The sequence below is a fragment of the Grimontia sp. NTOU-MAR1 genome (assembly GCF_035758505.1).
Taxonomy (GTDB): domain Bacteria; phylum Pseudomonadota; class Gammaproteobacteria; order Enterobacterales; family Vibrionaceae; genus Enterovibrio; species Enterovibrio marinus.
The window spans coordinates 575,984-633,654 of sequence record NZ_CP142109.1; the positions used below are offsets into that span (position 1 = coordinate 575,984).

The 57,671-nt window shown below is 48.2% G+C and carries 51 protein-coding genes (2 of these 51 running past the window's edge); 19 read left to right on the forward strand and 32 right to left on the reverse strand.

What is annotated here, in order from left to right; genetic code table 11:
* The 10 genes from VP504_RS20520 to VP504_RS20565 all read right to left on the reverse strand — a co-directional run.
* Window positions 1-114: the 5' portion of an ABC transporter ATP-binding protein gene (locus VP504_RS20520; protein ID WP_325895218.1), read on the reverse strand. Its footprint begins 636 nt before the window's first position; 114 of the gene's 750 nt are visible here — the first part of the coding sequence; it begins with the start codon at window positions 112-114; the stop codon falls past the left edge of the window.
* Window positions 111-854, reverse strand: a complete 744-nt coding sequence (locus VP504_RS20525; protein WP_325895219.1) for an ABC transporter permease — start codon at window positions 852-854, stop codon at window positions 111-113. The genes VP504_RS20520 and VP504_RS20525 overlap by 4 nt, the downstream gene beginning before the upstream one ends.
* 28 nt (window positions 855-882) lie before the next feature.
* Complete coding sequence (locus tag VP504_RS20530) at window positions 883-1,875, reverse strand: ABC transporter substrate-binding protein (RefSeq protein WP_325895220.1); 993 nt, start codon at window positions 1,873-1,875, stop codon at window positions 883-885.
* A gap of 251 nt (window positions 1,876-2,126) precedes the next feature.
* Window positions 2,127-3,551 carry a gamma-aminobutyraldehyde dehydrogenase gene (locus VP504_RS20535; RefSeq protein ID WP_325895221.1) on the reverse strand — a complete coding sequence of 475 codons (1,425 nt, stop codon included), beginning with the start codon at window positions 3,549-3,551 and terminating at the stop codon, window positions 2,127-2,129.
* Between the two features lie 9 nt (window positions 3,552-3,560).
* Window positions 3,561-4,376: an ABC transporter permease gene (locus VP504_RS20540; RefSeq protein ID WP_325895222.1), complete on the reverse strand. Its 816-nt coding sequence runs from the start codon at window positions 4,374-4,376 to the stop codon at window positions 3,561-3,563.
* Window positions 4,366-5,322: an ABC transporter permease gene (locus VP504_RS20545; RefSeq protein WP_325895223.1), complete on the reverse strand. Its 957-nt coding sequence runs from the start codon at window positions 5,320-5,322 to the stop codon at window positions 4,366-4,368. The genes VP504_RS20540 and VP504_RS20545 overlap by 11 nt, the downstream gene beginning before the upstream one ends.
* The gene (locus VP504_RS20550) at window positions 5,319-6,305 is read right to left on the reverse strand and encodes an ABC transporter ATP-binding protein (protein ID WP_325895224.1); all 987 of its coding nucleotides are present in this window, start codon (window positions 6,303-6,305) and stop codon (window positions 5,319-5,321) included. The genes VP504_RS20545 and VP504_RS20550 overlap by 4 nt, the downstream gene beginning before the upstream one ends.
* 39 nt (window positions 6,306-6,344) lie before the next feature.
* Entirely contained in the window at window positions 6,345-7,505 is a 1,161-nt protein-coding gene (locus VP504_RS20555) for an ABC transporter substrate-binding protein (RefSeq protein ID WP_325895225.1), read from the reverse strand.
* 315 nt (window positions 7,506-7,820) lie between these two features.
* Window positions 7,821-8,777, reverse strand: a complete 957-nt coding sequence (locus VP504_RS20560; protein WP_325895226.1) for a LysR substrate-binding domain-containing protein — start codon at window positions 8,775-8,777, stop codon at window positions 7,821-7,823.
* A 233-nt stretch (window positions 8,778-9,010) separates the two neighbouring features.
* Window positions 9,011-10,495 (reverse strand): aldehyde dehydrogenase, encoded by a 1,485-nt coding sequence (locus VP504_RS20565; RefSeq protein ID WP_325895227.1) that lies wholly within the window; start codon window positions 10,493-10,495, stop codon window positions 9,011-9,013.
* Between the two features lie 756 nt (window positions 10,496-11,251).
* Here VP504_RS20565 and VP504_RS20570 point away from each other — a divergent pair.
* The 10 genes from VP504_RS20570 (at window position 11,252) to VP504_RS20615 (ending at window position 21,861) form a co-directional block, all read left to right on the forward strand.
* Entirely contained in the window at window positions 11,252-12,400 is a 1,149-nt protein-coding gene (locus tag VP504_RS20570; protein WP_062713274.1) for an ABC transporter ATP-binding protein, read from the forward strand.
* Window positions 12,400-13,332, forward strand: a complete 933-nt coding sequence (locus VP504_RS20575) for an ABC transporter permease (protein ID WP_325895228.1) — start codon at window positions 12,400-12,402, stop codon at window positions 13,330-13,332. The genes VP504_RS20570 and VP504_RS20575 overlap by 1 nt, the downstream gene beginning before the upstream one ends.
* On the forward strand, window positions 13,329-14,138 hold the full coding sequence (locus VP504_RS20580; protein ID WP_325895229.1) for an ABC transporter permease: 810 nt from the start codon (window positions 13,329-13,331) through the stop codon (window positions 14,136-14,138). The genes VP504_RS20575 and VP504_RS20580 overlap by 4 nt, the downstream gene beginning before the upstream one ends.
* Window positions 14,139-14,157: 19 nt before the next feature.
* Window positions 14,158-15,192, forward strand: a complete 1,035-nt coding sequence (locus VP504_RS20585; RefSeq protein ID WP_062713269.1) for an extracellular solute-binding protein — start codon at window positions 14,158-14,160, stop codon at window positions 15,190-15,192.
* A 59-nt stretch (window positions 15,193-15,251) separates the two neighbouring features.
* Complete coding sequence (locus tag VP504_RS20590) at window positions 15,252-16,283, forward strand: histone deacetylase family protein (protein ID WP_062713267.1); 1,032 nt, start codon at window positions 15,252-15,254, stop codon at window positions 16,281-16,283.
* 443 nt (window positions 16,284-16,726) lie between these two features.
* The gene (locus tag VP504_RS20595; protein ID WP_062713265.1) at window positions 16,727-18,001 is read left to right on the forward strand and encodes a flavin-containing monooxygenase; all 1,275 of its coding nucleotides are present in this window, start codon (window positions 16,727-16,729) and stop codon (window positions 17,999-18,001) included.
* A 14-nt stretch (window positions 18,002-18,015) separates the two neighbouring features.
* Window positions 18,016-18,429: a RidA family protein gene (locus tag VP504_RS20600; protein WP_325895230.1), complete on the forward strand. Its 414-nt coding sequence runs from the start codon at window positions 18,016-18,018 to the stop codon at window positions 18,427-18,429.
* Window positions 18,430-18,439: 10 nt separating this feature from the next.
* Window positions 18,440-19,111, forward strand: a complete 672-nt coding sequence (locus VP504_RS20605) for a DUF1028 domain-containing protein (RefSeq protein ID WP_325895231.1) — start codon at window positions 18,440-18,442, stop codon at window positions 19,109-19,111.
* Window positions 19,112-19,159: 48 nt separating this feature from the next.
* Window positions 19,160-20,317, forward strand: coding sequence for an acetylornithine deacetylase (gene argE / locus VP504_RS20610; protein WP_325895232.1), 1,158 nt, complete (start codon window positions 19,160-19,162; stop codon window positions 20,315-20,317).
* A 149-nt stretch (window positions 20,318-20,466) separates the two neighbouring features.
* The gene (locus VP504_RS20615; RefSeq protein WP_325895233.1) at window positions 20,467-21,861 is read left to right on the forward strand and encodes an aminotransferase; all 1,395 of its coding nucleotides are present in this window, start codon (window positions 20,467-20,469) and stop codon (window positions 21,859-21,861) included.
* Window positions 21,862-21,980: 119 nt separating this feature from the next.
* Here VP504_RS20615 and VP504_RS20620 read toward each other — a convergent pair whose 3' ends face one another.
* On the reverse strand, window positions 21,981-22,889 hold the full coding sequence (locus VP504_RS20620; RefSeq protein WP_325895234.1) for a LysR family transcriptional regulator: 909 nt from the start codon (window positions 22,887-22,889) through the stop codon (window positions 21,981-21,983).
* A 116-nt stretch (window positions 22,890-23,005) separates the two neighbouring features.
* On the opposite strand from VP504_RS20620, the gene VP504_RS20625 reads away from it, so the two are divergent.
* Window positions 23,006-23,329 carry an antibiotic biosynthesis monooxygenase family protein gene (locus VP504_RS20625; RefSeq protein WP_325895235.1) on the forward strand — a complete coding sequence of 108 codons (324 nt, stop codon included), beginning with the start codon at window positions 23,006-23,008 and terminating at the stop codon, window positions 23,327-23,329.
* A gap of 339 nt (window positions 23,330-23,668) precedes the next feature.
* On the opposite strand, the gene VP504_RS20630 is transcribed toward VP504_RS20625, so the two are convergent.
* From VP504_RS20630 to VP504_RS20645, 4 genes are all read right to left on the reverse strand, one after another.
* Window positions 23,669-24,943: a dicarboxylate/amino acid:cation symporter gene (locus VP504_RS20630; protein ID WP_325895236.1), complete on the reverse strand. Its 1,275-nt coding sequence runs from the start codon at window positions 24,941-24,943 to the stop codon at window positions 23,669-23,671.
* 120 nt (window positions 24,944-25,063) lie between these two features.
* Window positions 25,064-26,296, reverse strand: a complete 1,233-nt coding sequence (locus VP504_RS20635; RefSeq protein ID WP_325895237.1) for an NAD(P)/FAD-dependent oxidoreductase — start codon at window positions 26,294-26,296, stop codon at window positions 25,064-25,066.
* Between the two features lie 217 nt (window positions 26,297-26,513).
* The gene (locus VP504_RS20640; RefSeq protein WP_002540736.1) at window positions 26,514-26,702 is read right to left on the reverse strand and encodes a DUF1289 domain-containing protein; all 189 of its coding nucleotides are present in this window, start codon (window positions 26,700-26,702) and stop codon (window positions 26,514-26,516) included.
* Window positions 26,703-26,714: 12 nt separating this feature from the next.
* Window positions 26,715-27,152, reverse strand: coding sequence for a hypothetical protein (locus VP504_RS20645; RefSeq protein ID WP_325895238.1), 438 nt, complete (start codon window positions 27,150-27,152; stop codon window positions 26,715-26,717).
* A gap of 314 nt (window positions 27,153-27,466) precedes the next feature.
* On the opposite strand from VP504_RS20645, the gene VP504_RS20650 reads away from it, so the two are divergent.
* A complete protein-coding gene (locus VP504_RS20650) occupies window positions 27,467-28,363 on the forward strand; it encodes a Gfo/Idh/MocA family protein (RefSeq protein WP_325895239.1) in 897 nt (298 codons plus the stop codon).
* Window positions 28,364-28,421: 58 nt separating this feature from the next.
* Here VP504_RS20650 and VP504_RS20655 read toward each other — a convergent pair whose 3' ends face one another.
* From VP504_RS20655 to VP504_RS20720, 13 genes are all read right to left on the reverse strand, one after another.
* Window positions 28,422-28,988, reverse strand: a complete 567-nt coding sequence (locus VP504_RS20655) for an SMI1/KNR4 family protein (RefSeq protein WP_325895240.1) — start codon at window positions 28,986-28,988, stop codon at window positions 28,422-28,424.
* A gap of 206 nt (window positions 28,989-29,194) precedes the next feature.
* Window positions 29,195-29,743, reverse strand: a complete 549-nt coding sequence (locus VP504_RS20665) for an imm11 family protein (protein WP_325895241.1) — start codon at window positions 29,741-29,743, stop codon at window positions 29,195-29,197.
* Window positions 29,744-33,577, reverse strand: a complete 3,834-nt coding sequence (locus tag VP504_RS20670; RefSeq protein WP_325895242.1) for an RHS repeat-associated core domain-containing protein — start codon at window positions 33,575-33,577, stop codon at window positions 29,744-29,746.
* Window positions 33,578-34,573, reverse strand: a complete 996-nt coding sequence (locus VP504_RS20675) for a Rhs family protein (RefSeq protein ID WP_325895243.1) — start codon at window positions 34,571-34,573, stop codon at window positions 33,578-33,580.
* Window positions 34,570-35,289: a DUF4123 domain-containing protein gene (locus VP504_RS20680; protein ID WP_325895244.1), complete on the reverse strand. Its 720-nt coding sequence runs from the start codon at window positions 35,287-35,289 to the stop codon at window positions 34,570-34,572. Before VP504_RS20680 ends, VP504_RS20675 begins: the two co-directional genes overlap by 4 nt.
* The gene (gene tssI / locus VP504_RS20685) at window positions 35,277-37,313 is read right to left on the reverse strand and encodes a type VI secretion system Vgr family protein (protein ID WP_325895245.1); all 2,037 of its coding nucleotides are present in this window, start codon (window positions 37,311-37,313) and stop codon (window positions 35,277-35,279) included. Before tssI (VP504_RS20685) ends, VP504_RS20680 begins: the two co-directional genes overlap by 13 nt.
* Window positions 37,314-37,461: 148 nt before the next feature.
* Window positions 37,462-37,980, reverse strand: coding sequence for an Hcp family type VI secretion system effector (locus tag VP504_RS20690; protein ID WP_062667983.1), 519 nt, complete (start codon window positions 37,978-37,980; stop codon window positions 37,462-37,464).
* Window positions 37,981-38,302: 322 nt separating this feature from the next.
* Window positions 38,303-38,587 (reverse strand): type VI secretion system PAAR protein, encoded by a 285-nt coding sequence (locus tag VP504_RS20695; RefSeq protein WP_325895246.1) that lies wholly within the window; start codon window positions 38,585-38,587, stop codon window positions 38,303-38,305.
* Window positions 38,588-38,608: 21 nt separating this feature from the next.
* Window positions 38,609-39,085, reverse strand: coding sequence for a hypothetical protein (locus VP504_RS20700; RefSeq protein ID WP_325895247.1), 477 nt, complete (start codon window positions 39,083-39,085; stop codon window positions 38,609-38,611).
* A gap of 53 nt (window positions 39,086-39,138) precedes the next feature.
* On the reverse strand, window positions 39,139-39,900 hold the full coding sequence (locus tag VP504_RS20705) for a hypothetical protein (protein ID WP_325895248.1): 762 nt from the start codon (window positions 39,898-39,900) through the stop codon (window positions 39,139-39,141).
* Window positions 39,900-41,306: a hypothetical protein gene (locus VP504_RS20710; protein WP_325895249.1), complete on the reverse strand. Its 1,407-nt coding sequence runs from the start codon at window positions 41,304-41,306 to the stop codon at window positions 39,900-39,902. The genes VP504_RS20705 and VP504_RS20710 overlap by 1 nt, the downstream gene beginning before the upstream one ends.
* The gene (gene tssI, locus VP504_RS20715; RefSeq protein ID WP_325895250.1) at window positions 41,303-43,411 is read right to left on the reverse strand and encodes a type VI secretion system Vgr family protein; all 2,109 of its coding nucleotides are present in this window, start codon (window positions 43,409-43,411) and stop codon (window positions 41,303-41,305) included. The genes VP504_RS20710 and tssI (VP504_RS20715) overlap by 4 nt, the downstream gene beginning before the upstream one ends.
* 148 nt (window positions 43,412-43,559) lie before the next feature.
* Window positions 43,560-44,078, reverse strand: a complete 519-nt coding sequence (locus VP504_RS20720) for an Hcp family type VI secretion system effector (RefSeq protein WP_062667983.1) — start codon at window positions 44,076-44,078, stop codon at window positions 43,560-43,562.
* 358 nt (window positions 44,079-44,436) lie between these two features.
* Between VP504_RS20720 and VP504_RS20725 the strand changes: the two genes are divergently transcribed.
* Window positions 44,437-44,742 carry a DUF4395 family protein gene (locus VP504_RS20725; RefSeq protein ID WP_325895457.1) on the forward strand — a complete coding sequence of 102 codons (306 nt, stop codon included), beginning with the start codon at window positions 44,437-44,439 and terminating at the stop codon, window positions 44,740-44,742.
* A 145-nt stretch (window positions 44,743-44,887) separates the two neighbouring features.
* On the opposite strand, the gene VP504_RS20730 is transcribed toward VP504_RS20725, so the two are convergent.
* The gene (locus VP504_RS20730) at window positions 44,888-47,134 is read right to left on the reverse strand and encodes a DNA/RNA non-specific endonuclease (protein ID WP_325895251.1); all 2,247 of its coding nucleotides are present in this window, start codon (window positions 47,132-47,134) and stop codon (window positions 44,888-44,890) included.
* A 209-nt stretch (window positions 47,135-47,343) separates the two neighbouring features.
* Here VP504_RS20730 and VP504_RS20735 point away from each other — a divergent pair, with 209 nt between their 5' ends.
* The 4 genes from VP504_RS20735 to galM all read left to right on the forward strand — a co-directional run bounded on the left by VP504_RS20735 (window position 47,344) and on the right by galM (window position 51,290).
* A complete protein-coding gene (locus VP504_RS20735) occupies window positions 47,344-47,559 on the forward strand; it encodes a DUF3820 family protein (protein ID WP_002542846.1) in 216 nt (71 codons plus the stop codon).
* A 422-nt stretch (window positions 47,560-47,981) separates the two neighbouring features.
* On the forward strand, window positions 47,982-49,058 hold the full coding sequence (locus tag VP504_RS20740) for a UDP-glucose--hexose-1-phosphate uridylyltransferase (protein WP_325895252.1): 1,077 nt from the start codon (window positions 47,982-47,984) through the stop codon (window positions 49,056-49,058).
* Complete coding sequence (gene galK, locus VP504_RS20745) at window positions 49,051-50,208, forward strand: galactokinase (RefSeq protein WP_325895253.1); 1,158 nt, start codon at window positions 49,051-49,053, stop codon at window positions 50,206-50,208. The genes VP504_RS20740 and galK overlap by 8 nt, the downstream gene beginning before the upstream one ends.
* Before the next feature lie 11 nt (window positions 50,209-50,219).
* The gene (galM, locus tag VP504_RS20750) at window positions 50,220-51,290 is read left to right on the forward strand and encodes a galactose-1-epimerase (protein ID WP_325895254.1); all 1,071 of its coding nucleotides are present in this window, start codon (window positions 50,220-50,222) and stop codon (window positions 51,288-51,290) included.
* Window positions 51,291-51,426: 136 nt separating this feature from the next.
* Here galM and VP504_RS20755 read toward each other — a convergent pair whose 3' ends face one another.
* Together VP504_RS20755 and VP504_RS20760 are read right to left on the reverse strand one after the other, a co-directional pair.
* Window positions 51,427-52,389, reverse strand: coding sequence for a nucleoside hydrolase (locus VP504_RS20755; protein WP_325895255.1), 963 nt, complete (start codon window positions 52,387-52,389; stop codon window positions 51,427-51,429).
* A 241-nt stretch (window positions 52,390-52,630) separates the two neighbouring features.
* The gene (locus VP504_RS20760; protein WP_325895256.1) at window positions 52,631-53,197 is read right to left on the reverse strand and encodes a pyridoxamine 5'-phosphate oxidase family protein; all 567 of its coding nucleotides are present in this window, start codon (window positions 53,195-53,197) and stop codon (window positions 52,631-52,633) included.
* A gap of 481 nt (window positions 53,198-53,678) precedes the next feature.
* On the opposite strand from VP504_RS20760, the gene VP504_RS20765 reads away from it, so the two are divergent.
* A complete protein-coding gene (locus VP504_RS20765) occupies window positions 53,679-54,878 on the forward strand; it encodes an iron-containing alcohol dehydrogenase (RefSeq protein ID WP_325895257.1) in 1,200 nt (399 codons plus the stop codon).
* A 386-nt stretch (window positions 54,879-55,264) separates the two neighbouring features.
* The gene (locus VP504_RS20770; RefSeq protein WP_325895258.1) at window positions 55,265-56,599 is read left to right on the forward strand and encodes a DEAD/DEAH box helicase; all 1,335 of its coding nucleotides are present in this window, start codon (window positions 55,265-55,267) and stop codon (window positions 56,597-56,599) included.
* Between the two features lie 85 nt (window positions 56,600-56,684).
* Here VP504_RS20770 and VP504_RS20775 read toward each other — a convergent pair whose 3' ends face one another.
* Window positions 56,685-57,671, reverse strand: the 3' portion of a protein-coding gene (locus VP504_RS20775) for an MATE family efflux transporter (RefSeq protein ID WP_325895259.1). The gene runs 405 nt beyond the window's last position; 987 of the gene's 1,392 nt are visible here — the last part of the coding sequence; the start codon falls outside the window, past its right edge; it ends in the stop codon at window positions 56,685-56,687.

Consider the following 57,671-nt stretch of genomic DNA (forward strand, 5'->3'; position numbering starts at 1 on the left):
GGGGCCGACAATGGCGGTGATTCTTCCTGGCTTAACGCGAGCTTTCAGTGTGCTTAGAACTGGAGCCTCTGACCCAAAGCGCTTGCCTTCGATATTGAGCGTAATGGATATCATGCCCGCCCCCTTGAGACAACGTTGTCGAGCGGGCGGAAAATCAATGCTTCGAGCAGGAATATCACGGTTACAAACGCAAAGGTGTAGGCAAGAATCCCGGCAATATCGAAAAACTGGAACATGGTGTGAAGCTTGAATCCAACACCATTGCTGCGACCTAACAGCTCTACAACCAGCACGATTTTCCAGATCAGTGAAAGCCCGGTACGTGCGGAAGCCATGATGTATGGATAAAGCTGGGGTAGGAAGACGTTAAGAAAGCGCTTAGTTGGGGGAAGGCGGAACACCTTGGCAACATCCATCAAGTCATTATCAATCACCCGCGCCCCTTCGCGGATCATCGCAACAACGGTGGGGATCTTGTTCAGCGCTACGGCAGTAACGGCCGCTGTTTCCACCAGACCAATGCTCAGGTAGCAAAGCAAGATTGTCACAAGGGCTGGGATGTTGAGGGCAAGAATCAATACCGGGTCCGAAAGCTCATTGAGCCGTGGAAATCGCCCCATCATGATGCCGAAGAACACCCCAAGTACCATGGAAATGATGAAGCTCAGAAATACCCGCCAAAGTGTGATGCCAAGATGAGAGAGCATTTGCTCATTGAACAGTTCAAAGACAAAAGCGTTGTAGACCTTAACGGGTGTTGGGTATTCGGCGCTGTTAACCAGCGCCGCTGACCACTGCCAGAACACCAGCAGTAGAATCGGAAGGAGATAGCGTTGGTAGCCCGGTAAGCGCACTCGTCAGCAAATCCTCTTTGGTATTTGGCTATGGTTGTAGCCAAAAGGTGCCGTCACTCAGTGAGGTTGATTCACCCACGAGTTTTGGCCCACCCTCTTTAGCGAGAATATCGAAGATCTGGGCTGCCGCTTTCAACTGCTCGTCACCGAAAGTCCCTGAGAACCCACTGCGATAGGCCGCTTTCAACGCGTTGAAAACGTCGTCATTCTCGGCTTTGGTGAGCGGTCGTATAACGTCCCATTCATCATCCGAAGCGCGTAGCAATGCTCTCGCTTCTTCGGATGTTTTCAAAAACGCTGAAACAAGGGATGGGTTCGCATTCGCCCACTTTTCATCGAACACCCAGCCAAGCATAGGTACTTGAGTGTTGATCCCTAAGCCTTCAACGATTTCATCAAGGCTGATAACAGGTTGGAATCCAGCCGCTTTGAGCCTTGCGCCGTAATGCCAGAAGTTGATACCGAGTGGGACTTTGTTTTGCATCAGAAGTTTGTTTAACAGCGGAGGCGCGACAAACTGTTGTTCAGTCAGTTCGCTGATGGCTTTGTCTTCTTTGGCTTCGCAATAGGCTTGGTAAAGAAGCCAGGTTTTGTCGACAGAACCACCCGCTATCCCGAGTGTCTCTCCGCTGATATCACAGGGAGAAGAAAGGGTTAAATTCGAAGCGGCATACACGCCCCCTGCGGTGGCAGATGTCGGAGAAAGCGTATAGGTTTTGCCTGCCGCACGTTGTCTACTTACCCATACCCAGTCAGAGAATATGACATCGACGGCGTCACCTTGTAAGGCCACGGAAGACGCGTTTTTCGAAGCCAGCGGCGTAATATCTAAAACAAAGCCGGCTTTCTCGTCCAGTTTGTGGCGCTTAACAACGTCCATTTCCCAGTTAATGGTACCGAACTTTAGTACCCCGACTTTGACCACTGGGAGTTCGTTAGCGAGCGCTGAGAAAGATGTTGCTATCAGGACGGTGGCGGAGAACAGACTACGTCTTAACGCAGCGGAGAACATTCTAACCATGACGGTTAACCTCTTGATTCCGGTGGCAACAGATTTAAAACTAAGCAGTTAATTGTTTATGCACAATGCTACTTTGTGACGAAAAAACACAATTGCTGTGTTGAAACAGTCGTATGCATGTTGTTTTTGTTCAATGTGAGCGAAGCACTTGTGCCTCGCTCCAAAGGTCAACATACCCCAAGAAAAAAAACCATTGACCAAATAGGACCCGAGGGGAGGAGGTGATCAATGGGTTTCGCAAAAAGGTTAACTTAATGTGCAATCATCACATGCCTGATGGCGGTGTAATCATCTAAGGCGTACATCGACATGTCTTTGCCATAACCCGAGCGTTTCATACCGCCATGGGGCATTTCATTGGTCAACATAAAATGGGTGTTTATCCAAGTGCAGCCATATTGAAGCCTTGCTGCCGTTGCCATGGCTTTACTGACATCACGTGTCCAGATAGAAGAAGCCAAACCGTAATCTGAGTCATTCGCCCAAGATACTGCGTCTTCAACATCTGAAAAACGTGTCACCGAGACCACAGGCCCAAAGACTTCCTTGCGGACGATTTCATCACTTTGCAGCGCACCAGCGATGACAGTGGGTTCATAGTAAAAGCCATTCCCCGGAAGTGTTTTCCCACCTGTCACAACTTCAATGTGTTTTTGGTTGGAAGCGCGCTCTACAAAGCTGGCGACGCGTTCTCGCTGGCGCAGTGAGATGAGCGGACCAATATCATTCGTCTCATCATCTTCATTATTGTACTGGATAGTGCTAACGGCAGCGCTGAGGTCAGCCACTAATTTTTCGTAAACGCTGTCACCGACATAAATACGGCAGGCTGCCGTGCAGTCCTGTCCGGCGTTGTAGTAGCCAAAGTCTTTGAGACCGGCGACCACGAGGTCAATATCCGCATCGTCAAACACAATAACAGGCGCTTTTCCACCTAATTCTAGATGTGTTCGTTTTACGGATTTACTCGCGGCTTCCATCACTTTCTTGCCGGTCGCGATATCACCAGTAATAGATATCATATCAACGTCAGGGTGATTGATAAGGGCATTCCCGACAGTTTCACCCCGGCCAAGCACCACATTGACGACACCCTCAGGTAACTCGCTGGCAAGTATATTCACAAGATGCAGCGCGGTGAGGGGTGTTTGCTCTGAAGGTTTGAACACAACAGTATTACCACCACCAATTGCGGGTGCCAGCTTCCATGCGGTCATCATTAACGGATAATTCCATGGCGCGATTGAAGCGACAACACCGATTGGATCCCGGCGTAACATAGAAGTGAACCCTTCCAGATACTCTCCGGCCGCCGTGGTGGTTGTGCACCTTACTGCGCCTGCAAAGTAGCGGAAGCAGTCAACGATAGCAGGAATTTCATCATTGAGAACCGCACCATAAGGTTTCCCGCAATTGAGCGATTCAAGTCGCGCAAATTCTTCAGCGGAGGCTTCGATACGGTCGGCGATTTTCAGTAAGCACGCTGATCGCTCCGCAGGTGTTGTGCGGGACCACTGACTGAAGGCTTTTTTAGCCCAGAAGACTGCGCGATCAATTTGATCCCTGGAGGCTTCTGGCAGCTCTATGATAGTTTCCCCATTTCTTGGGTTCAGTATGGTTTCTTTCGCATCTTGGCCAGCTTCTATGCTTTTCCCAATCAACATGTTTGTGTCCATGAATCCTCCTCACTTTCCTTGTCCGCCAATGTGGCTGCCTTCACGCGTCACGTAATAGGCGATAAGAATTGGTAGAAATGTCACCAGAACGACGACCATAGCAACAACGTTGGTGACGGGTCTTTGCCTTGGTCGCACAAGCTCTTCCAACATCCATATGGGTAAGGTGGCTTGTTGCCCGGCGGTAAATGTGGTGACGATAACTTCGTCAAATGAAAGGGCAAATGCCAGCATGCCACCTGCCAATAATGCAGTAGCGATATTGGGCAAGATCACATGTCTAAAGGTCTGGAAGCTGTTCGCACCTAGATCCATCGATGCTTCAATCAATGCTCCTGAGGTCCGGCGAAAACGTGCTACCGCGTTGTTGTAAACCACAACAATACAGAAGGTGGCGTGGCCCAATACGATAGTCCAATAGGAAAACGGAATGTCAGCCAGATTGAACGCTGAGCGAAGAGCAATCCCCGTGATAATGCCTGGTAGTGCGATAGGTAAAATCACCAATAGGGAAATGGTTTCACGTCCAAAGAAACGAGACCGCGAAACCGCTGCCGCACAGAGTGTTCCTAATATCATGGCGATGATGGTTGCCAAGCTGGCGACTTTTAGCGAAAGGGTCAGCGCCTCCCAGACATCAGGGCGGTTCCAGGTCACCTCAAACCAACGCAGTGTGAAACCTGGTGGTGGCCACTGGTAGCTCTTTTCTTCAGTCGTAAACGCGTAGACAAATATCAACAGGATAGGCAGGTGTAAAAAGGCCAGCCCACCGAAAGCGGCGACTTTCAACAACCAAGGTGCTTTTGGGGAAGAATTAGAGTGCATTGAAGGCCCCCATGCGCTTCGCGCCCATTAGATAGAAACCCATGATCACGATTGGGACCACCGAGAAGGCTGCGGCCAGAGGAATATTCCCGGCAGTGCCTTGGTGAGAGTAAACGGCTTGCCCGATAAATAGGCGGGATGAACCGATGATCTGAGGGATGATGTAATCCCCCAGTGTCAGTGAAAACGTAAAGATTGAGCCGGCGACCATACCTGGGAGCGCCAGAGGAAACAGCACGTGGCGGAACGTCTGAAGTGGCTTTGCGCCCAGATCTGAGCTGGCTTCCAGCATGCTCGATGGCACGCGTTCAAGCGAAGCTTGCAGCGGCAAGACCATGAAGGGTAACCAGACATAAAGGAAGACCAGAAAGGTTCCTGTATAGCTCACAGACAGCGAGTTACCGCCAATAATGGGAATTGAAAGGTAGGCGTTAAGCAGCACATCAAGGTGCAGCTGGGTAAGCAGCCAGTTAAGAATGCCCTCTTTTGCGAGTATGAGTTTCCACGCATACACCTTGACCAAATAACTCGACCACAGCGGTAGCATCACCCCAAGATAGAACAGCGCCTTCCATTTTCCGTGCGCGTAGCGGGCAGCAAAGTAAGCAACGGGAAAGGCAATGATCGCAGCGCCAACTGTCACAAATGCCGCCATAGACACGGTACGGACAATAATGTCGAGGTTGGCGGCGCTGAAAAGTTCGCCATAGGTTTTCAGTGTAAATTCGTACTGAATCAGTCCGGTGAACTCGTCGATGGAAAAGAAACTTTGGATGAGAAGCGCAAACAAACTACCCAGATAGACGACACCTAGCCATAGCACGGGGGGGCCAAGAAGAATCGCGAGCAAAACGCTTGGCTTTCTCCAAAGTAAATCCGAGAAGCTGACCAAGAACCCTTTTGGAGCGGCACTGGGTGTTGTGACAGTAGAGGCTTGATGATTCATTTGGCCTCCATCAAGTGCAGGTCGGTGGGCTGCCAGTTTACGCGAACATGCATGCCTTCCTCTGGCAGGACCGACGAAGAAGGTGCGAGCAACGAGAGGGCGTAACCTTCAACATTCAGGCTTAACTTTGTCATTACCCCTAAGAAGCTGCGTCCTGTTACCGTGGCGTATAGGCCTCCTTCATTAACAAGGTTCACCGATTCTGGCCTCAGACTTGCCCATCGGGATTGTCCGCTCAGGCGTTCAACAAATTGCGGTGGCAAAACGTTGGATGAACCCACAAAGTCGGCGACAAACCTTGATGCAGGACGACGATAAATGCCTTCCGGTGAGTCTACCTGCATGGCACGTCCTTCTGAGAAAACCGCAATCCTGTCAGCCATGGAAAGTGCTTCACTTTGGTCATGGGTAACAAGCACAAAGGTAATGCCCAATTGACGTTGCAGCGATTTCAACTCTTCCTGCATTTGCTCCCTGAGTTTGAGGTCAAGGGCGCCGAGCGGCTCATCAAGAAGCAGTACACGGGGCTTGTTGACCAGCGCACGAGCCAAGGCGACGCGCTGACGCTGCCCACCGGAAAGTGCCGCTGGACGTCGGTCTGAAAAGCCCTGAAGCTTCACCATTTCCAGCACACTTTCAGCTTCCCGGTAGCGTTCGCTTTTTCCTACGCCAGCGATCATCAACCCATAAGCCACGTTGTCGAGAACGTTGAGGTGAGGAAAGAGCGCATAGTCCTGAAAGACAGTATTAATCTGTCGCTGGTAGGGGGGAATGCCCGACACACTCTCACCGAATAGTCTGATATCTCCAAAGGAGGGCTGCTCGAAGCCAGCAATAAGGCGAAGACTGGTGGTTTTCCCTGAGCCTGAAGGACCGAGTAAGGCAAAGAATTCACCTTCTTCGATAGACAGGGTTAGGTCATCAACAGCCTTAACATCGCCATAGCAACGTGAAACCGATTGGAAACTCACAGCGTCGGACATCGTTACCTCCTTGTGTCCTGGAATTTCTACAGGGTGGCCTTAACGGCCACCTATCACACCAATGTAATCAGATACCCAGCGGTAGTAGGGCACGCACTTACCTTGGCTCTTGCACTTTGAGACAGGGGTTTGCCAGAACTTAATGCGGTCAAACTCTTCCATTCCATTGAGTTTGCAGCCTGCGGCAGTTTGCATGCCCCGGCCATCTGTACACGCTTCGGGAACACTGGGGTTTGCGCCGAACCATACTGAGAGATCACTTTGAAGGTTGGAAGCAAGGGTATGTTCCATCCAAAGGTATGCACAGTTAGGGTTATCGGCGTCGGCATGCATCATGGTGGTATCCGCCCAGCCAGTGGCACCTTCCACAGGGATGGTTGATGAAATGGGCTGCTTGTCTGCAGCGAGCAGATTGACCTGGAATGGCCAGGAGCCTGACGCCACCATGCCTTCATTCTTAAAGTCATCAATCTGGATAAAGGCATCATGCCAGTAACGGGAAACTAACTTTCTCTGCTGTCTGAGCAAATCAAGCGCCGCGTTGTATTGCTCTTGGTTGAGCTCGTAAGGGCTGGTGATGCCAAGCTCTGGTTTATGGTGCATCAGGTAGTTGGCGGCATCTGCGATGTGTATTGGTCCATCATAGGCCTGAACGCGTCCCTTGTTGGTCTTCCCGTCAGGCAGTGTGACTTCCTCGAAGACCACATTCCAACTGGTCGGCGCTTCCTTGAAAACGTCCTTGTTGTACATCAGTACGTTGGGTCCCCACATGTAGGGAGTCCCGTAATGTGTACCATCAACGGTATGCCAAGGTGCGTTTTGCAGTCGCTGATCGACGGTCTTCCAGCTTGGGATTAAGTCAATATTGACGGGTTGCACGCGTTTGCCTGCAATCAGGCGCAAAGATGCGTCGCCAGAGGCAGTGACCAAATCAAAACCACCTTCGTTCATCAAGGCGACCATTTCGTCTGATGTGTTGGCGGTTTTTACGTTTACCTTACAGCCCGTCGCTTTTTCATACCCCGTGACCCAATCAAAATCAGGGGATGTTTCACCGCGTTCGATATAACCCGGCCAAGCGACAATGTTTACCTGACCTTCGGGTTTACCGATCTTGGTGAGAGCATCTGCTGTCGCGGCGCTTGAGGCGGCGAAAATGAAAGTGGAAGCGATAATTGCGGTAATCCTTGTCTGATTCATTTCCTTTCTCTCCCTGTGTACTTCTCAAAAAAACGAAAGTCGGAATCAACCTCTAAAAGCTTTGTTTTTTGAGCCCACATTTACAAATGGGATATCCAGAAGAGAGGTATAGGAAAATCCGATACCGGAGGTAACCACAAGAAAAATTGGTTTTTTATCATGACAATAAATAGCCGAAACAGCTGATGAACTTATCGAAAAATTAACGTTTTTCTGGCAAACATACCGAAACAAGATGAATTCGAGCATCTTCAGGTTGTTTGGGTATAGAGGGTGTTTGCTATTGACTCATCAGTTAACTCGCGATAACTGCGTTCATTGCTGAATATTGCCCTTCTTCGATGAGGCAGTGGTGGTGGAGAATATGTTGGATGACATATCTTCTGAATAGGATTTGAGCATATCTACGAAGGCGCTTGCGGCAGGAGTTAGCCGAAAGTGCGCAATTTTAGCTACACCAACACATAGAGGCCTGAGGTTGTCAATTAACGGCATGGCTTTCATCTCACCGCCATCCAATGCGTGGTTATTGATAAGAGGTGTATTGAACAGTGTATATCCAAATCCGTTTGCCACTAAACTCCTGACCATTTCAAGTGACTGCGCTGGATAGGCGAAATTTGGTTCCAGATCTTGGCTAAGAAATAAAGAGAAAAAATAGTCACGGGTCATTGGCCAGTCCAGATATACCATCGGCAAATCAACAAGATCACTAAGAGATAGTGATTCCTTACTAGACAGGGGATGTGAAACAGGTAATACGGCGTAGGGGGCGAAGGTTAATAGAGGTTCAAATTCGATATCAGATGGCACTTGTAAATCGTACGTTACTGCGAGTTCATAACGGCCGTCATACATATTTTGAATAATGTCTTTTTGATGTGCCTCATCGCAGTAAATATTGACATCGGGATAGGCTTCGACGAAACGCCTCATTAGCAGCGGAATTAATATGGGTGTGAAGGTTGGAAAGCCAACTATTCGCAGTGACCCGCTTACCTCTTCCCCTAAGGAACTGGCATAACGGCCAAGCCCCTCTGCGTCCGAAAGGAGTTGCTTGGCTTTTAGAATAAATTGTTTGCCTGCAGGTGTGAGAGAGAGACCTTGGGCATGATGCCTGACAAACAGTTGTAACCCTGTAATTTCTTCAAGATGAAGGATGGCCGAGGAAATTGAGGGTTGTGAGACGTGAAGAGTTTCAGCGGCTCTGGTTACACTGCCAAATTGCCCTGCGGTAACAAAATATCGAAGTTGTTTTAGGGTAAAGTGCATGTTGTTCTCCCGAAAATGCTCTGCAGCATGATACTTACAGGCAATTTCACATCACTCTGTAAAATAATCTTACACTATGGGCCTTATCTTCCAAGTTTGTATTAGGTAATGCGGTTTAGCGTTGAGAGCGGGCATCTGCCAGCCAACAAAACCCATGATATGGCGGAAGAAAACATGGGAGAGGTAGACTTAAAGGCCACTGAAAGGGATTGCAGAGGCCTTCCTTCTTAGTATCAGGACAGCTTTATCCATGTGGTTTTTAGGTGTGTGAACTTGTCGATGGCGTGTAAGGAGAGGTCGCGACCAAAGCCTGACTGTTTGAAGCCACCAAAAGGCGTGCAGTAATCCAACGCATCAACCGTATTGACTGAGACAGTACCTGCTTGAATCCGTTTAGCGACTCTATGGGCCCGGTTTAAGTCTGTCGTCCAAACGGATGCTGCCAAACCGTAAATGGAATCGTTAGCTAGCTCAATTGCCTCTTCTTCAGTGTCAAAAGTGATAATAGCCGCAACAGGACCAAACACTTCTTCTCTGGCAATTTCCATGGAGGGGAGCACGTCATCAAATATCGTCGGTTCTATTTGAGCTTGGGAACTATCGCCTTTTCCGCCTGCAAGCAGGGTTGCGCCGTCCTCTTGTGCTCGTTCAATGTATCCCAGCACTTTGCTGGTGTGTTGTTGATCTATCAACACGCCCATCTCGGTGTCTGAGTCCAAAGGATCGCCGACTCTCATTGCATTGGCTTTTTCAACCAGTTTACTCACAAAAGCCGCTTTGATAGATCTCTCAACCAGTATCCTGGAATTGGCTGAGCAAACCTCTCCCTGATTGAAAAAGATCCCCATGGCAGCGGTGTTAACCGCGGATTCTAGGTCGCAATCAGCAAAAATGAGGTTGGGACTTTTACCTCCTGTTTCCGGCCAAACCTGTTTCATGTTGGATGCCGCCGAATACCCCAAAAACAACTTGCCGACTTCTGTCGAACCCGTGAAAGTGACACAGTCCACATCTGGGTGAAGACCCAATGCCTTACCCACGATATGACCATACCCAGTGACGACATTGAATACGCCGGCTGGAATACCTGCTTCTTTCGCAAGTTCGGCCAATCTGAGTGCAGTCAATGGTGATTGCTCGGCAGGTTTGAGTACCACGGAGTTGCCCGCCATCAAGGCTGGGGCAATTTTCCATGCGGTGATATCGAGTGGAAAGTTCCATGGTACGACGGCGGCAACAACGCCAACGGGCTCGCGTGTGATGGTGGCTAATGCGTTGCAGTCTGTGGGGGCGACTTCGCCATAAAGCTTATCTACTGCTTCGGCATACCACTCAATGCATCCAGCAGCACCGGGTATGTCAATGTTTAGGGCGTCTGCTACGGGTTTGCCGACATTGAGGCTTTCCAGCAATGCCAGCTCTTCCACGTTATCCATCATGAGGCCAGCCAGCTTTTTCAATACCGCTTTTCGATCACGAGGTGCCATGTTTGACCAAACTCCGGAGCGGAAACTGTCACTCGCTGCTCTCACTGCACGATCAACATCCGACGCTGTGCATGACGCGGTATCATTCAGTTTTTCTCCGGTGGCAGGGTTGATGGTCGAATACGTGCCTTTGTCACTGGCATCGGAAAACTCACCATTGATGAACGCTTTGGCGTGTAAATTGACCTTTGATTTGAGGTTAAGCCAGTATTCCCTGTCTTGCTTTGCCATTCCTTTTGTCCTCTCTATACCGTAACGAATTGCCGCTTTTAAGCCAGTAGCCTTAGTCAGAATATTGGAACGGGTATGACGTTGATGCAGCCTACTGATAGGAAACGGTCAATAATCTATTTCATCATCACAAGCGTTTTTTCCGGTTACTACTCAGCGTATAAAGCCAACTTGCATATGTAAAATAGTATTAATCTGCGCATTGCATTAATTTTATCTATACCCAAACAACCTTAAGATGCAGGATTCGGCGAGATTGACTGGCGTTGTGGTATTTGTCCGTTTACGCATGCCGATTACTCTAATTTAGTGGTTACTTCTGACACCTACCAACGAAACGATGTCACGGTTATTTTTGTTTACCTCATATATAGAAGCATCATCCTTTATAAAAGCGTGGATGAGCTTGCATAGGTTTTTTTAATTCATTTGTTAAGTTAATAATATTTTCACAATGCAAAGATTATTAATACTCTGAGATGGCATTAATCAAAAGTAGAAAAATAGAAAGGTTAAGGCGGAGAGAATTAACCGTGGTTATCGGCTTTGAATGTTTCCTGCACAACAGAAAAATGGTGTGCTTGAGCTACCACTGTCTCTAATTTTTACGCTGACTCCTGTTATTTCGATACATATTTACGATTTTTGAGACCATTAGCCTCTTCGGTAAATGACTATATTTTTGATTGAAAGCGACAACGGAAGTTTGCGCCTCACTTTTAAATAGGTTCAAGACCTGACAGGGAGTCAACGGGAATGGACAAAACTATCAGTCAAGACGTGCTGCAAAGCCCGTCTCAGTCAAAAGGCGCGGTGTCTACCCCGCCACGTATTGCGATAGAAATAAGAAATGCAGTCAAGCGCTATGGTCATGTTACCGCTTTAAAACAAATATCCATGTCGATTAAAGACAACGAATTTTTTACGTTACTTGGCCCTTCCGGGTGCGGGAAAACAACCCTCCTTAGAATGATTGCAGGTTTTGAAGGTACAACAGAAGGAGAAATCTTTCTGTTTGGGAGGGAAATAGAAGGCTTACCTCCTTTTCAGCGCCCAGTGAATACCGTTTTCCAGAATTACGCCCTGTTTCCTCACATGACGATACTCGACAATGTGGCTTTTGGTCCGGAAATGCGTGGATCAACAAAAAATGAAGCGAGAAAAAAAGCCTGTGAGATGCTGGATTTAGTTCAGCTCAGTCAGTTTGCCAATCGTAAGCCAGGCCAACTATCGGGTGGGCAGCAACAGCGTGTTGCACTGGCAAGAGCATTGGCTCCCAAACCTAAAGTGCTACTTCTTGATGAACCATTATCTGCACTCGATCTAAAGTTGCGAAAAGCCATGCAAATTGAGCTGAAGCATTTACAAAGGGAAACAGGAATAACGTTTATCTTTGTCACCCATGATCAAGAAGAGGCCTTGACGATGTCAGACCGCATCGCTGTGATGTCTGAGGGGGAGCTGCAACAGTTGGATGAGGCACGCGATATTTACGAGAAACCGAGAAATACGTTTGTCGCCAATTTTATTGGTGAAACCAACCTTTTGCCGATAACAATCGATGCTGTTCATAGCGGGGAGGCGCGTTGTCAGATTAGTCAACACCATACGCTTACGTGTGCCTGTGAGGGAGAGGTCAACATCGGTGACACGCTGCACGTTTCTATCCGCCCTGAACGCCTTTACCTATCCTCTAAACCCATCGAAACGGAGTGCCTCCAGGGACAAGTACAAGAGAACATGTTCATTGGCACAGATTTGTCGACACGTATCCGGCTCCCTGATGGTACCGACTTCACAGTGAGAACACCGAATTCAGAGCGCGGTAGAAAGTGTATCTTTTCTCCGGGAAGTGATGTTTTTGTCAATATGGAGCAGGGGGCTGCCCGCCTCCTGATTGACTGATGGCTGGTGGAAACGGCAGTGGCGGTGAAGTCGTCTCAAATACCTATCAAGAAGCGAGAATTTGGCTACTTCTTCCTGCGTGGTTGACCCTGACAGTTTTGGTGCTGACTCCTGTTTTCTTGATGTTGATTTACTCGTTTTTGACCAAAGAATTTCGGGGAGGCGTTAGCTGGGAATTTTCTCTGGCAGCGTACGATCAGTTCTTCTTTGATAGAGGCCTATTCGGCGATGAACCGCCGAGTATAGAGTGGACATACATCTCCATTTTCTGGCGTTCGATTTGGCAAGCGGGCGTTGCAACATTTTTCAGTCTTATTATTGGTTTTCCGACCGCCTATTTCATTGCGACAAGACCCGAACGCTACCGTCCTTTATGGGTATTTTTGATCACCATCCCGTATTGGGTGAACTTATTGATTCGCACCGTCTCAATGCGTTTTTTATTGCGTGACGAAGGCCCGATGAATGATTTCTTGCTTTGGTCGGGCATACTCGAGAGCCCGATTCGTCTGATCAACACCGATGTCGCGGTTCAAATCGGTCTTTTCTATTCCTACCTGCCGTTTATGGTACTGCCTATCTATGCGTCTATTGAGCGCTATAACTTTTCACTCAGTGAAGCGGCCGCTGACCTCTATGCCAGCAAATGGGCCATCTTGAGGCGTGTCCTTCTTCCTTCGGTCAAGGCCGGTGTTATCGCGGGTTCGATTCTGGTCTTTGTCCCGTCACTCGGGTCATTTCTTGCACCAGATCTGCTTGGTGGTGCGAAGAACTTTATGGTTGGTTCCTTGATAGAAGAGCAGTTCAAAGGTAACGCTGGGAACTGGCCTTTTGGTGCGGCGGCGTCGATGATTTTACTGAGTTTGGTGTTGCTGATCCTCCTGATATTTTCTTCACCCAAAAGAACAGGAAAGGAGGCTGGGCGCGAATGAAAAGTCGTCATTATGATATCAAGGCGTTCACCGGATTTATGCCCATTACACTGCTTTGTCTGGCTGTGCTTTATGCCCCTCTGATCATCGTCAGTATTTATAGCTTCAATGCGTCTGAGTCTATCGCTGTCTGGGAAGGTTTTTCTTTTCGCTGGTATCTGGATGTGTTCTCTGGGCCTGAAAGTGCGAAGTTTAAAGTTGCAGCAAGAAATAGCTTTCTGATCGCGATTATTGCGGCGACAACAGCAACAGCGATTGCTGTGTTTGCGGCAACAGCCATGGTGAGAAGTGGGGGATTCCGGCTTAGAAAATGGTCATTTGGCCTGATTTCCTTGCCTTTGATGGTGCCTGAAATTGTAACGGCTGTTGCCACGCTGATCTTCTTCAACAGTATCGGATTTGAACGTGGAATTCTGACCATCCTGGTGGCACACATTGCTTTTTGTATACCGTTTGCTTATTTACCAATTGCCGCACGTATGCAGGGAATCGAGTCAAGCTACGAGCAAGCTGCAATGGATCTCTACGCCACCCGTCGTCAGGCCTTTACCCGAATCTTACTTCCGTTGATGTCACCTGCGATCATTTCAGGTTTCTTATTGGCGTTCATCATTTCTCTCGATGATTTCATTATTACCAATTTCGTTAAAGGGGCGGGCGTAGAAACCCTCCCTACAGCAATTTTTGGTGCCGTTAAGCAAGGCATAAAACCGAACATCATGGCCATTTCAACCATGCTACTGGCATTTTCGGTAGTAATGGTCACCTTGTCGTATTTCGTCAGTAAAAAAGGCGAAAAATCCTAAACCGGAAAAGGAGAACATTATGTCGTACATCCTTAGATCCGCTCTGACTGCTGTCGCCATCATGGTGTCGGCAACTGGCGCACACGCCGCCGAAAAACTGGCTATTTATCATTGGTTCGAATACATCCCTCAATCGTTGCTTGATAAATTTTCGCAGGAGACGGGTATCGAGGTGGTGATGGATACCTACGACTCTAATGAGTCTATGCTGGCGACATTGAAGGCGGGAGCATTGGGTACTTATGACATCGCGGTACCAACAGACTATATGGTGTCGATTTTGTTGAGCGAAGGTATGTTGGATGAAATTGCCGAGGGGGAAAGGAAGAATCTTGGTAATGTTAAAGCCCAATTTGCGGATCCTGCATACGATCCGGGTTTGAAACACTCAATTCCTTACCAGTGGGGAACCACTAGCTTTGCCGTTGATACCGCAGTGTATCCAGGAGACATCAATACCACTGATATCATCTTTAACCCGCCTGAGATGCTTAAAGGCAGGATCAATATGATAGACAGTCAAGGGGAAGTGCTGGCATTGGCGGCCTTACATATGGGTATACCGCAATGCATCCAAGACAGAGAAAAGCTCAAGGCTCTAAATGCAATGTTACAAACGGCCAAACCTTACTGGGCATCTTTTAACTCTGATACCGCAAAAGAAGTACTGGCTTCCGGAGATGTTGCAGTGGGTATGATATTCAACGGTTATGCTGCTAAAGCGCGCGGTGCAAGACCGTCGCTACAATATGCTTTTCCGAAAGAAGGCTACGTATTGTGGATGGATAGCGTCGTCTTGCTGAAAGATGCACCAAACCGTGACAACGCCATAAAGTTCATGGACTTTTTGCTTAAGCCAGAAAACATTGCACAGGTGTCGAACTTTGCGCGATATGGCCAGGCTCTGTCTGGTGCCGAACCTTATCTGGACAAAGCGTTGACTGAGGAACCGGAGTCCAACCCTCCTGAAAATGGTAACGGAGTGTTTGTTCAAGCGTGTGATGCGCAAACCCAGACTGTCTATGATCGTATGTGGACGAATCTACGCAAATAAGTCCTTGGCGGGAGTTTCCTCCTGCCAATGACATGAATGTTGTCAGGGAGAAGGAAAAGATGGAATCAATTTTTTCTGAAAAACATATCCTCAGAAATGCCAAAACAGAACTATCGGGCGGGTTGCTAGTTGAGCCTTATGAGCGGCCCAGCCGGGCAGAATATATTGTCAACCGTATCCGGGATACCCAGCTAGGGAACGTCATTTCGCCGGGTGATTATGGTATGTCGCCGATTCGGGCGATTCACTCTGCTGATTTTGTCGAATTTCTTCAAACCGCATGGGTGAGGTGGAAAGAGGCAGGTTTCGAAGGAGAGGCAATTCCATCCGTATGGCCTGCAGGACAACTCCAGACGGTCAGACCCCGTTTTATTGAAGGGCAACTCGGTTATTATGCACTTGCGGGTGAAACCAGCCTGAGTGAAGGAACGTGGGAAGCTGCTTATGAGAGTGCGCAGGTTGCGCTGTCGGGTATTGATAAACTCCTTTCAAACGAGAGCCGGGGGATCTTTTCACTGTGCCGTCCTCCGGGTCACCATGCCACCGCCAACCGATATGGTGGATATTGCTTTTTAAACAACGTCGCTATTGCTGCTCAATACTGCCGTGACAACGGATCACAGCGAGTCGCTATTCTTGATATCGATTTTCACCACGGCAACGGCACACAAGAGATTTTTTATGATCGAGATGATGTGCTGTTTGTTTCTCTCCATGGCGATCCTTTGGATACGTTTCCCTTTTTCTGGGGCCACGAAAAAGAGCAGGGTAGAGGATCAGGAACGGGGTATACCGTCAACTATCCGATGCCACCTGGGACTGGCTTTGCGTCGTGGCGAGAATCATTGGCGAAAGCGTTGGAGAAAATTGCAGCATTCAATGCCGATGTGCTACTCGTTTCTCTCGGCGTAGATACCTTTGAAAATGATCCCATCAGCTTTTTTAAACTCAAGAGTGATGATTATCTGGTGGTTGGTAGAGATATTGCTGAATTGGGCATTAAAACGCAATTTGTCATGGAAGGTGGCTATGATGTGGAGGAAATCGGTATCAATGTCGTTAATGTATTAGCTGGCTTTGACTCGCGATAAAAAATATACAGAAATTTTTCTGTTAAGTCATATTTGAATGAATCGAGACTGGCATAATTTCATTGTAGTCACGTAAAGCTTTTGATACTTGATTTTATTGCGTCAATTCTCCTGAACTTGGCGGTGAAACTCATAGAGTTTTACCGCCATTTTTCTATTATTTCAACACTGGTGTTTGAATAGTTTTTTTTAATGCTTTTCTTAGGTTAATAATATTTTACCGATACAGATAATCACCCTAACCTGTCTCTAATCTTTCTTTTCAATCGTTGAAAATTGTTAAAAACCACGCTCGGTTTCACTTATTTCAAATAACAAGGAAGGACGTTACTAAATACCATTCTCCAGGCTTTTCAACTGTGAAGAGTCAGAGAGTAGGGGTAATTAAACGCCCTCTGAACACGTTTCATTTATCAGGCTTATGAAGGCGCGAAGGACTGGAAATGGCAAACAAGATCATCGAAATTGATACTCTCGTTGTGGGTGCAGGCCAAGCCGGTGTGGCGATCAGCGAACACCTTACAGCACATGGTGTTCCGCACATAGTGCTTGAACGGGACAGAATCGCAGAGCGATGGCGCTCGGCCCGTTGGGATTCATTGGTTGCAAACGGCCCTGCATGGCATGATCGCTTTCCTGGTATGGAATTCGCTGAGTTTGGCGATCATGAATTCGTGCCTAAGGACAAAATTGCGGAGTATTTCGAGCAATACGCAAAACGTTTTGATGCCCCGATCGAAACAGGCGTTAATGTCACCAAGGTTTCTCGTCATGAAGGTAAGCCGGGCTTTCGGGTGACCACTTCAACACACCACTATGATGCTCGCAGTGTGGTAGCAGCGACAGGCCCATTTCAATTGCCGTCTCTGCCACCTATAGCCCCCTCAAATCCCGCTGTGTTTCAGATTCATTCTTCGCAATACCGTAACCCTGAACAATTGCCTGAAGGAGCGGTACTCGTGGTGGGTGCAGGGTCATCCGGTACCCAAATTGCCGACGAGCTGCAGCAGCAGGGGCGTAAAGTTTTTCTCTCTGTTGGCGCTCATGACAGGCCCCCGCGCTCATACCGGGGGAGGGATTTCGTTTGGTGGCTTGGTGTGCTGGGCAAATGGGATATTCAAACCGTAAAGCCGGGTACGGAGCACACCACCATTGCGGTAACGGGCAGTCGAGGAATTAAGGGGACTGTTGATTTTAGAGCCCTGGCACATCAAGGCGTGACGTTAGTCGGACTAACGGACAGCTTTGAGCACGATACGGTGACATTTCGGGATGATCTGGTGACCAATATTCAGCGGGGTGATCATGACTACCTTGCGTTGCTTGATGCGGCTGATGATTACATCGAGAAAAACGGACTCGATTTTCCCTTGGAGCCAGAGGCCAGAGAGATACCTCATGACCCACATTGTTTAACGCATCCGATTCGATCCCTGAGCCTGGAGCAAGAGAAGATCAGCACGGTGATTTGGGCGACAGGATATACACAAGACTACTCTTGGCTTGATGTTGATGCCTTTGATGAGCAGGGGCGTCCCGCACATCAACGCGGAATATCAAAACATCCCGGTATCTATTTTATTGGCCTGCCCTGGCTCTCTAGCCGTGGTTCCTCCTTTATCTGGGGGGTATGGCACGATGCCCGATTTATCGCTGACCATATTGCTACCCAACGCAAATATCTTACTCAAGGCGATCTTTCAAAACGTCAGTGCTAATCATGGAGCATTCAATGACCACTCATATTCGAATAAGAAAGTTCAATACCAAGGAAACCTACCCCAATCAGAAATTGGATAACGATCTGTGTCAGGCTGTCCGCGCGGGAAACACCATCTATGTTCGTGGTCAGGTCGGCACTGATTTCGATGGCAAATTGGTCGGGCTTGGTGACCCAGCAGCCCAAGCTGAACAGGCCATGAAAAATGTCAAACAGCTTCTGGAAGAAGCTGGCTCTGACATGTCCCATATAGTGAAAACCACGACTTACATTACAGATCCTAGGTATCGCGAGGCTGTTTACCACGTTACAGGTAAATGGCTAAAAGGTGTGTTCCCCATTTCGACAGGATTGGTGGTACAGGGACTGGGCCAGCCTGAGTGGTTAATGGAAATAGATGTAATAGCTGTTGTGCCAGACGAATAAGGAGCATGAAATGACATTTTCCATCGCAGCTGTTTGTCGAGAGAGCCAAATGGCAGGGTGCGCGATAGCATCTTCAAGTATTTGTGTCGCCAGTCGATGTGCCTTTGTTAGAAGTGGTGTGGGCGTAGCGCTCAGTCAAAATATCACGGATCCCGCCCTTGGCGCTCTGTTGCTTCAGCGCATCGCAGAAGGAGAAGAACCAGCTACAGCGGTTGGCTTTCTTGCTGGGAATCAGGCGAATATTGAATGGCGGCAGATTGGGGCGATTAACCTTGCTGGTCAAGGCGCTCTTTTTACAGGAGACCGGGCATTGGGTATTCATGCCTCATCTCAAGGGGAAGATTGTATCGCGATGGGGAACCTATTGGATAACCCTGATGTGCCACTGGCAATGACGACAAGTTTTCAACAGTCAACGGGTGCGTTGGCTGAGCGACTGATGAAGGCATTGGAAGCAGGGCTGAGTGCGGGGGGAGAGAAAGGTCCCGTATACTCTGCAGGCTTGTTGGTTACTGCACAACATGAATGGCCTGTGGTGAATCTTCGCGTGGATTGGCATATTTCCCCGATCACTGAACTCAGGATGCTGTGGCAACAATATGAGCCTCAGATGCAGGCATACATCACACGAGCACATGATCCACAGAATGCTGAGTCCTACGGTGTGCCGGGTGATGAGTAAAGTGCGAACTTCCAAAAGGTCAAACAGTATCAATAGGGGGCGTGAGAAATGACCCGAGCGACAACCACTTCACTACTTGAGCGCCTGATCGCCTTTGATACGACCAGTTGCCATGCCAATCTCTCCATGATCCACTTCATCAAACAGTATCTCGAAGACTACGGAGTCGCATCAAAACTTGTATTTGATGATACGGGCAGAAAGGCCAATCTATACGCCATTATTGGACCACAAGATAAAACGGGCGTCATGCTATCAGGACACACAGATACTGTGCCCGTAGACGGTCAGGTGTGGACCAAACCTGCATTTACGCTTACGCAAGATGGTGACAGGTTTTACGGTCGTGGTACTGCAGATATGAAAGGCTTTCTGGCAGTAGTGCTTCAAGCGGTTCCCGCGATGGTGCAAAGAAAGTTACGGCTGCCGGTACACCTAGCCTTCTCTTATGATGAGGAAATTGGTTGTATCGGGGTTAGAAGGTTGATCGATGTGATGAACCAACAACCCTCTCAGCCTCTGTGTTGCATTATTGGAGAGCCGACATCCATGGATGTTGTGACTGCGCACAAAGGGAAAGTGGCGTTAGCCGTGACGGTCCATGGAAAAGCTTGCCACTCTGGCCTTGCACCTTTGGGGGTTAATGCTATTTCCTATGCTGCGAGACTGATTAACTGGCTCGACAATAAGGCATCGGATAAACAAAACAACGGCCCTTTCGAAGAGGGATATGACATTCCATTTACTACAGTGCATGTCGGTAAGCTATCGGGCGGGGTAGCGCTAAACATCGTGCCCGACCACTGTTCTTTTTCCTTTGAAATCCGATATATCAACGGTGATAACCCCCACCAAATTATCGATGACTTTATGGGTTATGCAGATGAACTGATGCGGGAAATGCACCTTGTAGACCCCACTTGCAAAATAGACACCAAAATTGTGACTGAGTATCCAGGACTCAAAACAACGGATCGCTCCAACATCATTGAGTTTGTCCAACGGTTGGCGGGGAAAAATACGATGCACAAGGTTAATTTTGGTACTGAAGGCGGGCTTTTTGACACTCGGCTTCATATACCCACCGTGGTTTGTGGTCCGGGAAGTATGCAGCAGGGTCACAAGCCGGATGAGTTCATCACTCAACGTCAATTAGAAGACTGCGAGCTATTTATAGACCGCCTTCTTGACGAGTTGACTGAGTAAACAGCGCAATCGCCAATTGCAACAATTACATCAGTTTTTTTAATGCAAAGCTTAGCGAAAAAATATTTTATCAATAATTCACCACAGCCTAACCTGAACTGATACAAGCCGTCATAGCAGGGAATGAAATAAGCAGGAGAAAGCTCGATATGTCCGATTCAAAGAACCCAGAGATGCAGAATATCTGGCAACAAGATAAAGACCACTATATCCATCCATGGACGGATTTTTCGACCTTTCATGAGACAGGATCGATGGTACTCGCTGACAGTGATAATGCGCATGTCATAGATTTTGAAGGCCGATCTTATTTAGATGGAATAGGCGGTTTGTGGTGCGTAAATATTGGATATGCCAGAGAAGAAATGGCGGAAGCCATTGCTGATCAAGTTCGTAAAATACCCTATTACTCCTGCTTTGGTCATCATACAACTATTCCTGCCGCTAAACTCGCCGCCAAACTTGCTGAGTTGGCCCCGGGAAACCTCAACCATGTCTTTTATGGTTGTGGTGGCTCAGTGGCGAATGACACCGCGGTGAGATTGATTCATTTCTATTTTAACCAACTCGGTAAGCGCTCGAAAAAGAAAATAATTTCTCGAATAGATGGCTACCATGGCAGTACTTACATGGCGATGTCAATTACAGGCGTACAAGCTGACCACATTGGTTTTGATATACACGAAGAATTGGTTCATCACATATCCTGTCCTAACCCATATCGACGACCAGAAGGCCAAACGCTTGAAGACTTTTGCGATGAAAAAGTGAAAGAGCTTGAAGACAAAATCATTGAACTGGGACCTGACAACGTGGCGGCATTTTTTGCAGAGCCCATTATGGGGGCAGGTGGTGTCATTGTACCGCCTCCTGGCTACCACAAACGCACGTTAGAAATTTGCCGGAAATACGATGTGAAGTATGTTTCCGATGAGGTGGTCACGGCGTTCGGGCGCTTAGGGCACATGTTTGCCTCTGAGAAGGAATTTGAAATAGTACCTGACGTCATTACGTGTGCAAAGGGACTGACTTCTGGCTATCTGCCACTGGGAGCCACTATTCTATCTGACGATATATATGAGGTGATAAGCAAACCTCAGGCCGAGGGAGCAATATTCACCCATGGATTTACCTACTCTGGCCACCCGGTTAGCTGTGCAGCAGGGTTAAAGAATATTGAGATTATGGAGAGAGAGGACCTCTGTGGCAGAGTTCAGGACCTTGGGGCATATTTTGAAGAGCAATTGAAGTCCTTGTGTGACTTACCCATTGTTGGAGATGTTCGTGGTCGTAAATACATGATGTGCATAGAAAATGTTGCAGATAAGGAGACTAAGGCATTACTAGATGGAAAAGCGAGAGTGGGTAACCGAATTGCAGATCATTGTCAGCGTAGAGGGTTAATTGTACGACCACTGGGACATATGAATGTGCTGTCACCGCCTCTAACGCTTAGTAAAGAACATATCGATTTCCTTGTTGCGACGCTACGGGAAAGTATTGAAGCGACGACTGAAGACTTGAAAAACGATGGGTATCTCTAACATATATCGTGCTTTCTTTGCTCAAAAGACACGGATTTATTTGGCTGCGTAAGCAGCCAAAATTTTGGAACAACAAAATTGCTTTCATCAATGTATATACCCAAACAGCCTTGGCTTTTTTATCTAGAGCGCTGTTTGTGATGAGACTGGGCGACGTTGATAAAACCCTGGACGTGAGGTTGGAGTTTTGAGCCTTTTCGCCAAACCACACCAATACGGATAACCGGCAGCGAGCCCGATATGTCTCGTGATTCAATGCGATCACCATCCAGCGACCAAGGCCGGTAAACCATATCCGGTAATAAAGTGACTCCTGCACCAGTAGCAACCATATTACGGACGGCTTCAACGGAGCGGGTACGGAATACGATGTCTGGGCGGGTATTTAATGCACTCAACAATTTGTGTGTCGTGGCTTCTATTTCCTCTATATTAAGCATCACCAAGGGTTCATCCGAAATATCGTCGAGTGAGATAGAGTCGCTGGTGGTTAGCCTGTGCCCAATAGGTAGCCAGAGCCGGTACGGAGAAACATCCAATGTTTCTGCATCGAGCGCCATGAGATCTTGCCCCTCGTCTAAAAGGATAACGGCGGCATCCAACTCCCCTCCAATCAAAAGGTGCTCCAGATATTCGCTGTTATCTTCGATAACAGCGATCTTCACATAAGGATAAGCACGTTTATAACGTGAAAGAATATCAGCCAATACATAGCCTGAAACCAAGGCGGTCACGCCAATATTAAGTTCTCCCTTGGACATGGAACTCTCGGGAGAAAGAGATAAGCGCGCATCGGACACTTGCCCGAGGATTGTTTTGGCATGCCGGAGGAAATGATGACCATTCCGGGTGATATTCAGTCCCCTTGGATGACGCTCAAACAAAAGTACCCCGAGATCAGCCTCGAGGTCTTTTATCGCGTCCGTTATTGCGGACTGGGAGATAGAAAGTAACTGGGCGGCATGGGACATACTGCCCTGCTCAGCAGTAGCGACGAAGTACTGCAATTGTCGCAATGTAAAAGCCAAAAGTGATTAATCCATTGAAATGACTCTTCTGATTGTAGAGCATTGAAATGTATTTGTAGTTATCCCAAAGACTTGGATAACTTCCTATAAAGAATGGAGCGAAGGAGAGAATGATCATGTCTGACATTGCAAACACCCCGGAGCCACCCTACTACGCAGTGATATTCACCAATCACCGAACAGAGATCGACGAAGGCTATGAAGAAATGGCTGAGCGAATGGTTGAGTTAGCGACTGAGCAACCGGGTTTTCTGGGCATTGAATCGGTCAGGGAGGGATTAGGTATTACTGTCTCGTACTGGAAAGACCTCGAATCCATCAAGCAATGGAAAGCAAATATGGAGCATGTAGAAGCCCAGAAAATGGGGCGAAAAAAATGGTATGCGGCCTTTACAACGCGAATTGCCAAGGTTGAGAAGGAGTACAGTCTGTTAGACTAAAAATGTTAGCCAAATAAGACTGTTATGGTCGAATGTATAAGATAGATAAATTTTTAACTTGGCTTTCTCAAAAAAGAACCACTGAGTTAAAAGTAAAGACGTACGTTGACCTTATGTATCTTATCCACAAATACTGTGAATAAAAAAACATCAGTAGCAAATAAAAAACAAGTGAAAGTTAAATGCGTATAGTTGCGCAAGGCCTATTTCGTCTATTTGAAGGTGTTTAGTGTATTGGGCTGTAAAAAGTTTGTTTGGCCATCGGCATGTCCGGATTAAGAAAAATACATGCATAATCATTCAGGTTTATATCCATGATAGGCATACCGATGGCAGTTATTAAATGGCGTGATGGGTTAGCTGATGACTTGTCCCTTCCTCCTGTTGCCACTTGTCTATCACTACCGCCGCAATCAGATCCCCTTCAACGTTAACAGCGGTTCTGAAGGTATCCAGTGGGCGTTCAATCAGCAATAGTATGGCAATCGCTTCAAGGGGAATACCCGCCGCCAGCAGTACCATCTGCATACCAGACATAGAACCTGAAGGCATTCCTGGCGCGCCAATGGAAGACACCATGGCCATGATGAAGATCATCACCAATCCTGAGGTTGTCAGATCGACACCAAAGAGCTGAGCAAGAAAAATCGCAGCTACCCCTTCAAACAGTGCTGTGCCATCCATGTTCATGACAGAGCCAAGAGGTAAAACCATACTGCTGGTCGTTTGAGATACCCCAAGCTCCTGCTCTGCAGTCTGCATCGAAAGGGGCAGGGTTGCAGAGCTAGAGGAAGTCGCGAATGCCATGGCCATTGGTGCAGACAATGCCTTAAAGAGACGCTTGAAACTTATTCCGGTGATGAACTTGGCAATACCCGGCAACACTATGGCGCCGTGGATCAGGGTGAGCGTAAACACCAATACGGCAAACAGGGCCAATTGTTTGAACAGCAAACTACTGCCGGAGACAGAAAATTCAAAAACGATGGAAAAAACGGCCAATGGAGCGAGCTTGATGATACCGCTGACGATTTTATTCGCGCCTTTGTTTAACCCATTGATCACCTCAAATAACGAATGTTTCTCAGGTAGTGTCGACACTAAGGCCAGACCGAGCATGAATGAGAACAAGACAATCGCGAGAAGGTTACCTTCGGACAAGGCTTGTATTGGGTTGATAAGTGCCATCGAGAATAGTTTTTCTGCAATCGCCCCACCATTGGCGGCTTCAGCGCTAATCAATGTGACCTCTTCGCCCACTGGCACAATCGATGTCAGTGGCTCCCATGGTGGGAGCAGTAACGACGCACCCAGCCCGAGGCTGATAGCAATGAAAGAGGTAAAGCTATAAAACAGTATCGTGGTTCGGCCTATCTTTTTTAATCGCATTGTTGAGCCAATACTGGTGATACCTTGCAGCAGTGACAGCATCACAACAATGCCTACCACCATTTTGAGCAAACCCAGATAAGTGGTTTTACCCAGTGCGATCAATTGATACCAGCTTTGTTGAGCGACCTGATCGTCAATGGAGAAGAGGCGGGTTATGGCCCAAGCTGAGAAAGCGGCAAACGCTAGCTGTAAAGGGAGAGACTGACGAAGTTTAGTCCACATTGTTGTTATTCCGAAAATTCTCAGCACGCTGGAAAACTGAGCTGAAAAAGCAAGCGATAAGACACTGAGAGGTGTTTTGCACTTCTCAGTGAGAGTGGCTGGTTACAGTGTCACTAAATCTTAGGAGATATTGTGCTTGTAGAAAGGATTCAGTGATGCCTTTACACGCTTTAGAAGCACCAGTGCCGTGACGCGACCCCAACCAAATAGAATTTTCTGGTGAAGACGAAATATTGTGTCATACAGGTTGCGTACCAAGCGGCCACGAACGATCAATTTGTCGTTCATCAGGCTGCCTACCGCGTAGTCATGGCCAACCGCAATCACCATTCCGCCATCATTGAAAATAAATGGCTTCATCGCTTTACCTTTAAGCATACGAATAAGCTGGCGAGCTAAATGTTCTGCTGCCTGATTTGCTGCTTGCGCTCTTGGTGGTACAAAGCTGCCATCAGGCTGCAGGCATTCAGCGCTGTCACCGATAACAAAGATATTCTCATCCATCGAGGTACGGAGCGTTTGGTCAACTTTCAACTGGTTCAGGCGGTTTGTTTCCAATCCATCAAGTGTCGCAAGCCATGGTGCACACTTAATGCCTGCTGCCCATAATTGAAGGCTGGCAGTCAGAACTTCACCATTATCAGTGATGAGTTTCCCTTCTTCTGCGCGCGCTATACGCGTGTTTGTTTTAACGTTTACTCCGCTTTTAGTGAGTGCGTGCTGCACTTTCCGGGACATGCACTCAGGTCCAGCAGGCAATACCCGATCAGAGGCCTCAATAAGGGTGATTTTGAGCTCGGCATTTCTGCGGTAACGTTTTAGCTGGTTACTGAGTTTTGTAAGCTCGGCGGCCAATTCGACGCCTGTTGCTCCTGCGCCCACGATGGAGATTTGACGAGACTCATCGGCTTTCAGCAAAGGATTAATGCGATCCCATGCGCGCTGGGCTTGTTCTGCAGAGTCTAAAAACAGGCAGTGTTCGCTGACGCCTGCTGTTTTGAAGTCGTTACTTACTGCGCCAACCGCAATCACCAGATAGTCGTAATCAAGCGTCGATATCTGGCCATTGGCATCACGAATTTCAATCTGCTTGTCAGCGCGGCTAAGTGCAGACATTGAAGCTTGGACATATTGATAGCGATTGCAGAAGCTATGTTGGAGGTAGCTAACAGCATCCAATTCTTGGTCGAAGGTTCCGGCCGCGATTTCATGCAGACGAGGCTTCCAGTAATGGTGACTGGCAGGCTCAACCAAAACAACCTCATGTTCACGGCGACGCGCAAACTGTTTACCCAAACGAGTGACTAACTCCAGGCCTGCTGCACCACCACCTACTACAACGATTTTCGACATCGTTCTCTCCCAATACCAACACTCGGAGTGTTGTTGAATACGGTATGCCAGCCTTGTCATCAGGTTTCATAGGCTAGCGGAATGGGGCGCATTATATTGATGATGTGAAAATTGATAATCCAACACATTCGAAATTGATTATTACCAATAGGTAATAATTGCACTGGATCGGATTCAGGTTATTTGGGCATAGGAGAGCAGCACCAAGATGCGATCGTTATTTTCCTTCTTTAACTACTAACTTAGACATCCTTTTCTTCAGTTCTTTTTGAAGGGCATTTTTGTCGTAAGGCTTCATGCCTTTCCACTTTTGGCATTCCTCACGCGTACGACCACACCCCAAACACCACCCTTTGGGGCCAGAAAAATCACACACATCAATACAAGGACTTTGATTCCGCTTCATCGTTATCCTCCTTCAAAGCTCACTTAATGTCTGCTCAATACCGCCTTCAAGTTGTCGGAGACGGTTAAACTCTTCATACAGCTTTTGTTCGAGATTTTTGAAGTTGAGAGGCAGGTTGCGCTGACAAATGTGATAACCGCTCCCTATGGTTTGATAGCCTTTCCAGCGCTTGATTTTCTCACCTTCAAGTTCCAGAAATTTGCGGACAAATTCAGATTGTGAAGGGCAGTCTTCTTCTGCATGCATACAGATAGGAAACTCTTTCTGCTTTAACTGTGGCGCTTCAATGTAGGTTTCAAAGTGAATGCCGCCTTGAGCCTCATTGTGCCAACTTTCCTTATAAAGCTGCATGTACACGCCGCGGTTATAGATTTCCCAACCATCATCAAACCATGATGATTGCCGGAGCATTTTCTCGAGATTCCGGAAAATAGGTTTAATGTCTTTCATTCATATATCACTTGAAATACAGAGCCAACGCGAGCATGTAACATGCTTCTCTATGGTCTGGATTAGCATCCTAGCCAAACTGAATTGTTATGTTATAACGTAACTTATCAATGGCGCCAAATAGGTGTCAATAGGCGAGGAACAGCAAAAGCAGTGAGAACGAAATGGAGAACGTGAATATCGAAAATGTCTCTTTAGTGTGACGCGTCTGGAGTCTAAATCGGTGCAGAAATGATACCCTCCTAGCCGGGTTTTCAGCTTGCGATTGGCTCCGAATCAGCAAGCAATCTGCTTCAACAATGAAAGGGAAATGAATGAGAATTGCCGTTATCGGCTTGGGTGATATTGCCACTAAAGCCTACCTTCCTTTGCTCACCCGTATGCCAAATCTCGAGTTTATCTTTTGTACCCGCAACCCAGAAAAACTGGCAGCAGTCGCTGGCGAATATCGCATTGCGGAAACCTGCCGTGATTATCGCGAGTTGCTTAAGATAAATATCGATGGCGTGATGATCCACACCAGCAGTGAAACACATGCCGCTATTGCCACGTTCTTTATGGAACAGGGTACTCCCGTTTTCGTTGATAAGCCTGCCACGCTGAATTTTGCCGACTACCAAAAGCTTCATGATTTGTCAGAGCAAAAATCTGTTCCCTTGTTTGTTGGTTTTAACCGTCGCTACATTCCACTTTGGAACACGCTGATGGGCCGAGCTGATCTGCGAACTTTCACTTGGCACAAACATCGACTCAATCTGACGGGCAAAGCTCAGGATTTCATTTTCGATGACATGATCCACGTGATTGACTCGCTCAATATCCATGGAAATATTGACCAGCAAGACATTCAGGTGGTTTGCCAGAAAGCAGGCGATGAAATCGCCATGATCAACCTCTCCTGGGAAGAAAATGGCATTCTATTCAATGGCCAAATGAACCGCCAGTTTGGCAAAACCTGCGAGTCAGTGTCGTTGGCCTTTGAAAACGAAGCTTATCAATTTAACGGCTTCCTGAAAGGCGAGAAATTCGAAAACGGCGTCACCCAAACTGTCGAGCTGCCCGATTGGATAGATACTCTGGAAACCAAGGGCTTTAAAGCTATGTTGGAAGACTGGGTGAGTGCGGTGGAATCAGGCCGAATAAATGAGAAAGCTAAGCAACGAAATCTGTCGACCCATGCGTTTTGTGAGTGGTTGTTGGGGGCTTGTTAAAAACGCAAGTATGCCTACATCGAGCAGTGCCAAAGTAGTTAACTAGGTATGAAAAAAGTTACTGATATTGCTTAAGCTCCGAAATTATATTTAGAAAAAGCTGTTTTAAGTTAGGCCAAGCTAAGTCGCCTCTATATTCCGGGTCATCCGCATACTTATAGTCATATACAACTACAGCACTTTCGTTTGTATGAAAACCTCGTACGTCTAGGCAAACTGGGCCTGCGTCATTTTCGTCATATGCGAACGGGAACAAGTCTAACGATTTAAATTTTTCGTTATAAAGATTCACATACTCCATAAACTCAAAAAGAGGATTATCACAAGGGGTTTGAGGAAGGCGAACAGAAAAATCTGTCATTAGAAGACATTTATAAGTCAGGTACTCTGAAAGAAGGAGCGGAAGTTTGAAACCTAATCCGTCCTCTATGGCTTGTATGTCCTCGCTGGTGACAGGGCTGCCAATAGGTTTCCATTCACACCATCCATCATCGTCAACATTGCCAATACGCATGTCTGCAGGCACATTTAATGCGTATCCATCTCCAGATGTTCCAAGAAATGTGTCGACTAGCTCTTTAACTATTAGGAAGGCTTCTTCCTTTTGCTTTGACCCTGATTCCATGTTTACTATTCGAATCTCTTATGCAAGACCTTTTGCTTGAACAGATCTTTTTTGAATATATTGAGATGTTCTACAACGTAAACGTCGGCACGGTTCCAACGATCAAATGTCACCTCTAGAGCATGAAAAACGCTTAGAAGACAGGCTGGAAAGTGTCTACTGAGTCGGTAGCTATTCAGTTGATAAGGTTGTAGTGACTCTTTTGATTACCAAGGACGCCAGTCTTCAGGCGCGAAAAATTTAACGCCACCAATATTTTCGTTTGCTATGGCTGCTGCTACTTCCTCACGTACAAGTAATATATAGTCATCAACGTCCAAGAAGCAGACATTTGAGGAAGCATCATTATCCATTAGACGCAAAGAAGATATGTCCTCAATCTCTCCATCAAACTCCTCATAGACTGAATTGTCACGGTCCAGGATATCTTCGCTGACCACAACGTTAGCGAAGTAATAGCCGTTATATACTTCGCCTCTCAACTTAACGCTGACAGAGAGGAACTCAACATCATTAGTGAAGCGTTCCAGGAGCTGTTTAACTCGTTCATTTACGATAAGAAGTGGGCCACATTTGAACGTGTCGCATGGTGGTTTTTCATCGATAATGTTAATGGTGACATCTTCGGGCCAAACTGCACTTAAACGCTTGCGCGATAGGACTTTTACTCCAGATAACTTCGCGGCGTTTTCCAGCTCCGCCGCTGTGAAATTGCTCTCACTATCAGTCTTTTGCGTCCATACTTTGTAACTCATTTACTTTGGGCTCCAATTGGGATCAGTAGCTTGTAACCTTACCTGATTATTTTCTAACGCAACTCTTATTCTATCTTCTATTTTGCCTATTTCACCAAGCAACTGGTCATCATCTATCTTTCCTGAGTCATAGCGCCTTTGGAGTCTATCCAATTCTTTTTCGACAAAAGCATCGGCAGAGCCTTCGTGTCTGCTACTAAGGTGTCTTCCACGGTGGAGGGGAAGTCCAGTTTCTTTTGCCATATCAACATCGGTAGGGAGTGCTATACCATTGTTCCCGTTGTTGATGTTATATCCCATATCTGACGCTTTGTGCATAACGGGGTAGTTTTTGGCAATGTGAATACTAATTTGATGGTGGCCTGCATGCCTTGCAGGTACACCGCCAACAATTTCATCGTTAAGCACTAACCCTTGGTCTCGCTCCAAAGAGCCAGATTTTATAGGAGGTTTTCCAATACACTTACAAGTTCCTTCAACAACCGTCAACCCCAACGGATCCACCCAACCTGTTGGGTTCGGTGCATACTGGTAATTGTTTAACCCCCCCGCTAAACCGATGGGGTCTGCTGTAACAAACCGTCCAGTGTTTGGGCTGTAGTAACGGTGTCGGTTGTAGTGAAGGCCTGTTTCTTCGTCAAAATACTGCCCCTGAAAACGCAGTGGGCTGGAGATCTCTTCAACGTGTTTTCTCAACACATTGCCGTAAGCGCGGTACTGCACCGACCAGACTGACCTTCCCTGATTGTCGGTAATATCAGTTGGCGTACCGATTTGGTCTAGGTGGTAGTGGTAAGCCTGACAATCCACTCCCTCACCCGACAGCATTGCCAATGGTTTGAAGGTGCCGGGCTCATAGATGTAGGTCTGGTAACGGTCTTTGCTGGTTTCGGCAATCAGGGTATCGCCTTGCCAGACAAACTCAGTAGCTTTCACATTGCCAAGCTTGTTCGTTACGCGCTTTTCAATGCGTCGACCAAACGCATCATACTTGTAGGTGGCGAACGAACCGTCCGGCAATGTGGCTTTGGTTAAGCGGTGCTGGCAGTCGTATTCATACTGTGTGACTAGGCTTTGCTCTTTGCCGCGTTTTTCAACGATTAGTCGGCCAAATTCGTCGTATTCATAGTGACTGTCGCCGTGGAATTTGAGTTGATTACCTTCAACATCGAATGGCTTAGTGCCTGCCTTAGCGCCAATGACTTGATCAAGCAGGTTACCTGCAGGGTCATGGGCGAACGACTCTTCCACCACGCCTCGTGTTTTCTTGAGTCGTGACAACGGGTCATAGTCGTAATAAACCGTACCAAATCGGCTGTCGGCCATCTCGCTCAGGTTGCCATCAGCACCATAGAGATATTGACGGGATTGTGTTTGTCGTCCGTTTTGGTGCTGGGTATGAGCAGTCAGTCGCCCTTGCTCGTCATGCTGAAAGCGGCTGAGAATGTCCCCTTGTTTGCGGGCGGTTTCCAAACCATTTTGATAGTGGTGACGGGTCAGTTGCTCATCGTTGAGCATGATACGGCCCAGCACGCCGCCGGCAGAGCGTTCAAAGCTGAGCTTATTGGCATCAGGCAATTGCCAGTGGGAGAGATTGCCAACACTATCGTACTCGAAGAAGTTCGATGCCCAGCTTTGGTGTTCCTCGGTGAGCCTGCCAAGTAAATCATATTGCCAGATAAGGGGCGTCTCCCCATCATCAACACCAATCAACTGTCCGTAAGCGTCGTGGCTGTAGGCGACCTCTTGTCCATCAGGCAGGATTTTCTTGGTTAGCCTGCCCATGGCGTCACGCTCAAAAACAGTTTCCAGCTCGGTACCGTGAGTGCCGGTCTCAGTTTTCTTCAGTAGTTTACCGTTGAGGTCATATTCATAGGCGAAGCAACGGCCATCAAAGGTCGTTTCACTGCGAACGAGACCGTTGGCGAAATAATCGATGTGATAGGTTTCGTTGCGCTCATTGATGATGGCGGTGACGAAGTTTTTGGCGTTTTCGTACTGGTAATGAAGGGTAGAGCCGTCAGGTTGGATGACCTGACTAACAAGGTCGGTGTTTGGGTGATATTCGTACTGGGTTTTCAACCCGTTTTCATCAACAACACGGGTTGCCTTGCCGTAAGCATTGTATTCAAAGTGCTTAGATTGTCCGGAAGGGAGCTTCACCTTGCTCAGTCTGTCAGCATTGTCCCACTCATATTGAGTGACAGCGCCAATGGCCGACTTTTCAACAATGATGCGACCGAAAATATCGTAGCGATAGGAAGCTTGAGAACCATCGTGATAGGTTTCGCCAATCAGCATCCCCAGTCGGTTCCAAGCCAATTTATGCTTGCTGCCGTCCGGGTAGGCGATTTCGGTTAACTGGCCTTGTTCGTTGTATCGGTAGAAGGTGTCTTGGCCAAGTGGATCCCGTTTTTCGGTGATATCTCCTTGCGCGTTGTATTTGTAGCGCCAGTTTCGCTTGCCTTGAATGACCCGGCGAAGGTTGCCTCGCCAGTATTGGTATTCAATCACCTCATCATCAGGTAGAACGGTCAGCACGCGCTGTTGAAAGTCGTTGTAGACATGGCGGGTTTCGTTGCCAAGCGGGTCGACAGTGAGGACTAAATCGCCATTTTCATTGAATTCATTTTTTGTAACGGCGCCATCAGGATCTGTCTGCGCTACCAGCTTGGCATTTTCATCATGTTGATAGGCGGCTGTGCTGCCGTCTGAATAGGTGATTTCGACGGCATTGGACGCCTCATCCCATTCGAATTTGGTGTCGTAACCTGTGTTACTCCAGTGATGGACACAGCGAACTTCTTTTCCTTCACCTTCCCACTGCCAGCCGAACTCGACGCCACCAGCCATTTTGCGCAGCGAGATGACGTTGAACTCGTCATATTGATAATGCTCGCCTTCGCCTGCGGTGTTAAGGGCTTCAATGAGTTGCTGGTTTTCGTTGTAGTGATAGGTGAAGCTGGTGCGCTCTGTTATCCACTCCTTCTTTGAGCCGTCTGTTTTCAGCGTGCGGAACTCAATCGCTGAAATGAGGCCGTTTTGATACACAAACCAAAGCGCAATACCATGTTCGTTGATAACGGCTTGAGGTCGTTGATAGCCATCGTATTCGATCGTTAAGCGGTTATTGTATTTGTCTGATAAACCCGTTAGCTGAGCAGTATTCCCTTTGCGGGTGAAGTGATGAAAGGGTTGCCCGTTTTGCGCCAAAACATATTCATTCTCTTTTTCACCGAGGAATACTGCTGCACCTGCGAGGTCGTTATAGATTTCAGGGCGTGACTTTGTAGGCTCTGGAAGTTGGGTGCGTTTGCCCTCTGCATCTTTCCAGAACAATTTGCCCGCTTCGAAGATCAGAGATTGGCTGAGAGGGTGACTCCAGCCATATCCCAAACCCGAATTGAGCTCACAACTTGATGTTTTGTAGGTTCGGGTAAACGTGTAAGGCAAAGCTCCGGGAAGCGTGACATCGCTAAGTTGAAGGGTTTCCTCACCCGTTACCATGGATACGGGACAGCCTTCGGACACATCCTTACCAGCACCTTGTGTTGCGTCGCCTTTCTCGGTGGTGCTTTTGTTGTTATCGATATCCCGAGGTTTTTCAGAAGTGATATGCGAACTTTGGGTCGCAGAGCGTTTCTCCGAAGTCGCGCCGTCTAGGTTTTTCCCCTCGACACTCTGGGTGGCTTTAGCCCTGGCGTTGAGCTTTCCATTGCCATGCTGGGTGACCTTTTTTAGTGTGTCGATGTTATCCACTGCGTCCACTTTGGTGATATCAACGACTTCTTTGATTTTCTTCACGGCCTTGACGGCGCGTCCTTTCCTGCTCATTTACGCACCTACCATGGTTGCGGTGCCCGCAACATCTCTGAGTCGATTGATATTTCTTAAAACTGCGCCGCCGGGGATAACAATACTGAGGACAACCTCAACCAGAATGGAGGCGAGAGATACAGACACCAGAGTAAGGATCTGTAGTGGGCTAAGAATTTTAAACCAAGAGATGACTGCGTTGAGACACAAGAAGCAGCGCGCTTCATCTTTTATCAGCGTCAGCATTCTTTCTGCTTCTTCTTTGGCTGAGGCCAGCTTCTCTGCAATCAACTCTGGATTTTCCAAATATTTGGAGAGTTTTTTCGCTAGTTCTGTCGGGTTGGCGAGTAGCTTGAATAAATCCGCAATTTCATCCCAGGCATCAACAACAGCATCCAGCATATTGTCGAGAAACTTCCCGACTTCGTCCCAGACATCAATAGGATCGTTAAGATAGATTTGCCATTCGCTACGCTGCGTTTTCCATTCTTTATCCAACCAAGCAGTGAGCTTGTTGATTGTTGGGTCATAGGAATCGAGCATGGTTTTGATGTCACTTTCGCTCACCTCGGGATAAAAGGTGATACGGACAGGTTTACCCCGATATTTAGGGTCTAGCGTGACCTCAGCGGTGCCGTCGCTACCGATTGTGCCGGACACTGCTGGGCCATCAGGTTCGTATGAATCGATAAATATCCCATCATCGAATTTGACCGGTTGTACCTTAAATGGAGTACCTGTGATGGGAACAAAGGCTTCTGCTTCAAAGCAATGAACAAGAGTGATCTTTCCATCAAGTGGGCAGGTGATGATATCGGCTTCTATTTCAGAATCGTCTGTATCTGCAGACTGCTCGTTATCATTGACGATAACCTTCTGTTCCATTTCCAGCGCCCACCCATAAAACCAGTTCTCTGAGTGTTTGCGGTATTCATCAATCGAGGTCTCGAAATCCGATTTAATCTTGCTGAACATGTTATCGACGTCAGCCATCGTCATTACGTTACTGCTCACCGATACACCTCTTTATCCAATGCATTTTTGATGTAACTGTTTAACGTGCCGAATTCTTCTTTATACCGCTCAACCAAGCGTTTGACCTTGGCTTCGATTGTTTTTTCGGGGAAAGAGAAGTAGATATCGGCATGATTTTCTCTAAGCCATTTAATGCTGTTGGCAATGAGAACGGATTTGTCATCTTCGCTGAGTTTTCTAACGACATCACCAGGCACTTCCCACCAAGGAAAAGGCTTCTCCTCCACTGAAGAAGTAGGCCAAGAATTTATTACTGTACGTTGTTTTGATACCCATTTTTCGCAGGGTCCCATCACTTGCGCGCGCTGTTCGTTGTCACAGAAGTTCGCCAGATCGATACTGAATCTCGGGTCATAGAAACGGAAAAAGGCATGGTTACCAGAGGGCATCCACACCAGAGTGAGACTCCGAAAGTGCTGGAAAATATCCGGCAGGAGAAGGGCACTGGCGACAAGAATACCCCAGTCCTCGTTGGCTTCCTGTTCAGTCCAAGTAATGAAGTTCGGCAGGTGTGAAACGTCAGCGATGTAGGGCATTATTTCATGCCACTCTGCGTAAGGGGTTCCGCTCCACAGTGGTTTGGCGTCATTGCCGCCAAAGCGATAGAAATCTGCCAACGCTTTGTCATCGCAGGTTCCATTGAATATGGCATACCAATGAAGAGGAGCCTCTGTCTCTTGGGCTAGATCTTGCATTGGCCATCCTTACATTTTTCACACTCCTCGCAGAATGGCGCTGCGGACTTCATGGTGGCGATTTGTGCAGGTGTCAGCATAGGGAGTGGGTTCTCTGGCTTAGGTGGCAGTTGCCCTGGCAATGTGGGTGCTGCACCGCCGTATCCACTTCCGCTTCCTGCTGCGCCTCCTGCATTTAGATCAACAACGGGACCAGATATATGTACCCCTGAAGTATCAACAGTGACGAAACAGCCCCCAGCTTTTAGCGTGATCTGGCTACCTGCTTCAATCACCAACTTAGCACCGGACTTTTGGTGTATTTCATTGCCTGCATCGACAAGTTGCCCTGTGCCTTGTTTGATGTGGATCTTGTTGTCACTGATGACTGTTTTGTCACCTTTTACATGCTCTTTAGATTGCCCATCGACCGTCAGGTGGTCATCCACCTTGATATGCTGGAACCTTTCATTCTCCACATCCAGGTGGAGGTCGTGTTTGATGTTGTCCTTACGGTCATTCTCGACCAGCAGGTTCATGTCCTTCTGGGCATGGACATAGATTTCTTCCTGTCCCGCCTGGTCCTCAAAGCGAAGCTCATTAAAACCTTCCCCCTGATGGGTTTCGGTTCTGAGTACCGTGCGTGTTTTGTTAGCGGGCAGCGGGTAGGGAGGCACATTGGTGGTGTGATACGTACGCCCGGTGACAATCGGCTGGTCCGGGTCGCCTTCAAGGAAAGACACAATCACCTCATGACCGATGCGGGGAATGGCCATCATGCCATACTGACCACCTGCCCAACCCTGAGAGACCCGTACCCAACAACTGGAGGCATCATCACTGTTGCCATAACGGTCCCAGGGGAACTGCACCTTCACCCGGCCATGTTCATCACAGAAGATTTCCTCACCATCGGGACCGGTGACAATCGCGATTTGCGGGCCGTGGACACAAGGCTTGGGTTGCGGTGTCGGACGCCATGGCCGGTGAGCAGGAATCACTGAAAAGGTATTGTGGAAGGTGGTCATGCCCTCACCGCCAGCCTCTTCCAGTGCCTGAGGTTGAGTGCCTTCACAATGGGTAGAGACCACCACCCAGTCGCGGTTCGTGGCGTCATCCGGATGGTCAACCAGGTCAAACAGCATGCCCGGCTGAACCTGCGGGACATTGCTTTGTGCCGTCGCCGTGATGGCATCACGTCTTAAATGCTCAAGGCGGTACTGGGTAAAGGGCTTCCCTGAGGCATCACTCTTATAGCGCCCCGGGTAGTCATAATGTTCATACGTACCACGCTGGAAGGCCATTTCCGTGCCGGCGTGTTCATGTAAAAAGCCATAGGCCGGCTTTTTAAAACTGTAATCTTTCAGCTGTGCGGAAGACGGTCTTGCCTGCGCCGAATACTGCCAGCCTTTAACAAAACTCTCTTTAGATATCCCACCCACATTCACGTTATAAGGCAGCGTAAGGCCTGAGGCAGACAGGGTCTGGGTATCATCCGAGAACAGCACCGTGTGCTTGTCTTTACTGTGCAGGAAGCAATAGAAAATGCCTTCTTCCGCCGCAATACGTTCCAGGAATTCGAGGTCCGTTTCCCGGTACTGGACACAATACTCACGGGTCTGCGGAGTCGCGGATAAAGAAAACGCATAATCATCAATACCCATCTCCTGCAGGAGGATACTCATGATTTCCGGGGCAGACTGCTGCTGGAAGATACGGCTGTTCTGACGCAGGGACAGTCTGGCGAGCGATGGCACCATCTCCAGTGCATAACGGGTGTGATGGAAACCCGTATCACCCCGTGAGAACCGTCGGACAATCCCGTGGAAGCGTTGCTTGAGCTCACCGTCCTGCCAAATGACCAAAGTGACATTGCGGTCCACCGTGTCATTTTCAGACACTGTTTCATGGCGGCTGGCCAGCTTGATATCAAAACAGAAAGGGGCCGAGAGATGGGCATCACCCTGAAAGTCGACCACCACAAAGGTGTCGTCAGGCAAGCCTTCGACATGAAGAGTAAATTGGAGACCGCTTTCCGTAGCCATAGAGATACCCAGCAAGAACTATCCAGTGCTTCTGAGAGACTTCAGAAGCTTCATCAGACGTCGCTGTCTGACGACAAAACCCGCCACGGAGGCGGGTGGGGTCAGAAAGGCCTGCTTCACAAAGAAACAAGCCTTCTGCCAAGAAGCCTTAAGCTTCGATAGGCGCACGCCAGTCATCCGCACCGGAAGTACCGGCAACTGTGTGCTCCCAGTCAATCTTGCGGTACGCGACAGACACAGTCACCAGCTGGGTGAACTCTTTCTTCTGTGCGTCCTGACAGTGAGGCATGTTGCAATCGATATCGATGATGGTGCCGTCAGTGAGGATGGTAGAGAAGAAGTGCTCCTGCTTGCCTTCAACAGAGGTGCGGTACCACTTGAGCTCAATCTTCGGCAGCATCTCGCCAGACGCGAGTGCGTTGTACATCAGGGGCACGGCTTTGTTCAGTGCCACAGTGAATTTGAATGGCTTATGAACACGTTGGCCTGACGGCTGACCGCTTTGAGGGTCAGTCGGTACAGTCACGATGTGGTCAAAGGCTTGCACCAGCATCTCGTCTTCGTGGCCTTCCACATAGATGTTACCGACAGAGTCAGCGGTGAAGGCACCGGCGGTGATGTTGCCCTGGGTTTTGCCTTCGATGGCGATATAACAAGGAGTTGGCATCTTAATTTCCCTATAAAAATTCGGAGGAGGTTGTTTACTACGTGGGAACTAACGCAAGGGGTGTGCCAGTGATGGAATTTAATGAAAACAGTGACTTAAATCAATCATGAAAAGGAGAGAGCAAGGTATTGCCTGTGGGGTGGGCGAAAAGTTGCTCAGCGAGCAAGATTTGGCCGGATTGATCAGGTGGGGTTGAAGTGAAATAGGAATCTGTCGGGGCTAGGTATTTGAATTGTTGAAGGATGATGCCGCCCAATATATCAAGAGATCAGGCGGTTAGATCGGAAGGTAAACCCAGATAGGAGAAACAAATATAATAGGTTTAGCCGACGTTTACTGTGCCACCACCTATAACCACGCCGCCGCAGCTTACTGGGTCTCCCGTTCTTGCTACGGGTTTTCCATCAGCAAAAACCGTCGCTGATCCTGCTGCAATACTGCGACCATGTGGAGGATGTTTGGGCTTGTCATGAGGCGCCAGCGGATCACCCAATCTGCAAACTGGGATACCATCAATTTTAACTGTGCCTGAGCCCGCGGTTGTTGGCGTTGGTGGGAACCCATCGTGATCTGTTCCTGTGTCACCCAGTCGAACTGCATTTCCCATGACTTATTCCTTATTAAATTCTTAGTTTTTAACCAAAGGGACAATACCCAACAGCCTGCTAAAGAAGAAAATCTTACTTTCAGCGAGCTTAATCTCTGTTTCCGAAGCACAGAGTATCTGGCGGATCTTGTATTTCGGCGTGAGCGTGATAATGGCTTTTTGGTTCTGATCATCAACAAATTTCAGTACGGATTTACCGGATGCCGTCACCTCGGCGACATCAGCACCGGCGGGTGAAGCAGCTTTTTCGATTAACGCGAGGTCTTTAGAGGGTGTCACTAGACATTTCGCATCATTTAGCTTGGAGCTACCCATCATAAGATATTCCGCAAACTCTGCTCTTTCAGTCCTATCCATTTCTTTCGCGAGGTAGATGTCTCCATCATTTCCGATAGCGAGCTTACCGCTGAACTCACCCACGACATATTTTTGAGACGTCGATGAGTCGGCAGGTGTGGAGTAGCTTCCCTCTAACGATGCACAGGCCTTAATAGGCATTGAGATACATGTGAGTCCTAATGCGACTAATAGGGAACTTCTTTGAGTGATCATCATTCGCTACCCAATGTATTGTTCTTTCCCCATTTCTTAATAAACGCTGTCATGGGGTATATGTAGACCATACCAGCTGTTGTCAGGGGGAGAATCGCAAAAAAAATGATGATCGCGTGAGATGAAACCTCAGGAGAACTAGGCTGTAGTATTTCAACTAAGGCAAGAAGTACAAAGCCTGCACTTGCTCCAAACAATAGAGCGGCAATACACAGTGAGAACAGTATGGATTTGAATATTTTTAAAAAAAGTGATGCGATGGCGTTGGTTGGGGCTCGAAATGAGTGAAATACTCCAGCAGAGATAGTTTCAGTACCGTTTGCATAGTCATTAGTGAACATGCCTGCTCGTGTCATCTTCTGGTTTAGGATTTCGGTGCTGAAATAGTATTTTCCAGAAAGAAAAGCGGTTACACCAGAGATTAGACAAGTCGAAGCCATAACTAAATAAGGTGTTCCTGGGAGTGATTCGATGAAAAAAAGAGGAAGCAAGCTCATAGACAAGTAGACGCGCAACAATACCTTCCTTAATGTTGAAGCCCAGTATCTTATTGGATTACTGTCTTTGTCATTTCGACCAGCAAGGTGGAAATAAAAAAATACAAAAATTAACAGTACTACGAAAATGCTCTGAAATAAGAACTTCTCGCTGTTTACTGCGTACAGGCTCAATGTAAGCGACAAGCATAAAATTGAAATGAAGATTGAAATAAAACTCGCCACATTGACGGCTTTTTTCCCAGTGTTGAGCATAGTTACCACTAAAATCTACCTCCAAGACCTCTACCACCCAAACCTCTCATCCAAGCATCCAGTTGATCAAGTGAATCGCTGCAGAATAGAGCACAATAGCCATTCGGGTCGTTTTCTCTCAAAGACGATTTAAAGTCTTGTTCCCATCGATCTACCATACCTTCAAGGTCTTCAAACGAAAAGCTGAGTAGGCTATCAATGATATCAACAAAGCCTCGACCTATCTTGCGGGCACCTTCTTTTATACCCAGTTGGGTATCAAGGAAATCTAGCCCAACTCCAACGACAATCGCTACAGCAGCACCAACTGCAACTACGGCAAGAACCGGTGCGCCAGCAACGGCCGCTAAAAATGCACTTGCTGCAAGCAGACCGACAAAGCCCGCAGCCCAAACTTTCACAAATGTCACGCCTAGCATGCCAAGGAGACCTCCCCAATTCTTCTCCGGGTCATCATCTTTCATGAAAGCGTGGACATCAAATGCTGCTGCTATGGCAAAGCCGACAAAATTACCAGATTTTAGTGGCATACTTCCTGCCACGGCTGATTTGGAAGCGCTGCTAACATTACCATCGATAATATCTTTAGCTATCTCGGAATAACTTGATATATATGTCATCTTTTTGTTTTTTACGCCATACATTACGGCTGTAAGGAAAGTGCGAGAACGATGGTTTCCCTTGAACACAATCGCTGGTTTTCCACCCCATGAGGAAATGTTCTTTATTGCAAACTTTCCTTGAAATATAACCTCTTTCAGAAAGTCTCTTGCAGCTTTAATACCGAACTCTTTGCCGTGACTAACCGTTTGTCTGATAGCTACAGCTAATTCGTTTCCCACTGTGGCTACCGAATTCTGCAGAAATGACTCCTTTAGCCAAGAAATTTGGCCATCTGTCAATGTGCCAACACTATAGATACCCTCATCGCTAATAGCTTGTATATGAGGGGCGCTAGGAATAACTGAAATAAGGTCAATTTCTGTATTTCCAAGTGCATTGTCGGGCAACAATATTCTTGCGTCGAGTGGTGGTGTGTCAGGAGAAAAGGGTACTCTTGGGTTTGGTTCTGGCGCTATGTTTTTTGGTTGACCAACAACTAAACCTCCGCGAAGCTCGGCTGGAGATGTAAGCAACGAAGAGTCAATATCTTCTATAAGTGTTGTTTTCTCGCCGTTGACTTCTATTTCAAGTTTTCCTGTGGTGCCCGCAAGGCTATTGTCTAGCAACGTTGGCCTGTCTGAGGTTTGAGGAAGTGGAGGGGAGGCTTGGCCGTTAACATAATACTTAACATCCAAGTTACCATCACCGGTGTTTTCGAGCCAAAACTGATTACCCATCGGGGCTCGAACGACTAATGGTTCTGAATCACTGGAAGGTGTGGTGTTCCCTTCACTGGCTAATCTCCAATTCATCCTTCATCTCTCAAGTAAACTTTAAAGGGTTGTGGTTCTTCGCCAGACTCAACGAAGTAAGCAATGCCATTTTTGTCAGATTGACCCTCAAAGGCAGTTCCGTCAGCGAGTTCGATTCGATAATCAACAAATGGAACAGGTTCTTCAGACTTGTCGTGAAGTATCATGACCCGTCGATTAAATGCGCGTTGTTCGTTTGGCAGCATAGGTTTGAGTCCCCTAAACCCGCTACCACTTCCCGCACTTCCCCCTGAGTTGAGGTTCACGACAGGGCCTGAAATATGAACCCCAGCAGGGTCCAGTTTTACAAAGCCAGCGGCGGTTTTGACGGTAATTTCAGTACCTGCTTCGATGATGACTTTGTCGCCCGCTTTGTGGTGAATTTCAGTGCCTGCTTCAAGCAGTTGTTTCTTCCCTTGCTTGATGTGCAGTGAGGTATCGACTGTCAGGCTGATATCACCTTTCACATGCTCTTTGGATTGCCCATCGACCGTTAAATGATCGTCAGCTTTGATGTGTTGGAACCTTTCATTCTCTACATCCAGGTGGAGGTCGTGTTTGATGTTGTCCTTACGGTCATTCTCGACCAGCAGGTTCATGTCCTTCTGGGCATGGACATAAATTTCTTCCTGTCCCGCCTGGTCCTCAAAGCGAAGCTCATTAAAACCTTCGCCCTGATGGGTTTCGGTTCTGAGTACCGTACGCGTCTTGTTGGCGGGCAGCGGGTAGGGAGGCACATTGGTGGTGTGATACGTACGCCCGGTGACAATCGGCTGGTCCGGGTCGCCTTCAAGGAAAGACACAATCACCTCATGACCGATGCGGGGAATGGCCATCATGCCATACTGACCGCCCGCCCAGCCCTGAGAAACACGTACCCAACAGCTGGAGGCATCATCACTGTTGCCATAACGGTCCCAGGGGAACTGCACCTTCACCCTGCCATGTTCATCACAGAAGATTTCCTCACCATCGGGGCCGGTAACAATCGCAATTTGCGGGCCATGGACACAAGGTTTCGGCTGTGGCGTCGGACGCCAAGGCCGGTGAGCAGGAATGACCGAAAAAGTATTGTGGAAGGTGGTCATGCCCTCACCGCCGGCCTCTTCCAGCGCCTGAGGCTGGGTGCCTTCACAATGGGCAGAGACCACCACCCAGTCGCGGTTCGTGGCGTCATCCGGATGGTCAACCAGGTCAAACAGCATGCCCGGCTGAACCTGCGGGACATTGCTTTGTGCCGTCGCCGTGATGGCATCACTTCTTAAATGCTCAAGGCGGTACTGGGTAAAGGGCTTCCCTGAGGCATCACTCTTATAGCGCCCTGGGTAGTCATAATGTTCATACGTACCACGCTGGAAGGCCATTTCCGTGCCGGCGTGTTCATGTAAAAAGCCATAGGCCGGCTTTTTAAAACTGTAATCTTTCAGCTGTGCGGAAGACGGTCTTGCCTGCGCCGAATACTGCCAGCCTTTAACAAAACTCTCTTTAGATATCCCACCCACATTCACGTTATAAGGCAGCGCAAGGCCTGAGGCAGACAGGGTCTGGGTATCATCCGAGAACAGCACCGTGTGCTTGTCTTTACTGTGCAGGAAGCAATAGAAAATGCCTTCTTCCGCCGCTATACGTTCTAAGAACTCAAGGTCCGTCTCGCGGTACTGGACACAATACTCACGGGTCTTAGGTTTACCGGAGAGCGAGAACGCATAATCATCAATGCCCATCTCCTGCAAGAGAATGCTCATGATTTCCGGGGCAGACTGCTGCTGGAAAATACGGCTGTTCTGACGAAGGGACAGTCTGGCAAGGGACGGCACCATCTCCAGTGCATAACGGGTGTGATGGAAACCCGTATCACCCCGTGAGAACCGTCGGACAATCCCGTGGAAGCGTTGCTTGAGCTCCCCGTCATGCCAAATGACCAAAGTGACATTACGGTCCACCGTGTCATTTTCAGACACTGTTTCATGGCGGCTGGCCAGCTTGATATCAAAACAGAAAGGGGCCGAGAGATGGGCATCACCCTGAAAGTCGACCACCACAAAGGTGTCGTCAGGCAAGCCTTCGACATGAAGAGTAAATTGGAGACCGCTTTCCGTAGCCATAGAGATACCCAGCAAGAACTATCCAGTGCTTCTGAGAGACTTCAGAAGCTTCATCAGACGTCGCTGTCTGACGACAAAACCCGCCACGGAGGCGGGTGGGGTCAGAAAGGCCTGCTTCACAAAGAAACACGCCTTCTGCCAAGAAGCCTTAAGCTTCGATAGGCGCACGCCAGTCATCCGCACCGGAAGTACCGGCAACTGTGTGCTCCCAGTCAATCTTGCGGTACGCGACAGACACAGTCACCAGCTGGGTGAACTCTTTCTTCTGTGCGTCCTGACAGTGAGGCATGTTGCAATCGATATCGATGATGGTGCCGTCAGTGAGGATGGTAGAGAAGAAGTGCTCCTGCTTGCCTTCAACAGAGGTGCGGTACCACTTGAGCTCAATCTTCGGCAGCATCTCGCCGGAGGCTAGAGCGTTGTACATCAGGGGCACGGCTTTGTTCAGTGCCACAGTGAATTTGAATGGCTTATGAACACGTTGGCCTGACGGCTGACCGCTTTGAGGGTCAGTCGGTACAGTCACGATGTGGTCAAAGGCTTGCACCAGCATCTCGTCTTCGTGGCCTTCCACATAGATGTTACCGACAGAGTCAGCGGTGAAGGCACCGGCGGTGATATTGCCCTGAGTTTTGCCTTCGATGGCGATATAACAAGGAGTTGGCATTGTCATTTCCCTATAAAAAATTCGGAAGAGGTTGTTTACTACGTGGGAACTAACGCAAGGGGTGTGCCAGTGATGGAATTTAATGAAAACAGTGACTTAAATCAATCATGAAAAGGAGAGAGCAAGGTATTGCCTGTGGGGTGGGCGAAAAGTTGCTCAGCGAGCAAGATTTGGCCGACGCCGAGGTGGGAATTTAACCAGCGTATAGACTTAAAAGAAAATGATTCAGGAAAAGGTTCATGTGCGCTGACGAATTAGAGCAATATCATACCTTCTTTACCACCCCGATACTGGCAATGAGACAGGCCATTCCGGGTGAGAGCGATCTGCGGCGCGGGCCAGGGCGGGTTTATTGAATGTGCTATCCGCGGTCACCATGGTGTTCCTGTTGGTTCGCCCTGAATGGGATCCAGTGATCTATGTCGGCCCTTATGTGATTTTCGATATGATAATGGCAGCGATGTTCGGGTTGATACCACTGAGCCCTACTGGAATGTTGGGTACAGCGATGACCATGCGCTTCAAAGCTATCTGGAAACCGATAAAACCAAAGCGCTTTGCATGGAGCCTCGGAGCCATTATGGGGATCACCTGCCTGACGTTTCGCTTGCTGGAAATGCCCGACATATGGCTGTTTGCCGTGTTGGTATCTGCTTTATGTTGACCTGGCTGGAAGCGGTGCTGGGTTTCTGTGTCGGCTGTTGGATGCATGGCAAGATGTTCGGTTGCGAAACCTGCGTCTTGGATTGATATATTGAAAGAAGAAAGGCGCGAAGTCCCGCGCCTTTGGCTTTGTTTCGTAAGATTCGCTAACTGAAGTTCAGTACCTGCCCCTCAGCGCGGCGGCTCACCGATTTGTATTCCACTTTGGAAATAACAGTATCTTCCGTATCCAATAGCTCAATCACTGTTCCTTTATTCGAAAGTGCTGCCCCACCGTCACCTGCGCGAACAACAATTTTGTGCTCCCGGCCTGGAGGTAACTTGGTTTTCTCGCGAAGCACTGTGGAGCCCGATTTAGTTCGGATTTGCCAGCCAGTGACGTCAATTAGTCCCGGCGTTTCATTGCGAATGGATACCCACTCATTTTGATCGCCAACACCCGGTGGATTTGGCATCGCAGAAGCAATCACTACATCGCCTTCCTCGTAAAGTAAGACATCTGTGTTGGAGTGCGGTGCCAATAGTGGATCCCGGTTATCACGACTTTTCAGTACGGGGTAGAAAGAGCGCAAATGGAAGCCGCGATCTTGGCTTTTCAGCGTTTCTCTGTAGAGCACTAAATCGTAGCGCCAGCCGTTAATTGCCGCTCTACGCTTGGATTCGCCATCAAAAAATGGCAGTGGTTGTGTATCGTTGCGGAAGCTTTCAAATGCCAGCATGGTGCCGAGCGCCAAAAGGCATTCGGGGCTCATACCCACGAAGAAACCGCCTTTCTCCTTAGAGGCGATCTTGTCGCCCACGCGCCAAGTCATCGCTAATGTTGCGACGTCGGTATTGAGGTTTCCTTCAGGGCCATCATAGAAAGAGCCTAGATACTCCAAATCGGCTTTTCCGCCTTTAGCGTTCTGCTCATCCCAGAAGAATTTCGCCCAGAAGTGGTAACCACCGATTTCATAACGGGATCCTTCGCGCTTAATCTCACCCAAAAAGACATGTTCGAAGCCCGAGGCATGTTTCACCTCACGGTTGCCGAAGTTGTTAGTGTAAAGCCCGAACCAAATATTTCTGACCGTTTCGCGAAAGGTTTGGATGCTGGTTAGGTCTATGCACTGTCCTTCACCAAAAGTGGCACTGGTAAAGGACATTTCGGTGAGCTTGGCTTGGGCAAATCCAAGGCCGCCTTCACTTTGATCATCCGTGATGTATTGGTAGACCGACTCCATGAGTGAGATCCTGTCTTCATCGTCGTAGCGGGCAAAACAGGTATCGAGGAAATGCTCAATCTCGGCCAGTTCAACATCGCTGTATTTCTCTTCGTCGCGCTCAAGCTCATTATAGTTATCCATCAGTCGCTTGAACGCCTGATAGGAAGGGAGGAACATCAGCTTGTCGGTATTTACTTCATCGAACAGAAAGAACTTGGCCAAATCACGTTTACCAGGGCGTCGGTAGCCTTGCTCATAGAGGCGGATATCTGCGTTTTCGTTCATCCAGCGGCCATCCGTAAGACGTGTGACGTCGAAGCGGTTGTCATCGGCATCCCAAAGCTCCTGAACGAAATCGGTGTATTTTCCACGGTCATCCACGATGTCAGTCGGCGATTCGATAGGGCGCATTTCTGGCGTGTCGATATCATTTGACGTTGTGAAGTTGTTTGGGGAATAGAACATCGGATTCGCGTCATAGAGCTCTTGTTGGAAGTAAAGATCAGTGAGCTCAGTGATTTGTGTAAGCGAAACCTGATAGCTTTCCAGATTTAGCGTATTCCGACCATCATGATCGTCCCAGAACTCGCTTTGTTTCATCAAGAATGCACGGCATTGAAGTTCTCCGCCTTTGGTGAATACAATCACTTTCCAGAATGCAGAGGGAATGTAAGTTCCTCGGTAAGGTTGGTCGTTGATGGTGTTGATGGGGCCGGTAAACACGGAAAGCTTGTCGTCGAGCTCCTCCTCTTCCAGCAGCCAGTTCTCGAGTTCCAACCACTCGTCTTGATTGAATTTGGCGTGTTGCAGATTGGCGTTGGTGTAGAAGAAGGAGTCTTTGTTTGCCTGACTTGCCTCTGAACGGGAGCCCCAGGTAATGGCCGCGCGGCGCACCATATGACCACGATCCCATACGTTATTCTTATAAACGGCTGGGCCTGCCTGATAATCAATATCGACGCGGGGATCGAGCTTCCATCTGGCGCGCTTCAGGCTCATGAGTGTTTGCCTGTCGATATTGTGGGCGGTATAAAACGCCATTTTGGTTTCGCGGTTCATAACCAGTGAAAAGTGTTCGTAGTGCAAAGGTTCTCCGTATTCCCAAGCTACCTCTAACAGGCTTTCACCCAGTCGGGGTAGTGAAACAGGAGCACTCAAAAACGCGGTATTAAATCCTTGTGAAGGCATGGTAGTCGCCTCTAGCTGTCATCATGAAGTGATACACATTAGCCAGCGTTTATGTTGCTGTTGTTTTAACTAAGAATGAATAACTCGGTTTTCCCTACAACTGAGACGCGATTTCATGCTTGCTTTGACAGGTGGGCAGAAGATCGCGCGAGCCACAGTGTGCAGCGTGATAGACTTACCTCTTGCCCAATAGAAAGTGAAGCGTGACGATGCTCGAAAAAGAAAACATGCTCAAACTGGCGAGAATGAAAATGCCGTTTGGCAAATATGCTGGAAGGGTTTTGATTGACCTACCAGAAGAATATTTGCTTTGGTTTGAAAAGCAGGGGTTTCCTAAAGGAGAATTAGGTCAATTGCTTGCCTTGTGCTTGGCGCTAAAAATTGAAGGGTTGGACGCAGTCGTGAAGCCCCTAAAAAACATGTAATCAACGAATTGAAATAGAGTCAAAGTGAACGAAAAGGATGTGGTGCCGGCCTTTTGGTGGGCAATATAAAGCATTGATTTCTATGCGGTAGGTGAGTCGCTATCTGATATTTTTGGACTGTATTGGCCAGTTCCACTCGATGCACCAGTATGGCGGAGACAATGGGTTTCCTTGGAATAAAAAACGCGAGTCATGTGACTCGCGTTTTTATTTAAATCAACTGGATGCAATCAAACACAATTGAAGAGCTCTCTTTTTCTCGTCTCCGAAATAGAGTAACGACATCGTTTTTCTTTATCTGGCTGGTTATGTTCTGAACACATGCTATGATTTCATTGTAAACGTTTACAATGTTAAAAAATGCTTCTATAAGTAGTAAACGTTATCGAATGGACAAAACATGAAACAAGGCAGTTGAGACAGTGAATAACCCGTTTGATCCTACCGACCATCCACACCGCAGATACAATCCGCTGACCGGGCAATATGTGCTAGTTTCGCCACATCGAGCTAAACGGCCTTGGAGCGGCCAGGATGAAAAGCATTCTGAAGAAGTGCTTCCTACTTATGACAGCGGTTGTTTTCTTTGTCCCGGAAACACACGGGTATCGGGTGATGTTAACCCTGCTTACGACGGCACTTTCGTTTTCGACAATGATTTCGCTGCCTTGATGAAGGATTCACCGAGTCCTGAAGGAAGCGACCATCCGCTGTTCAAAATTGAGGGTGCTCGTGGTTTGAGTCGGGTAATTTGTTTTTCACCAGACCACAGTAAAACACTGCCAGAACTCTCCTTGAAGGCGATTCGGGGTGTGATAGAAACCTGGAATGAGCAGATTGAATCTCTTGGAAAAGATTACCTTTGGGTTCAGGCATTCGAGAACAAAGGTGAGGCCATGGGGTGCTCGCAGCCCCATCCTCACGGACAAATCTGGGCCAACAGTTTTCTGCCGAATGAAATTGCCCGGAAGGAAACCTTTCTGAAGGCTTATCTTCAAGAACACGGCTCGAACCTGCTACTCGATTACGTCAAGGCAGAAATGGCGGACGGCTCCCGCACTGTGGTGGAAACCCAGCACTGGATGGCGGTGGTTCCCTATTGGGCGGCATGGCCATTTGAAACCCTGCTCATGCCGAAGGCAGCGATACGGCGAATGGAGGAGTTGAGTGACGAACAACGCGACGATCTGGCGTTGGTGCTGAAAAAACTCACCAGCCGTTATGACAACTTATTCCAATGTCCTTTCCCCTATTCGATGGGGTGGCACTACGCGCCTTTTTATGAGGAAGGAACGGACATCGAGCACTGGCAGTTACATGCGCATTTTTTTCCTCCGCTGCTTCGCAGTGCCACAGTGCGAAAGTTCATGGTGGGGTATGAAATGTTGGCGGAAACCCAACGTGATCTGACACCGGAACAAGCCGCTGAACGTCTTCGCGCCGTCAGTGATATCCATTACAAAGAAAGCGCAGAACAGGCAGGGAAAGGCCATGAATAACCCTATTCACAAGGTAAAACAGGCATCTAACGCCAATTTTGGCTATAAGGCTAAATATCTGGTTCAGGCGCCCGGACGCGTGAATCTGATTGGGGAGCACACCGACTATAATGATGGCTTTGTGCTGCCTTGTGCGATCAACTATCAGACTGTTGTGGCGGCTTCTCCGCGTCAGGACAACATCATCCGTGTAGTAGCGGCTGACTACGACAATGCTACGGATGAATTCTCGCTTGAGGAAGATATTGCTTTTCTGCCCGAGAAAATGTGGGCCAATTACATTCGAGGCGTTGTTGTGTGTCTCAAGCAACGTGGCTACCAGTTCAAAGGCGCAGATCTGGCCGTGAGCGGTAACGTTCCGCAGGGAGCCGGATTGAGTTCATCTGCTGCCCTTGAAGTGGTGATTGGGCAAACTTTCAAGACCCTCTACCAACTTGATATTTCCCAGTCGGACATTGCGTTGAACGGTCAGCAAGCGGAGAACGAGTTTGTAGGCTGTAACTGCGGCATTATGGATCAGTTGATTTCCGCAAAAGGCATAGATGATCACGCTTTGTTGATCGATTGCCGAACACTGCAAACAACCCCGGTTTCTATGCCACAAGATATGGCGGTGGTCATCATCAACTCAAACAAAAAGCGTGGGTTGGTGGACAGCGAATACAACACTAGGCGTGAGCAATGTGAAGAAGCGGCGTGCTTTTTCGGTGTAGCAGCTCTTCGAGATGTTTCTTTGGAAGACTTTGAACTTGCTGCTGACAAGCTCGACGAAATTGTAGCGAAACGGGCGCGTCATGTGATCACCGAGAACGAAAGAACCCTTGCGGCTGCCTCCGCTCTCCAACAAGGTGATTTAAAAGCAATGGGTGCCTTGATGGCGGCGTCTCACGCCTCGATGCGGGATGATTTTGAAATCACTGTACCGGAGATCGATGCGTTGGTGGAGATGGTTAAGTCTGTGATAGGAGAAGAAGGCGGCGTGCGCATGACTGGCGGCGGTTTTGGGGGCTGTGTTGTCGCGCTGGTCGCACCCGATAAAGTGGAGGCTGTTCGGACTGTGGTCGCAGCAAAGTATCATGCGTTGACTGGGTTGAACGCTGATATTTATGTTTGTCAGGCCAAGGCTGGATCGGGTGAAGTGAGAGAGTGATAGGGGATGTCATGAGAAACGAGGCATACTTGGAAGGGCTGGAGCAGGCGTTCACTTCCACGCCATCTTATGATGAATTGCCCGCTCAATTGGTGCATCTCAAAAACAGCCATGGCATGACTATATCCTTGATGGACGTCGGTGCGACTTGGCTAAGTTGCCGATTGCCTCTGGTTTCGGGTATCCGTGAAGTGTTACTGCATTCACCTGACATGGCATGCCATCGAAAGCAAAGCGCCTATTTTGGCGCGATCGTGGGGCGTTATGCTAACCGTATCGATGGAAGCCAATTTTCTCTGGATGATCGCATATATTCCCTTAACGGTAACGAAGGAAAAAACATGCTTCATGGAGGCAAACAGGGTTTTGATAAACGCCGCTGGGCGATTGTCGCACAGAGTGACAACGCGGTGACATTCAACCTCCATTCAGAAGACGGAGATCAGGGATTTCCGGGAAACCTATTTGCAAGCGTGACCTACCTGCTGGATGAAGATAACCGTGTCGAAATCCAGTATCAGGCTGAGTGTGATAAAACCTGCCCCATCAACCTGACTAATCATGCGTATTTTAACCTTGGAGGCGTGGGGTCAGGTGTGAAAAGTCTCGAGCACATGCTGATGATGGAAGCCAGCCACTACCTCCCTACGCGGAAAGACCTCATTCCTACCGGTGTGTGGAATCCCATCAGTAAAACCGCCTTCGACTTTTCTGAACTCAAAGCCATTGGGCGGGATTTTCTAGCCGATAAAGATCAAAAAGTCGCTGGGGGGTACGATCATGCCTTTATTTTCGATCCGGATGTGTGTGATGGGGAAGCATTGGCAGTGTCTTTGTTGGCGCCGGATCGCTCTGTCATCATGAAAGTGAGCACGACAAAACCGGCTATCCAGTTCTACTCGGGCAATTGCCTTGAGGGAACACCTGGTGAACTTGGTTACTATGAGAACTTCGATGGTCTTGCGCTTGAGACCCAATACTTACCAGATGGACCCAACCACCCTGAATGGGGCGAGAAAAGCGGGGTATATCAAGCCAACCAGCCTTATCATCATCGAACAGCTTATCAGTTTCTCTTTTGAGTCTTTTACTTAGACCTAAGGTTTGAGGAAGACATTATGACTCTGGGCCCTTTTGGGCATTCTGTTGTCATGTGAATAATGGAGCCTGTGCTTAAAAGAAGGCAACAGACTCCCTTAGTATATCGTGAGTCATGAATTAACTGCTGTAGCTGGTGATGGTATCGAGGTACAAATCAAGTAGCGCCTGATCATTCACTTTTATGGCGACATTCTGTGCCGGCCAATCTGCCCATTCGTCTGCCTTGTGCTTAGTGTCATTGTGCTTTTGCAGCGTCATTCCTTCAGCTGGGCCGTCGCATACTACTCGGATGGGGCCACCACGCACTTCAAACAAACTTGGGTCAATCACGTAGGCAATCGCAGATGAGTCATGCACAAAGCAGCCATTTACGCCCATTCGGGACTTGTAGAAGTCGAGGTAAAAGCGACTGATGTCCCATACAAACTCGCCCACGTCGCCACAGGTATCACGCAAAGTGTCGATGTAGTCTGTGGAAAAGAAGGCTTCATGGGTTACGTCTAGGCCGATGACAGTGACAGGCCAATCCGCAGTGAAAACGGTATCAGCAGCATGTGGGTCGTCATGAACATTGGCTTCCGCGAAAGGCGTCACATTGCCTGTGTGCTCATGAGTACCGAAAGCACCGCCCATAATGACGACTTCTTTGACTAATTTGGTGATTTCCGGCGCTTGTTCTAGTGCCAGCGCCAGATTGGTTAACGGACCGACGGCAACCAGAGTGATTTCGCCAGGTGACGCTTTTACAGTCTCAATAATGTATTGGTGGGCTGGTCGTTGATCAGCACTGATGGTTGGCGCTTTGATCTCGACATCACCAAATCCATTTTCGCCATGTACCGCAACGCTAGCACCAACAGGTTGACGCTTTAGTGGCTTTGAAGCACCTTGTGTGACATCGCATTTAAAGCCAAAACGCTGTTTTAGATAAAGCGCATTTCGCGTGCTTATATCTATGTCCGCATTGCCATATACCGTGGTTAAGCCAACCAACTCGATCTCGGGACTTGCCTCTGCAAACAGGATTGCCATCGCGTCGTCAATACCTGGATCGGTGTCTAGAATAATTTTTGTTGTCATTGTGAATATCCGTTAGGAAAACTTCTTTTATTCTATGACGGCTTGGGGAGTGTCACTGACTGCTATGTGACTTAATATTGTGATTCCCCTCAATATTCAGCAGCAAGTATGAGTAAGGTACTTCTCCGTATACATGGAAGAATTAATAAATATACAGAAATAGTGGAAAAGGCCAATAAATTAGACAAAAAGACAAGGGAAGAAAGGAGAAAAAACGCGGAAACGCCCGCGTTTTCGTGGACTATTCTTCGATACTGATGCCAGCTTTGGCAGCAATATCAGTTTCAAAACCGTCAAGGCTTACCTGGTTCTTTTTCAGCCAATATTTCTGAATACCTTCCGCGCCTTGACGCTCAGACCACTTAGCCAGTTCATCTCTGTCACCTTCGTAGCTGTAGAAGGGAACAGACATGCCGCAGGACGCTTGCACCATATCAATATCCAAAAGAAAAACCTGACGTGATGCAATGCTTTCAGGAAACAGTGAGGTATAAATTTCCCATTCCGGATCGTTGCGGTGCAGTGCGCGTGCTTGCCCATAAGCCCTTAGGATCAACGGCGCGGCTTCAAACGCACACCACATGACGGTCATCCGTGCATCTTTCAGTACATGGGCGGCAGATTCATTGCCACTTCCTGTCAGATTAAGCCAAGCCAGCGTTTTGTTATCTATCACGCGCAGTGAATCACCACCCTTTGGTGAAATATTAACGGTACCTGAATCTGCTGCTGTGCCCACAAAGTAGATTTTTTGCTGTTCGATAAAGCTAATTTGTTTTTCGTTGAGCGATTTGGTGGTCTGTCCCATTTTTGCTTTCTGTCCTTGTGGTGAGTTTTAACCAACATATCACCCGAAGTACTAATGGCCAATTCAATGAGGCCGATTGAGGACTTTCTTATTGAGAAATAGTGAGTTATACGTGATGATTCGCTGTTTTTCCAAGAAAGTTTCTAGGGTCTGTTGACCTTTGGTGATGATTTTTGCAGCAGTTTGTGGGGATTTTATGCAAGGCAGAGGCTTCGATGTGTAGCTAGCCTACATGAGAAGCCGATAACGCAGCAGAAATTCCCCACAAACGCTGCCCGAAGGGTTCGACTGCGCGTCCCGTACTCTAAGCGTTTTATGCTTTGTTGAGGTGTATTTGCTTAGAATGACTAGGCGGCACACACCTCGCCACGCCTAAAACGCTTATAGCGAGAACAAAATTTAACCACCAAAGATCAACAGCCCCTAGTGTTCGTAGCAATGCTTACCTAGTCTGAATTGACAGAAAACGGAGGTTCTACTCATGTTGGTGAAAGCAACCCACAAAGGCTATATGAAAGCCCTGAAGATTGCCGCGCGGGTGATTCCTATTCCCCGTCCGACGCTATTTACCGGTGCGGAAAGTGCGGAGCAGCTTTGCGAAGCCATTAGCTTGATGAGCCTCGGAAAGTTGTTGGTAGTGACTGACAAAGCTTTGGTCGAAGCGGGAGTTGTTGCTCAGGTTGAACGCCATTTGCGTCGACACGGTATTGAGTTTGTCACGTTTGATCGAGTGACACCTGATCCAACCTACCCGCAGGCAGAAGAAGGTTTGGTGGTTTACAAGCAGGAAAATTGCAAAGGTATTCTCGCGGTTGGCGGCGGTTCCCCGATTGACTGTGCCAAAGTGATTGCCGCGAGAGTAACCAATAACAAAGCCATCAAAAAGCTGGCAGGGCTGCTGAAAGTCTGGCGCGCGCCAGCACCGCTGTTTGTGATTCCAACGACTGCTGGAACCGGTTCTGAAGTGACGGTTGCAGCGGTCATCTCGGACCCTGGCAATCACCAGAAAACTCCGTTGATGGATCCCAAGCTTGTCCCTCTGATGGCTGCGCTTGATCCTCAATTGATGACAGGATTACCGCCAAATATTACCGCAGCGACTGGAATGGACGCTCTGACCCATGCTGTCGAGGCTTATATCTCGCTAAATGCCACCACGGAAACCGATGCCTATGCGACGGCAGCGCTGAAGTTAATCCATGCCAATCTGGTTACGGCATACAAGGATGGTCAAGCGCTAAAAGTCAGGCTGAATATGGCAATGGCGTCCTACTATGCAGGGCTCGCGTTTACCAAAGCGAGCTTGGGCTATGCACATGCTATTGCCCATAATCTTGGTGCAAAATACGGCACACCCCATGGTGCAGCCAATGCATTGGCATTACCCCATGTGCTGGAAGTGTCGATTCCGTCAGCCAAAATACGTATTGGGGAGTTGGCAAAGATGGTGGGTGTCGGGGATGAAAACTTGGATGACCAAGCCAATGCTAGCGCATTTGTTAATTATGTGGTGTCGTTGCAAGAAGCGATGAACATGCCGCGCACTTTGCCAGACATCAAACCGGAAGACATTCCCCAGATAGCAAAAAACGCTATTCATGAGGCTAACTGGAATTATCCGGTACCTCACTATCTGACACAGGGTGAGTGCGAAAAACTTATCGCCAAGATTAAGGCTTAGCATAGGGGCTGTTGACCTTTGGTGGTGATTTTTGCAGCAGTTTGTGGGGGTTATATGCAGGGCAGAGGCTTCGATGTGTAGCTAGCCTACATGAGAAGCTGATAACGCAGCAGAAATCCCCCACAAACGCTGCCCAGAGGGTTCGACTGCGCGTCCCGTACTCTAAGCGTTTTATGCTTTGTTGAGGTGTGTTTGTTTAGAGTGACTAGGCGGCACACGCCGCGCCTAAAACGCTTATAGCGAGAACAAAATTTAACCACCAAAGGTCAACAGCCCCTAGAGCACTGTCTTTTATTATTGCTCATGCTAAAATGCGCGCCCTTTGGTCAGGTGTGCATTTTGCCGTTCTGCCATTCTTTGTCTTCCCTTAGATGCCGAGATTTCTCATGTCATTCTCCAAACTGGGCTTGAGCCAACCGATCGTTTCCGCTGTGACGGAATTGGGTTATCAACATCCAACTGCCATTCAGGAAAAAGCTATTCCCGCCATTCTGCGTGGTGAGAACCTGTTAGCAACGGCGCAGACAGGTACCGGTAAAACGGCAAGCTTTCTGTTGCCACTGATGGAGATGTTGAGCCAGGGTGAAACACGCCGAAAAAAGCGTGTACGAGCGCTGGTACTGGCACCAACGAGGGAGCTGGCCGCTCAAGTAGAAAAGAATGCCAATGAATATGGTAACTACCTGTCTCTGACAACACTGTCAATGTACGGTGGTACGAACTCGGCATCTCAAAAGCAAAGTCTGATTGCTGGCGTCGATATTCTGGTGGCAACACCGGGTCGTTTACTGGACATGATGTCCCAGCGCGCTGTTCATTTCGACGAGTTGGAATGTCTGGTGCTTGATGAAGCTGACCGTATGTTGGACATGGGCTTTATTGACGATATCAACAAAATCATTGAACGTTTGCCGGCTCAACGCCAAAACTTGCTGTTCTCGGCGACCTTGTCAGACAAAGTCCGTTTTCTTGCTAAAACCGCCGTACCAAACCCAGTGGAAATTAGCTCTGAAGGCAACAGCAAAGCCGAAATTGAGCAATGGTTGACAGCAGTCGACAAAGACAAGAAGTCGACTCTGCTGGCACACCTCATCACGGACAATGGTTGGGATCAGGCGCTGATCTTTATAGAAACCAAACATGGCGCTGCCAAGCTGGTGGAGCAGTTGGGTAAGCGTGGTATTGAGGCAGAGTCTTTCCACAGTGGTCGCAGTCAGGCAATGCGCGAGCAACTGCTTGATGACTTCAAAATTGGCAAACTGAAATTCCTGGTGGCAACTGGCGTGGCAGCACGCGGCATTGACATTGAAGAACTCAAGCGCGTCATCAATTACGATCTGCCATTTCCTGCTGATGAATACATTCATCGGATTGGCCGTACTGGTCGCGCAGGTGCAAAAGGTGAAGCGATTTCTTTCTTGTCAAAAGATGATTTCAAAAACCTTTGCATGATCGAAACCCGTCTGGGGCATCTCATTGAGCGTCGTGAAATCGAAGGCTTTGCGCCAAGAAAACCGGTTCCTGTTTCAATCCTGAATTACGTGCCGAAGAATAAGCGAGAGCCAAAAGCCAGCGGTGAAAAATTAGCCAAAAGCCGCAAGCCAAAAAAGGCTTCGAAACCATCAAGACAGCCGCAATCCACCAAACGTATCGAGCGCAATGAGTCAGGTGAAGATCGCGCCAATCCTTGGTCAACGCTGAGTCCGAAAAGGACCAAGTAATCCGCATTGAAAAAGGTATATACCCAAACAACCTGGATCGAGCATCTTCAGGTTGTACGGGTATTATCAGGTTCCTTTTTTGTCATCAACTCATCGCTGCTGCAAGGTTACGAATCCATCGGCCTGACTTGAGTCGCCAAAGACAAACAATCATCTTTAAGCTCTCTTCAACAAGCACTAACCCAAACAGATAAACTGCTGGCCATTGAAGCCAGTACGTCAACATAAAGGCGCAAGGGAGCAGCACAATCCATTGTGCGAAAATGTCGGTAAACAGGCAAAACGAGGCATCTCCACCCGCCCTGAGTACACCGACAATAAGCATCATAGATACGCTCTTAATAACCAGCGAAAAAGCCATAATGTCGTATAAAGAGAGCGCTAGTGTTTGAGCATCCGAAGGGGTCTCGCTATGAAAGAATAGGGAGATTAACGGTGCTTTTAGAGTCATCAAAACCATGGCCGAACACACGCCAACAGCGAAGCTGACCAAGAGGTTTGAACGCACGGTCTTGGCAAGCTCTCCCCACTGATTTGCGCCCACTTTATTGCCTACAAGTATTGAACCTGCGGTTGCTAAGCCAATCAGCAGGGACATGGCTAACGCTTCCAAGGGGGCCAGCACCGAAAGCGCGACAAGCAGATCTGCATCCCGATACCCAAGAATGGCATGAAAGGCAAAAAGGCCGCCAGCCCAAACAACGCTGTTAATCGCGGCTGTCATTGAAAGCTTCCCTACGATCTGAATATCCCGAACTTTTAATGTGACGAGCTGTGCAGGGTGAATACTGGCCAGAGGATGTTTTGTCAGTGCTAGGTAGCTAATCAACAGCAGGCACTCAACAACCGCGCTTATCAGCGTCCCAATCGCTGCGCCAATAATCCCCATTGCGGGCATTCCCCAGTGACCAAAGATCAGAAGCCAGTTCAGAAACAGATTAAGGACAACGCCAATGAGGCTCACTTTAGTAGCGATACCGGGTTGGTGCATGGCGCGCAGGCCACAAGCCAGTGACGATGTCACTGCAAAACAGAAAAGCGTAAACGCGATGGGTCTAAGGTAATCTGCACC

What these genes read in the sequence shown, in the direction of transcription:
- VP504_RS20730 (WP_325895251.1), bottom strand. Translation starts at nt 47,134, where the DNA reads ATGCCTTCACAAGGATTTAATACCGCGTTTTTGAGTGCTCCTGTTTCA.
- VP504_RS20700 (WP_325895247.1), bottom strand. Translation starts at nt 39,085, where the DNA reads ATGCCTATTAAGGCCTGTGCATCGTTAGAGGGAAGCTACTCCACACCT.
- galK (WP_325895253.1), top strand. Translation starts at nt 49,051, where the DNA reads ATGAATAACCCTATTCACAAGGTAAAACAGGCATCTAACGCCAATTTT.
- VP504_RS20570 (WP_062713274.1), top strand. Translation starts at nt 11,252, where the DNA reads ATGGACAAAACTATCAGTCAAGACGTGCTGCAAAGCCCGTCTCAGTCA.
- VP504_RS20680 (WP_325895244.1), bottom strand. Translation starts at nt 35,289, where the DNA reads ATGCAAGATCTAGCCCAAGAGACAGAGGCTCCTCTTCATTGGTATGCC.
- VP504_RS20640 (WP_002540736.1), bottom strand. Translation starts at nt 26,702, where the DNA reads ATGAAGCGGAATCAAAGTCCTTGTATTGATGTGTGTGATTTTTCTGGC.
- VP504_RS20695 (WP_325895246.1), bottom strand. Translation starts at nt 38,587, where the DNA reads ATGGGAAATGCAGTTCGACTGGGTGACACAGGAACAGATCACGATGGG.
- tssI (WP_325895250.1), bottom strand. Translation starts at nt 43,411, where the DNA reads ATGGCTACGGAAAGCGGTCTCCAATTTACTCTTCATGTCGAAGGCTTG.
- VP504_RS20625 (WP_325895235.1), top strand. Translation starts at nt 23,006, where the DNA reads ATGTCTGACATTGCAAACACCCCGGAGCCACCCTACTACGCAGTGATA.
- VP504_RS20565 (WP_325895227.1), bottom strand. Translation starts at nt 10,495, where the DNA reads ATGGCAAAGCAAGACAGGGAATACTGGCTTAACCTCAAATCAAAGGTC.
- VP504_RS20635 (WP_325895237.1), bottom strand. Translation starts at nt 26,296, where the DNA reads ATGTCGAAAATCGTTGTAGTAGGTGGTGGTGCAGCAGGCCTGGAGTTA.
- VP504_RS20560 (WP_325895226.1), bottom strand. Translation starts at nt 8,777, where the DNA reads ATGCACTTTACCCTAAAACAACTTCGATATTTTGTTACCGCAGGGCAA.
- VP504_RS20760 (WP_325895256.1), bottom strand. Translation starts at nt 53,197, where the DNA reads ATGGGACAGACCACCAAATCGCTCAACGAAAAACAAATTAGCTTTATC.
- VP504_RS20555 (WP_325895225.1), bottom strand. Translation starts at nt 7,505, where the DNA reads ATGAATCAGACAAGGATTACCGCAATTATCGCTTCCACTTTCATTTTC.
- VP504_RS20665 (WP_325895241.1), bottom strand. Translation starts at nt 29,743, where the DNA reads ATGAGTTACAAAGTATGGACGCAAAAGACTGATAGTGAGAGCAATTTC.
- VP504_RS20585 (WP_062713269.1), top strand. Translation starts at nt 14,158, where the DNA reads ATGTCGTACATCCTTAGATCCGCTCTGACTGCTGTCGCCATCATGGTG.
- VP504_RS20645 (WP_325895238.1), bottom strand. Translation starts at nt 27,152, where the DNA reads ATGAAAGACATTAAACCTATTTTCCGGAATCTCGAGAAAATGCTCCGG.
- argE (WP_325895232.1), top strand. Translation starts at nt 19,160, where the DNA reads ATGACCCGAGCGACAACCACTTCACTACTTGAGCGCCTGATCGCCTTT.
- VP504_RS20535 (WP_325895221.1), bottom strand. Translation starts at nt 3,551, where the DNA reads ATGGACACAAACATGTTGATTGGGAAAAGCATAGAAGCTGGCCAAGAT.
- VP504_RS20735 (WP_002542846.1), top strand. Translation starts at nt 47,344, where the DNA reads ATGCTCGAAAAAGAAAACATGCTCAAACTGGCGAGAATGAAAATGCCG.
- VP504_RS20550 (WP_325895224.1), bottom strand. Translation starts at nt 6,305, where the DNA reads ATGTCCGACGCTGTGAGTTTCCAATCGGTTTCACGTTGCTATGGCGAT.
- VP504_RS20690 (WP_062667983.1), bottom strand. Translation starts at nt 37,980, where the DNA reads ATGCCAACTCCTTGTTATATCGCCATCGAAGGCAAAACCCAGGGCAAC.
- VP504_RS20650 (WP_325895239.1), top strand. Translation starts at nt 27,467, where the DNA reads ATGAGAATTGCCGTTATCGGCTTGGGTGATATTGCCACTAAAGCCTAC.
- VP504_RS20710 (WP_325895249.1), bottom strand. Translation starts at nt 41,306, where the DNA reads ATGAATTGGAGATTAGCCAGTGAAGGGAACACCACACCTTCCAGTGAT.
- VP504_RS20770 (WP_325895258.1), top strand. Translation starts at nt 55,265, where the DNA reads ATGTCATTCTCCAAACTGGGCTTGAGCCAACCGATCGTTTCCGCTGTG.
- VP504_RS20600 (WP_325895230.1), top strand. Translation starts at nt 18,016, where the DNA reads ATGACCACTCATATTCGAATAAGAAAGTTCAATACCAAGGAAACCTAC.
- galM (WP_325895254.1), top strand. Translation starts at nt 50,220, where the DNA reads ATGAGAAACGAGGCATACTTGGAAGGGCTGGAGCAGGCGTTCACTTCC.
- VP504_RS20630 (WP_325895236.1), bottom strand. Translation starts at nt 24,943, where the DNA reads ATGTGGACTAAACTTCGTCAGTCTCTCCCTTTACAGCTAGCGTTTGCC.
- VP504_RS20545 (WP_325895223.1), bottom strand. Translation starts at nt 5,322, where the DNA reads ATGAATCATCAAGCCTCTACTGTCACAACACCCAGTGCCGCTCCAAAA.
- VP504_RS20765 (WP_325895257.1), top strand. Translation starts at nt 53,679, where the DNA reads ATGTTGGTGAAAGCAACCCACAAAGGCTATATGAAAGCCCTGAAGATT.
- VP504_RS20575 (WP_325895228.1), top strand. Translation starts at nt 12,400, where the DNA reads ATGGCTGGTGGAAACGGCAGTGGCGGTGAAGTCGTCTCAAATACCTAT.
- VP504_RS20590 (WP_062713267.1), top strand. Translation starts at nt 15,252, where the DNA reads ATGGAATCAATTTTTTCTGAAAAACATATCCTCAGAAATGCCAAAACA.
- VP504_RS20530 (WP_325895220.1), bottom strand. Translation starts at nt 1,875, where the DNA reads ATGGTTAGAATGTTCTCCGCTGCGTTAAGACGTAGTCTGTTCTCCGCC.
- VP504_RS20670 (WP_325895242.1), bottom strand. Translation starts at nt 33,577, where the DNA reads ATGAGCAGGAAAGGACGCGCCGTCAAGGCCGTGAAGAAAATCAAAGAA.
- VP504_RS20540 (WP_325895222.1), bottom strand. Translation starts at nt 4,376, where the DNA reads ATGCACTCTAATTCTTCCCCAAAAGCACCTTGGTTGTTGAAAGTCGCC.
- VP504_RS20605 (WP_325895231.1), top strand. Translation starts at nt 18,440, where the DNA reads ATGACATTTTCCATCGCAGCTGTTTGTCGAGAGAGCCAAATGGCAGGG.
- tssI (WP_325895245.1), bottom strand. Translation starts at nt 37,313, where the DNA reads ATGGCTACGGAAAGCGGTCTCCAATTTACTCTTCATGTCGAAGGCTTG.
- VP504_RS20720 (WP_062667983.1), bottom strand. Translation starts at nt 44,078, where the DNA reads ATGCCAACTCCTTGTTATATCGCCATCGAAGGCAAAACTCAGGGCAAT.
- VP504_RS20615 (WP_325895233.1), top strand. Translation starts at nt 20,467, where the DNA reads ATGTCCGATTCAAAGAACCCAGAGATGCAGAATATCTGGCAACAAGAT.
- VP504_RS20595 (WP_062713265.1), top strand. Translation starts at nt 16,727, where the DNA reads ATGGCAAACAAGATCATCGAAATTGATACTCTCGTTGTGGGTGCAGGC.
- VP504_RS20755 (WP_325895255.1), bottom strand. Translation starts at nt 52,389, where the DNA reads ATGACAACAAAAATTATTCTAGACACCGATCCAGGTATTGACGACGCG.
- VP504_RS20655 (WP_325895240.1), bottom strand. Translation starts at nt 28,988, where the DNA reads ATGGAATCAGGGTCAAAGCAAAAGGAAGAAGCCTTCCTAATAGTTAAA.
- VP504_RS20580 (WP_325895229.1), top strand. Translation starts at nt 13,329, where the DNA reads ATGAAAAGTCGTCATTATGATATCAAGGCGTTCACCGGATTTATGCCC.